The organism is Amycolatopsis jejuensis (assembly GCF_000717335.1).
In the GTDB taxonomy this organism is placed as follows: domain Bacteria; phylum Actinomycetota; class Actinomycetes; order Mycobacteriales; family Pseudonocardiaceae; genus Amycolatopsis; species Amycolatopsis jejuensis.
In genome coordinates, this window is sequence record NZ_JNYZ01000018.1 from 115344 (window position 1) to 159624 (window position 44281).

41 protein-coding genes and 1 pseudogene (1 of these 42 running past the window's edge) are annotated in these 44281 nt (G+C 69.6%); 19 read left to right on the forward strand and 23 right to left on the reverse strand.

Annotated elements, in window-relative coordinates:
- Both OO71_RS24740 and OO71_RS24745 read right to left on the reverse strand, forming a co-directional pair.
- Nucleotides 1-308, reverse strand: the 5' portion of a protein-coding gene (locus OO71_RS24740) for a hypothetical protein (RefSeq protein ID WP_033292264.1). Its footprint begins 91 nt before the window's first position; the window shows 308 of its 399 coding nt (coding positions 1-308); it begins with the start codon at nt 306-308; its stop codon lies off the left edge, out of view.
- A gap of 153 nt (nt 309-461) precedes the next feature.
- On the reverse strand, nt 462-2156 hold the full coding sequence (locus OO71_RS24745; protein ID WP_033292319.1) for a bifunctional 3'-5' exonuclease/DNA polymerase: 1695 nt from the start codon (nt 2154-2156) through the stop codon (nt 462-464).
- A gap of 151 nt (nt 2157-2307) precedes the next feature.
- Between OO71_RS24745 and OO71_RS24750 the strand changes: the two genes are divergently transcribed.
- On the forward strand, nt 2308-3930 hold the full coding sequence (locus tag OO71_RS24750; protein WP_033292265.1) for an acyl-CoA synthetase: 1623 nt from the start codon (nt 2308-2310) through the stop codon (nt 3928-3930).
- A gap of 1 nt (nt 3931) precedes the next feature.
- Here OO71_RS24750 and OO71_RS24755 read toward each other — a convergent pair whose 3' ends face one another.
- On the reverse strand, nt 3932-4873 hold the full coding sequence (locus tag OO71_RS24755) for a hypothetical protein (RefSeq protein WP_033292266.1): 942 nt from the start codon (nt 4871-4873) through the stop codon (nt 3932-3934).
- A gap of 404 nt (nt 4874-5277) precedes the next feature.
- Here OO71_RS24755 and OO71_RS24760 point away from each other — a divergent pair, with 404 nt between their 5' ends.
- From OO71_RS24760 to OO71_RS24785, 6 genes are read left to right on the forward strand one after another with little or no spacing between them, the layout of a single operon-like run.
- Nucleotides 5278-5574, forward strand: coding sequence for a YciI family protein (locus OO71_RS24760; protein ID WP_051792074.1), 297 nt, complete (start codon nt 5278-5280; stop codon nt 5572-5574).
- Between the two features lie 3 nt (nt 5575-5577).
- Entirely contained in the window at nt 5578-5778 is a 201-nt protein-coding gene (locus OO71_RS24765) for a hypothetical protein (protein ID WP_033292267.1), read from the forward strand.
- Between the two features lie 54 nt (nt 5779-5832).
- The gene (locus OO71_RS24770; RefSeq protein WP_033292268.1) at nt 5833-6588 is read left to right on the forward strand and encodes an SDR family oxidoreductase; all 756 of its coding nucleotides are present in this window, start codon (nt 5833-5835) and stop codon (nt 6586-6588) included.
- On the forward strand, nt 6589-7245 hold the full coding sequence (locus tag OO71_RS24775; RefSeq protein ID WP_033292269.1) for a histidine phosphatase family protein: 657 nt from the start codon (nt 6589-6591) through the stop codon (nt 7243-7245). It begins immediately after the preceding gene.
- 9 nt (nt 7246-7254) lie between these two features.
- The gene (locus tag OO71_RS24780; RefSeq protein WP_033292270.1) at nt 7255-8175 is read left to right on the forward strand and encodes an SMP-30/gluconolactonase/LRE family protein; all 921 of its coding nucleotides are present in this window, start codon (nt 7255-7257) and stop codon (nt 8173-8175) included.
- Entirely contained in the window at nt 8175-9197 is a 1023-nt protein-coding gene (locus OO71_RS24785) for a DUF2332 domain-containing protein (protein ID WP_033292271.1), read from the forward strand. The genes OO71_RS24780 and OO71_RS24785 overlap by 1 nt, the downstream gene beginning before the upstream one ends.
- Here the strand turns inward: OO71_RS24785 and OO71_RS24790 are convergent.
- Entirely contained in the window at nt 9162-9989 is an 828-nt protein-coding gene (locus OO71_RS24790; protein WP_033292272.1) for an enoyl-CoA hydratase family protein, read from the reverse strand. The genes OO71_RS24785 and OO71_RS24790 overlap by 36 nt on opposite strands.
- Nucleotides 9986-10699: an SDR family NAD(P)-dependent oxidoreductase gene (locus OO71_RS24795; RefSeq protein WP_051792077.1), complete on the reverse strand. Its 714-nt coding sequence runs from the start codon at nt 10697-10699 to the stop codon at nt 9986-9988. Before OO71_RS24795 ends, OO71_RS24790 begins: the two co-directional genes overlap by 4 nt.
- Nucleotides 10700-10790: 91 nt before the next feature.
- On the opposite strand from OO71_RS24795, the gene OO71_RS24800 reads away from it, so the two are divergent.
- From OO71_RS24800 to OO71_RS24815, 4 genes are all read left to right on the forward strand, one after another.
- Nucleotides 10791-11564: a PaaX family transcriptional regulator gene (locus tag OO71_RS24800; RefSeq protein ID WP_156096522.1), complete on the forward strand. Its 774-nt coding sequence runs from the start codon at nt 10791-10793 to the stop codon at nt 11562-11564.
- Nucleotides 11565-11571: 7 nt separating this feature from the next.
- Nucleotides 11572-12363 (forward strand): tryptophan 2,3-dioxygenase, encoded by a 792-nt coding sequence (locus OO71_RS24805; protein WP_033292275.1) that lies wholly within the window; start codon nt 11572-11574, stop codon nt 12361-12363.
- The gene (locus OO71_RS24810) at nt 12360-13559 is read left to right on the forward strand and encodes an aminotransferase class V-fold PLP-dependent enzyme (RefSeq protein ID WP_033292321.1); all 1200 of its coding nucleotides are present in this window, start codon (nt 12360-12362) and stop codon (nt 13557-13559) included. The genes OO71_RS24805 and OO71_RS24810 overlap by 4 nt, the downstream gene beginning before the upstream one ends.
- A 139-nt stretch (nt 13560-13698) precedes the next feature.
- Nucleotides 13699-14772, forward strand: coding sequence for a Glu/Leu/Phe/Val family dehydrogenase (locus tag OO71_RS24815; protein WP_033292276.1), 1074 nt, complete (start codon nt 13699-13701; stop codon nt 14770-14772).
- An 87-nt stretch (nt 14773-14859) separates the two neighbouring features.
- Here the strand turns inward: OO71_RS24815 and OO71_RS24820 are convergent, their stop codons facing one another.
- The 3 genes from OO71_RS24820 to OO71_RS24830 all read right to left on the reverse strand — a co-directional run bounded on the left by OO71_RS24820 (nt 14860) and on the right by OO71_RS24830 (nt 16638).
- Nucleotides 14860-15045 (reverse strand): DUF5302 domain-containing protein, encoded by a 186-nt coding sequence (locus OO71_RS24820; RefSeq protein WP_033292277.1) that lies wholly within the window; start codon nt 15043-15045, stop codon nt 14860-14862.
- Between the two features lie 72 nt (nt 15046-15117).
- Nucleotides 15118-15540 carry a hypothetical protein gene (locus OO71_RS24825; protein WP_033292278.1) on the reverse strand — a complete coding sequence of 141 codons (423 nt, stop codon included), beginning with the start codon at nt 15538-15540 and terminating at the stop codon, nt 15118-15120.
- Between the two features lie 228 nt (nt 15541-15768).
- A complete protein-coding gene (locus tag OO71_RS24830; RefSeq protein WP_033292322.1) occupies nt 15769-16638 on the reverse strand; it encodes an alpha/beta fold hydrolase in 870 nt (289 codons plus the stop codon).
- 52 nt (nt 16639-16690) lie between these two features.
- On the opposite strand from OO71_RS24830, the gene OO71_RS24835 reads away from it, so the two are divergent.
- Nucleotides 16691-17398 (forward strand): TetR/AcrR family transcriptional regulator, encoded by a 708-nt coding sequence (locus OO71_RS24835; protein WP_033292279.1) that lies wholly within the window; start codon nt 16691-16693, stop codon nt 17396-17398.
- Nucleotides 17399-17597: 199 nt separating this feature from the next.
- Here OO71_RS24835 and OO71_RS24840 read toward each other — a convergent pair whose 3' ends face one another.
- From OO71_RS24840 to OO71_RS24860, 5 genes are all read right to left on the reverse strand, one after another.
- On the reverse strand, nt 17598-18227 hold the full coding sequence (locus tag OO71_RS24840) for a TetR/AcrR family transcriptional regulator (RefSeq protein ID WP_033292280.1): 630 nt from the start codon (nt 18225-18227) through the stop codon (nt 17598-17600).
- Between the two features lie 109 nt (nt 18228-18336).
- Entirely contained in the window at nt 18337-20031 is a 1695-nt protein-coding gene (locus OO71_RS24845; protein ID WP_033292281.1) for a flavin monoamine oxidase family protein, read from the reverse strand.
- Entirely contained in the window at nt 20028-20804 is a 777-nt protein-coding gene (locus tag OO71_RS24850; RefSeq protein ID WP_033292282.1) for a carbon-nitrogen hydrolase family protein, read from the reverse strand. The genes OO71_RS24845 and OO71_RS24850 overlap by 4 nt, the downstream gene beginning before the upstream one ends.
- A gap of 91 nt (nt 20805-20895) precedes the next feature.
- Nucleotides 20896-22182: a sensor histidine kinase gene (locus OO71_RS24855; protein ID WP_033292283.1), complete on the reverse strand. Its 1287-nt coding sequence runs from the start codon at nt 22180-22182 to the stop codon at nt 20896-20898.
- A gap of 4 nt (nt 22183-22186) precedes the next feature.
- Complete coding sequence (locus OO71_RS24860) at nt 22187-22870, reverse strand: response regulator transcription factor (RefSeq protein WP_033292284.1); 684 nt, start codon at nt 22868-22870, stop codon at nt 22187-22189.
- Nucleotides 22871-22963: 93 nt separating this feature from the next.
- Between OO71_RS24860 and pip the strand changes: the two genes are divergently transcribed.
- The 4 genes from pip to lpdA are packed head-to-tail and all read left to right on the forward strand — an operon-like array spanning nt 22964 to nt 26602.
- Nucleotides 22964-23944, forward strand: coding sequence for a prolyl aminopeptidase (gene pip / locus OO71_RS24865; RefSeq protein WP_033292285.1), 981 nt, complete (start codon nt 22964-22966; stop codon nt 23942-23944).
- Nucleotides 23945-23962: 18 nt separating this feature from the next.
- Nucleotides 23963-24367, forward strand: coding sequence for a nitroreductase family deazaflavin-dependent oxidoreductase (locus tag OO71_RS24870; protein ID WP_033292286.1), 405 nt, complete (start codon nt 23963-23965; stop codon nt 24365-24367).
- Between the two features lie 44 nt (nt 24368-24411).
- The gene (locus OO71_RS24875; protein WP_033292287.1) at nt 24412-25167 is read left to right on the forward strand and encodes a lysophospholipid acyltransferase family protein; all 756 of its coding nucleotides are present in this window, start codon (nt 24412-24414) and stop codon (nt 25165-25167) included.
- A 49-nt stretch (nt 25168-25216) separates the two neighbouring features.
- Entirely contained in the window at nt 25217-26602 is a 1386-nt protein-coding gene (gene lpdA / locus OO71_RS24880; RefSeq protein WP_033292288.1) for a dihydrolipoyl dehydrogenase, read from the forward strand.
- A 175-nt stretch (nt 26603-26777) separates the two neighbouring features.
- Here lpdA and OO71_RS24885 read toward each other — a convergent pair whose 3' ends face one another.
- Genes OO71_RS24885 through OO71_RS24905 form a run of 5 tightly spaced genes read right to left on the reverse strand, consistent with a single transcriptional unit; the run spans nt 26778 to nt 33619 of the window.
- On the reverse strand, nt 26778-28217 hold the full coding sequence (locus tag OO71_RS24885; protein ID WP_051792078.1) for a KamA family radical SAM protein: 1440 nt from the start codon (nt 28215-28217) through the stop codon (nt 26778-26780).
- The gene (locus tag OO71_RS24890) at nt 28214-28480 is read right to left on the reverse strand and encodes an acyl carrier protein (RefSeq protein ID WP_033292289.1); all 267 of its coding nucleotides are present in this window, start codon (nt 28478-28480) and stop codon (nt 28214-28216) included. Before OO71_RS24890 ends, OO71_RS24885 begins: the two co-directional genes overlap by 4 nt.
- 38 nt (nt 28481-28518) lie before the next feature.
- On the reverse strand, nt 28519-30324 hold the full coding sequence (locus tag OO71_RS24895; protein ID WP_033292290.1) for an ABC transporter ATP-binding protein: 1806 nt from the start codon (nt 30322-30324) through the stop codon (nt 28519-28521).
- The gene (locus tag OO71_RS24900) at nt 30321-32003 is read right to left on the reverse strand and encodes an ABC transporter transmembrane domain-containing protein (RefSeq protein WP_051792083.1); all 1683 of its coding nucleotides are present in this window, start codon (nt 32001-32003) and stop codon (nt 30321-30323) included. The genes OO71_RS24895 and OO71_RS24900 overlap by 4 nt, the downstream gene beginning before the upstream one ends.
- A complete protein-coding gene (locus OO71_RS24905) occupies nt 32000-33619 on the reverse strand; it encodes an amino acid adenylation domain-containing protein (protein WP_211260598.1) in 1620 nt (539 codons plus the stop codon). The genes OO71_RS24900 and OO71_RS24905 overlap by 4 nt, the downstream gene beginning before the upstream one ends.
- A 542-nt stretch (nt 33620-34161) precedes the next feature.
- Here OO71_RS24905 and OO71_RS24910 point away from each other — a divergent pair.
- Complete coding sequence (locus OO71_RS24910) at nt 34162-36063, forward strand: S8 family peptidase (RefSeq protein ID WP_033292291.1); 1902 nt, start codon at nt 34162-34164, stop codon at nt 36061-36063.
- Nucleotides 36064-36103: 40 nt separating this feature from the next.
- Here OO71_RS24910 and OO71_RS24915 read toward each other — a convergent pair whose 3' ends face one another.
- Nucleotides 36104-36736, reverse strand: a complete 633-nt coding sequence (locus OO71_RS24915; protein ID WP_033292292.1) for a class I SAM-dependent methyltransferase — start codon at nt 36734-36736, stop codon at nt 36104-36106.
- A gap of 67 nt (nt 36737-36803) precedes the next feature.
- Between OO71_RS24915 and OO71_RS46595 the strand changes: the two are divergent.
- Nucleotides 36804-37541: pseudogene (locus OO71_RS46595) on the forward strand (SDR family oxidoreductase).
- Nucleotides 37542-37546: 5 nt separating this feature from the next.
- On the opposite strand, the gene OO71_RS24925 reads toward OO71_RS46595, so the two are convergent.
- Complete coding sequence (locus OO71_RS24925) at nt 37547-37801, reverse strand: hypothetical protein (protein WP_156096520.1); 255 nt, start codon at nt 37799-37801, stop codon at nt 37547-37549.
- A gap of 11 nt (nt 37802-37812) precedes the next feature.
- Nucleotides 37813-40368 (reverse strand): bifunctional FO biosynthesis protein CofGH, encoded by a 2556-nt coding sequence (locus tag OO71_RS24930; RefSeq protein WP_051792089.1) that lies wholly within the window; start codon nt 40366-40368, stop codon nt 37813-37815.
- Between the two features lie 166 nt (nt 40369-40534).
- Here OO71_RS24930 and OO71_RS24935 point away from each other — a divergent pair, with 166 nt between their 5' ends.
- Nucleotides 40535-42136 (forward strand): IS1634 family transposase, encoded by a 1602-nt coding sequence (locus OO71_RS24935; RefSeq protein WP_425388702.1) that lies wholly within the window; start codon nt 40535-40537, stop codon nt 42134-42136.
- 74 nt (nt 42137-42210) lie between these two features.
- Here the strand turns inward: OO71_RS24935 and OO71_RS24940 are convergent, their stop codons facing one another.
- Together OO71_RS24940 and OO71_RS24945 are read right to left on the reverse strand one after the other, a co-directional pair.
- The gene (locus OO71_RS24940) at nt 42211-42963 is read right to left on the reverse strand and encodes an SDR family NAD(P)-dependent oxidoreductase (protein WP_033292296.1); all 753 of its coding nucleotides are present in this window, start codon (nt 42961-42963) and stop codon (nt 42211-42213) included.
- A gap of 114 nt (nt 42964-43077) precedes the next feature.
- Nucleotides 43078-43881, reverse strand: coding sequence for an alpha/beta fold hydrolase (locus OO71_RS24945; protein ID WP_033292297.1), 804 nt, complete (start codon nt 43879-43881; stop codon nt 43078-43080).
- Between the last annotated feature and the right edge of the window lie 400 nt (nt 43882-44281).

Here is a 44281-nt window from a genome sequence, read left to right on the forward strand (position 1 = left end):
AGCATCCGGCGCAACGCCTCCACCGGGCGCTGTTGCAAGAACGCCATCTTGAGTTTCTGCCACTTGTGCTGCTGAAGGTGGCAGCCCAGAAGGATTCCGCTGGCATTGTTGCGGCAGAAATCGTTTTTCCGCGTGGTCGCACAACACCAGGTCGGAGCCAGGAAAAGGCAGTACAGCACCAGGAAAGCCGACACGATCGCGATCATGCCGGGCCCCACCGCGGGGGCGGTCCAGAGCAACACGACGGCGATCAGCGCAAGGCCGGTCCACAAATTGCCGAGGCGGCCTTTCTTCTTTCTCCCCACCATGGGTCACGAAGGTACTGATCTTGATCCGCCCGCCGATAGCGCCTTGCGGTGGAATCCGCCGCAGAGAATGCCACCGACGGCAACGGAATGCTCCGCCGAATGGATCTTCCCCATACCGCCATGTGGTGCGTGGGAATCTTGGGGGCAAGGGGATCACTTCGCCTCCGCGTACGTGTCCACCGGTTTCGCGTGCATCGGGAACCGGACCGGGCATGCCTCACCGAATACGAGCTTTGCCGATTCCAGCACGGCGTCCTCCACGATGTCCGCGACCTCTGCCGCCAGTTCGGCCGGGGTGTGCACGATCACCTCGTCGTGCAGGAAGAACACCAGGTGCGCGGGGGAGGGGAGGCGGCCGCGGAGGGTGGCCAGCAACACGGCGGTCAGGTCGGCTGCGCTCGCTTGCACCACGAAGTTCCGGGTGAACCGCCCCCAGTTGCGCGACGCTTGCCGTGCGCGGGATTCGGTGGCTGCGTCTTCGGCGAGTCCACCCGTGAGCGCTCGCCACGCGGCCGACGGGGCCGGGGACGTGCGGCCCAGCCGAGAACGTACCCGCTCGCCGCGTTCCCCCGCGGTGGCCGCTCGCTCCACATAGGACACTGCATCCGGGAAACGCTGGCGTAGCAAGGCAAGCAGCGGACCCGCTTCGCCGGACGTGCCGCCGTACATCGCCGACAGCATGGCGATCTTCGCGCGCGAACGGTCGTCTCGCGTGTCTCCCGGGCGGAGCGGGACGTACCGCGCGCCCGAGAACAGCGCTTCCGCCAGCCGTGCATACAGATCGCTGGCCGCCGCGACCTCGGCGAGACGGCGATCTCCCGACAACGCCGTGAGCACCCTCGGCTCCAGCTGCGCGCCGTCGGCCACCACCAGCTTCCAGCCGGGATCCGCGCGGACACATGTGCGCAGCACCTTCGGGATCTGCAGCGCACCCCCGCCGCGCGTGGCCCATCTGCCCGACACCACCCCGCCGACCACGTAGTGCGGCCGGAACCGCCCGCCGGCGACCCATTCGTCGAGCCACGCCCAGCCGTTGGCCGAATGCAGCCGTGACAGCTCCTTGTACTCCAGCAGCGGCGCGACCGCGGGATGATCGATGTCCTGCAACAGGTATTTCCGCGCCGACGGGACCTCGATACCCGCCCGGCCGAGCGCGCGCACGACACTGGGCGGCGAATCCGGGTTGACCGGCCGCCCGCCGAACGCGTCGGTGATCTTCTCCGCCAGCACCACGAGCGCCTTCGGCCGCTGCCCGGCAGGCGCCCGCGGCCCGAGCCGCTCCTCCAGCAGCTCCCGATGCAGGTCGGCCCGCCACGGCACCCCGGCCGCGGACATCTCGACCGCCGCCAGCGCACTCGCCGACTCCGCCGCGAGCAGCAACCGCATCCGCCCCGGCGCCTCGGTGGCGGCCACCCGTTTCTCTTGCGCAGCCAGGACCCGGCGGGCTGCCTCGGCCACGGTGACCCCCGGCGGCAGCCCCGGACCGGGCGGCGAGAACAACGTGGGCTGCCCGGCCTCCCCGAACGCAGGCCCGTCGTCGGGCGGTTCCTCCCCGTTCGCCCGCGCCCACGCCGCCCGCAGGCTCCGCGATTCCCCCTCCCGGCCCTCGTACGCGAGCAGCAGCCCCTCGGCCAGCGCCAGGTCGTGACACCGGCCCAGCCGCACCCCGGCCTCGGCCAGCGCCGGGTAGTCCGCCTCGACCGAGGGCAGCACCCAGCGCGGGCTCTCCGCCGCCTCGAGCCGCCGTACCTCCTGGGCCCATTCGGCGCGCGACAGCCCGCGGAGGGCACCCGCGGGGCCCTCGATCGTGTAGCCGGAATCCTCCTCCCGGCCGGTGATCACCTGCACCCCGACATTGTGCGGACCACCACCGACAATTTCCGTCGCGCCGGGCACTGGTGCGCGGCGCAGGTCCTTGCTTTACTGTCGAGTAACCCCCATACCGCCGGTACGCCCGGCCGGTGGCGGACGACCCGGAAGCAGCGACGGAGGTGCCCGGATGAGTGTGGCCGAGCTGGCCGGACAGGTGACCGGCAAGCTGACCGAGACCGTGCGCAGCATCGAGGTGATGCGCCGCGCCGGGCTGGTCCCGTTCCCGCGGCTCGACGAGGGGGTCCGGTCGCTGGTCGCGATCCACCGGTACGGCCCGTTCGCCGGCGCCAACCACATCGCGGCGCGGCGGGACCCGGCGGCGGTCGGCATCGTCGACGACCTCGGCCCGCTCACGTTCAAGCAGCTCGACGACCAGTCCAACGCGCTCGCCAGGGCCTGGGCGGAGCGCGGTCTCGGCCCGGATTCGGTGATCGCCGCGCTGTGCCGTGACCACCGCGGGCTCGTGCTCACGATGGCCGCTTCGGGCAAGCTCGGCGCGCGGCTGCTGCTGATGAACACCGGGTTCGCCAAACCGCAGCTCGCCGACGTCGCGAGCCGGGAGGGCGTCACCGCACTCGTGTACGACCAGGAGTTCACCGGCCTGCTCGACGCGGTGCCCGGTGTCGACCGTTACCTGGCCTGGGTGGACGAACCGGGCGAGCACGACATTCCGGTCCTCACCGAGATCATCGCCAGCACCGACGACCGTCCGCTGCACGCGCCGGCCAAACGCGGCGGGTTCGTGCTGCTGACCAGTGGCACCACCGGAACGCCGAAGGGCGCGCCGCGGCCGCACACATCCCCGCTGGCGTCAGCGCAGTTCCTGGACCGCATCCCGCTGCGCTCGGGCGAGGCGACCTTCATGGGCGCGCCGCTCTTCCACGGCACCGGCCTGTCCCAGTTCATCCTCAGCTTCGCGCTCGGCTGCACGGTGGTGATGCGCCGCAAGTTCGACCCGGAGCTCACCCTGAAAGGCGTCGCCGACCACCGCTGTACCGCGCTCGTCCTGGTACCGACGATGCTGCAGCGGATCGTCGACCTGCCGCCGGAAGTCCGCAACCGCTACGACACGTCCTGCTTGCGGATCATCTTCGTCGCCGGGTCCGCGCTGTCGCCCGACCTCGGCAACCGGGCGAACGCGGAGTTCGGCGACGTGGTGCACAACCTTTACGGCTCAACGGAAGTCGCGGTGGCGACGGTCGCGACCCCGGAGGACTGGAAGCGTGCGCCGGGCACCGTAGGCCGCGCGCCGGTGGGCTGCCGAGTGGCGCTGTACGACGAAAACGGCGGGAAGATCACCGCGCCGAACGTGCCCGGCCGCGTGTTCGTGGGCAGCGGCCTCAGCTTCGGCGGCTACACCGACGGCCGGAACAAGGAGATGATCGACGGCCTCCTGTCCAGCGGCGACGTCGGCCACTTCGACGAGGACGGACTCCTTTTCATCGACGGCCGCGACGACGAGATGATCGTGTCCGGCGGCGAGAACGTGTTCCCGATCGAGGTGGAGAACCTGCTGGTGGAACGCGAAGACGTCGTCGAGGCAGCGGTGATCGGCGTCGAAGACCCCGATTTCGGCGAGCGGCTCAAGGCGTTCGTGGTGCGCGCCGAAGGTGCAGACCTGGACGAGGACGGCGTACGCGAGTACGTGAAGGCGAATCTGGCGCGGTACAAGGTGCCGCGAGACGTGGAGTTCCTCGCCGAACTGCCGCGAAACGCGACCGGGAAAGTGTTGCGTACCAAGCTGTCCTAGCTCACGGACCCCAGCCGATGCCGAAGATGCCGGGCCCGAAGTCGAGTGCGATGGCGTGCACCCCGTTCCCGCTGTCGAGCCGCAGGCGACGGCGGGTGGGCGCTTCGTCGGTGGCGTGCGCGTACTGCCAGCAGCGTGCAGGCACCGCGGCCGGGTCGAAGCGGATCTCCAGCAGGTACTCGCGGACGGGGCGGCGGAATTCGCGGTAATGCGTTGCCCGGCACTGCGGGTACGGCGGGCCCGCGTTGAGCAGCGTGTACTCGATCAGATGCGTTTCGCCCCGGTCCACTTCGCGGTCGAAAAGCAGCTCGGCGACCAGGATTCCGTGCGCGTCGTCCACCTCCGCGCGGCCGACGCGGCAGTTGCGTACCGGCCGCAGCTCCGGTACCGCCGTGGCGTCGCCTTGGGCGTACACGAGCAGCCAGCGGTCCTGGCCGTCCGCGCCGGACTGGAACACCGCGCGGGACGTGACCGCCTGCTGTCCGCCGTCGGCGGCGATGTCGCAACGGTCGTGCAGGCCGACGAGCTTGAGCTGGTGCTGCTGGTCGAGCGCATCCGGCGCGCCGACCCGGTCCAGCAGCGGCTGCAGGATCTCCCGGGTGAACGTGACCGGTTCCTCGCCCGCCCGGTCGCGCCGGCTCGCCCCGCGGGGCCGCGGCGGTGGCAGCAGACCGAGCAGCGCGCCGTCGGGGACGTCGAGGATTTCCTCCAGCACCCGGACCGCCGAGAGCGATCCGGCCCGTTCCGGCTGGCGTTTGCCGGACTGCCAGTAGCTGAGCGCGGTGACGCTGACCGTGGTGCCGCGGGCCCGCAGCCGCGCCTGGATCCGGTCGAGCGACAGCCCGCTGGTGGCGATGGCGGCCCGCAGCGCGCTCGCGAAAGCAGTCCGGGCACCTTCGGGGGTGTCCGGACCGACCCGGTCGCCGCGCTGCCGCTGCGCCATGTCCCGCCGATCGCCCCCACTCGTAACCGACCGTGCCGAGCCCGCCACCGTGACGGTAGCAGCCGCCCGAACAGGCATTCCGTCCCGGCACTCGGGCGAACGGGCTAGTACTGGCAACTGTGAACCATTGCCGGGACCTGCGCGGGCACGCTTCCATGGCCTGGACGGACCGCGCCGCCCCCGGCGCGTCCGGACACTCCGGCACTTCGGCCCCCGCTGCGCGGTCCGCGCCCCGCGCGTCCGTCGGTGGCCCTGCCCGGAACCGGTGGCCCGGCCTGCCCCCAGACGCCGGGCCACCGGTCACCCCGCAGCCGATTCGTGACTTGCCCGGCGCCCGCAGCGGGCAGACGATGGGCGCGATCCCCGGTTCCGGGGCGGTTTCCCCTCGATCGCAGGTGGTCGAAATGGCGAAATTCCTTCTGCTTTACCGCGACGACCAGCCGGTCGAACAGCGCATGGCCCAGGCGACGCCGGAGCAGCAGGCGACCATGATGGAAGCCTGGGCGGCGTGGTTCGCCAAGGCGGGCGACGCCGTGGTGGACGCCGGTGCGCCCACCTCCGGCGGGGACGGCACCGTCGGCGGGTTCACGATCCTGGAGGCCGATTCGGCCGACGCCGCACAGGCCCTGCTGGCCGGTCATCCGCACACCGAGACGGGCACGATCGACGTACTGGAGATCCTTCCGCGTCCGGGGGCCTGAGCGATGCCCACGCCGGAGTTCGACGGCAAGTGCGCGTTCGCGCTGAGCCTGGGACCGCGGAACCGCGCGCCGGCCGGCAAGGCGAGGCTGGCGATGGACATCGACGGCAAGACGTACTACTTCTTCGGCGCCGTGCCGAGGTTCCTCTTCAACCTGATCCCCGGCAGCCTGCAGCGCGCGGAGCGGCACTGGGCGGCCGGCTGAGGGTGCGATCACAGTGCGGTCTACCGGGTGGTAACCACCCGGTAGGCTCCGCGGATGGTCCTGCGGCAGAACATTCTCATCAGCGGAGCCAGTTCGGGCCTCGGCGAAGGCATGGCACGCGAGTTCGCCGCGCGGGGGCGCAATCTCGCGCTGTGCGCCCGGCGGATCGAGCGGCTCGACGAGCTGGCGGCCGAACTGCGCAGCGCGTACCCGGGGATCACAGTGGCCACCCGCGCGCTCGACGTGACCGATCATGCACAGGTGTTCGCGGTTTTCGGCGAGTTCCGGACGGAACTCGGTAGCCTCGACCGCGTGGTCGTCAATGCCGGTCTCGGCAAGGGACAGCCGGTCGGCAGCGGCCGGTTCGACGCCAACCGGCAGACCCTCGAAACCAACCTCCTCGGCGCGGTCGCGCAGATCGAGGCCGCCGCGGGCATCTTCCGCGAGCAGCGGACCGGGCACCTCGCGGTGATCTCGTCGTTCATGGCCCTGCGCGGATTCCCGCGCAACCTCACCGCGTATTCCGCCTCGAAAGCCGGGATCTCCGCGTTCGCGGAGGATGCGCGGCTCGAGCTGAGCCGCCACGGAATCACCGTCACCGACGTGCGGCCCGGCTACATCCGCTCCGAGATGACCGACCGGTCCAGCGCGCGCAATCCGCTGATGGTGTCGGCCGAGACCGGCGTCCGCGCGCTCGTGAAGGCGATCGAAGCGGAGCCGAAACGCGCATACGTACCCGCGTGGCCGTGGGTACCCCTGAGTGTCGCGGTGCGTTTGGCGCCCGCCCGGCTGTTGCGGAGGTTCGCGTAAATGGGTGCGATCTACCTGATCCGGCACGGACAGGCGTCGTTCGGTGCGGCGGACTACGATGCGTTGTCGCCACTGGGTTTCGAACAGTCCACTTTGGCCGGTGCGGAGCTGCGGCGGCGCGGGGTGGAGTTCTCCCAGGTGCGCTCGGGCACGCTGGCGCGCCAGCGGGACACTGCCGCGACCGCCTTGAAGGCCTTGGGTTGCGACCTGCCGGTGGTCGAGGACGAACGCTGGAACGAGTACGACCACGTCGACATCTCCCGGCACCACGCAGGCGGTGCGCCGCAACAGGATTCGCGCGAGTACCAGCGGTTGCTCGATGCTGCGCTGACCGCGTGGACCACCGCGGGCGACGAAGGGCCGTGCGCGGAGAGCTGGCCTGTGTTCCTCGGCCGGTGCACGGCGGCGCTGGCAGACCTCGTCGCGTCGCTGGGCAAGGGCGAGCACGGGCTGGTGTTCACCTCCGGTGGCGTGCTCGGCGCGCTCGCGGGAGCATTGATGGGAGCACCCGAGGTCGGGCTGCTGAAGCTCAACCGCGTCACGGTGAACACCGGGATCACGAAGCTGACGTCCGGCCGGGGCGGGGTCACCTTGTTGTCCTTCAACGAGCATCCGCATCTGGAAGGCGAGACGGCGCGGCTGCTCAGCTACCGGTAGGAGGCCGGCGTGCAGTTCGGTGAGGTCACGATCGTCCCGGTGAACGGGTACGGTCCGGAAGACGTGGTGGTCGACGCGGAAGGGCGGGTGTACACCGGGGTCGCCGACGGCCGGATCCTGCGGGTGTCGCCGGACGGGCAGCGGATCGACGTGCTCGGCGAGACCGGCGGCCGTCCGCTCGGGCTGGAGCTGTACGGCGATGGCGAACTGCTGATCTGCGACGCCCGCGCCGGACTGCTCGCCATGCCGCTGGCCGGCGGTCCGGTCACCACGCTGGCGACGTCCGCGGCCGGGCTGGACCTGGTGTTCTGCAACAACGCCGCAGTCGCCGCCGACGGCACGATCTACTTCACCGACTCCTCGCGCCGCTTCGGGATCGACCGCTGGCGCGACGACCTGATCGAGCAGACCGCAGGCGGCCGCCTGCTGCGCCGTACCCCGGACGGCAAGATCGACCTCCTCGCCGACGGACTGCAGTTCGCGAACGGCGTGGCCCTGCCCCCGGACGAATCCTTCGTCGCGTTCGCCGAAACCGGAGAATTCCGCGTCAACCGGCTCTGGCTGACTGGCCCGCGCGCCGGGGAACGCGACCTGCTGGCCGGTAACCTGCCGGGCTTCCCGGACAACATCGCCACCGGCAGCGACGGCCTGATCTGGATCACCCAGGCCAGCCCGCGCGTCCCGGCGCTAGACCTGGCGCGCCGCCTGCCCGCGCCACTGCGCGCGGCAGTCCGATCTCTTCCGGATGCCTGGCAGCCCAGCCCGAAACGCCAGGTCGGCGTGCTGGCGGTGACGCCGGACGGCGCGATCGAACGGCAGCGGCGCGGCGAGATCCCGGGCTTCCACCTGCTCACCGGCCTGCGCGAATACCACGGCCGGCTGTGGTTCGGCAGCCTGGAGGAGAACGCGATCGGGTACACCGACCTCTGATGACCCGTACTCTCGCACAGACCTACCGCCGCTTCGGCGAGGACGCGACTTCGCCGTGGTACCAACGGGTTTCCCTCGCGTTGAGTGAATCGCCGGAGGCCCTGCGCGCCATCGAAACGGCGCCCGCGCGCAAGCGGCATCCGACGGTGATTCTCGCTGCGCTGCACGACCTTGCCCTCTCCGGCCGCGCCCCGGCGGACGACGCAGTCGACACTGTGCTCCAGCGGACCGACGAGGTCGTGGCGATTGCTGTGCGGCGACCCCTGCGGACCGGCGAAACCGGACGCGCCACTGTGCTGTATCCGCTCATCGCCGAGGTTGCACACCGGGCGGGTGCGGATGCGGTCGGGCTGCTCGATTTCGGGTGTTCGGCGGGGTTCAACCTCACCGTCGATCGCGTCGGAATCACCTACAGCAAAGGCGAACCGCTGGGTGACCCGGCGTCGCCCGTGCAGGTGTCGGCCTCGATCGTGGGAGACCGGCCGCTGCCGCCGCGGGCGATCCCGGAGGTCGTCGCACGCATCGGCCTCGACACCCAGCCGCTGGACATGACCGACGCCGCCGACGCTCGGTGGCTGCGCGCCTGCCTGCCCCCGGACCAACCGGAGCGCATTGCCCGGCTCGACGCAGAAATCGCTTTGACCGCAACGGTTTCCCCGACGCTGGAGCAAGGCGACCCGGTCGACCTGCTGCCCGACGCCCTCGCCCAGATTCCCGTGGACGCGTTGCCGGTGGTCACCACGACCTGGGCGTTGTCCCGGCTGTCGGTCGAGCGCCGTCGCCGTTTCGCGAGTCACCTCGCCGAGGCCGGCCGGACGGTCGCGTGGGTGTCCGCGGAAGGCGTCGGCGTGGCGCCGGAGGTCCCGACCTTCGGCGACCGACCGGCGTCCGGGCACAGCATTCTCGGCGTCGCGCTGGCCGACGGCTCCGGGTTGCGCACGGAAGCCGTCGGCCGGTGCTGGTCGCGTGGCCGGTTGCTGTCGTGGCTAGCGACCGGTCCACTGTGGACTGCGGCCGGCTGACCAGGCGGCGTAGAACTCCTTGTGGTCCTTGGCCGTCATCAGCAGAGCCTGCGTGATCGCCTCCAGCTCGATGGAGCTGCCGAGGTCGCTGTCGAGCTCGCGGGTGAGCAGGACCTTGGTGGTGGAGTACGCGAGCGCGGGACCGTCGGCGAGGCGGCGGGCGAGCGCGGTCGCCTCGGCGGCCAGCTCGTCGTCCGGGATCACCCGGTTCGCCAGCCCGATTGCCTCGGCGCGCGCGGCCGGCAGTTTGTCGCCCAGCATCAGCAGCTCCGTCGCGCGGCCGAGGCCGACCAGGCGCGGCAGCAGGTACGCCGAACCCATGTCCGCGCCCGCCAGGCCGACCTTCGTGAAGAGGAAGGCGAACTTCGCCGATTCGGCCAGCAGCCGGAAGTCGCTCGCCAGCGCGAGGACGGAACCCGCGCCTGCCGCGACGCCGTTGATCGCCGCGATGATCGGAATCGGCGTCTCGCGCATGGCTTTCACCACCGCGCCGGTCATCCGGGTGAACTCCAGCAGCTCGGCGGTGTCCATCTTCTGCAGCTCGCCGATGATCTCCTCGACGTCGCCGCCCGAGCAGAACCCGCGGCCCTTGCCGGTGAGCACCAGCACCCGCACGTCGCCGCGGTGCGGCAGCTCGGCGACGAGGTCGCGCAGGTCGGCGTAGATGTCGAAGGTGAGCGCGTTGAGCTTGTCCGGACGGTCGAAGGTCACCGTGGCGACCCCGTCGTCCACGGTGAACTCGAAGTGGTCCCACGTTTTCGTGAGCGGGACACTGGCGCGGAACGGGCTCATTTCTGGATTCCTCCACCGTCGAGAACGAGAGTCTGACCATTGATCGCGGCCGCCTCCGGGGCGGCGAAAAACGCCACGGCGAACGCGATTTCCGCGGGTTCGAGCAGCCGGCCGAGCGGGGAAGCGGCGGCCAGCGCGGCCTCGGCGTCGGCTTCGTCGCGGCCGGTGCGCTCCTGGATCCGGGCGACCGACGTCGCGGTCATGTCCGTGCGCACGAACGCCGGGCACACCGCGTTCACCGTGATACCGGTACCGGTCACCTCGGCGGCGACCGCGCGCATCAGGCCGACCGCAGCGTGCTTCGAGGCCGTGTACGCCGCGGTGTAGCGCGCGCCGACGTGGCCCACCGTCGAGGCGACCGTGACGATCCGCCCGCTGTTCCGCTCACGCATGCCCGGCAGCACCTCGCGGGTGCACAAAAAGGCACCGGTGGCGTTGACCTCGAACTGGCCGCGCCAATCGTCCACTGTGGTCTTCGCCAGCGGCGCACTCGACGACACCCCGGCGTTGTTCACCAGCACGTCGACCGGGCCGAGCTCGGCGAAGTACGCGCGTACGGCGGCCTCGTCGGTGACGTCGCAGTCGGCGCGGCCGGGGGAGTGCACCGTGTCGCCCGCCTGCCGGAACCGTTCGGCGACGGCGGCGCCGATGCCGCGGGTACCGCCGGTCACCACGACGACCCTTCCGGGCCGTTCCCCTGAATTGGTCACGCTCGAAAGCTACACCGCAGCGGGCTGTGGTGTATAGAGTTGTGGCGTGCCCGACGTTGCCGAACCCGCGCGGACCCCGCAGGAGCTCGTGATGACCCTGCTGGGCAGCTACGTGCGCCCGCGCGAGAGCCGGCGCGTGTGGTCCGGCGGGCTCGTCGCCCTGCTGCACGAGCTGGGGTTTTCCGACGGCGCGGCCCGGATCGCGCTCACCCGGCTCGTCCGCCGCGGCCTGCTGGCCCGGCACCGCGACGGCCGCCTGGTGCACTACTCGCTGACGCCGCGCACGGTCGCCCTGCTGGAGGCCGGTGACCGGCGGATCTTCGGCCTCGGCCGCCGCGCCGAACCGGCCGGGACCTGGACCGTGCTGTGGCAGAACATCCCGGAGACCCGCCGCCGGTCCCGCGAGCGGCTGGTGCGGCGGCTGCGGTTCCTCGGCTTCGGCCCGGTACAGGACGGCACCTGGCTCGCACCGCACGACCGGGAGGCCGAGGTTCTCGCCTTGCTGGCCGAGCTCGACGTCGCCGAGCACGCCGGGCTGATGCTCGGGACCCCGTCCGCCGCGCTCGACGTACGCCGGCTCGCCGGCCGGGCCTGGGACCTCGACGGCCTGTCCGCCCGGTACGCGGCGTTCGTCTCGGATTTCGGCGAGTACCCGCGCGATCTGCCGGACGGGCAAGCGTTCGCGGTACGCACCCGGCTCGTCCACACGTACCGCGAATTCCCTTCGCTCGACCCGGAACTGCCGTCCGAACTGATTCCCGCGCCGGGCACGCGGGCCGCCGCGGTCGAGCTGTTCCACGACCTCTATTCCGCGCTCGCCCCGCCGGCGCAGCGGCACTTCGACCGAACCCTGTCCACGAGATGAGGAACCCATGACCGGACCGAACGACCCCCAAGCCGCCCTCAGTTATACGTCGTACCTGGCTCTCGACGAGGTGCTCGGCGCGCAGCGCCCGCGTTCCGACGAGCACGACGAGCTGCTCTTCATCGTGATCCACCAGGTCTACGAGCTGTGGTTCAAGCAGATCCTGCACGAGGCCGCGTTCCTGCAGGAGAACCTCGAAGCGGGCAACACCGCCCACTCGATCCGCACGCTGCGCCGCATTCTCACCGTGCTCAAGGTGGTGGTGGCGCAGATCGACGTGCTGGAGACGATGACGCCGAGCCAGTTCACCAGCTTCCGGACCCGGCTCGACGCGTCCAGCGGCTTCCAGTCCGGCCAGTTCCGCGAGCTGGAGGCGGTGCTCGGCCGTCGCGACGAGCGGGTGTTCGCGCACTACCCCGAGGGCGGCGAGCAGCGCGCGCGGATCGCCTCGGCCATGCAGCGGCCGTCGGTGTTCGACTCGTTCCTGACGTACCTGTCCGGCAACGGCTACCCGGTGCCCACCGACCGCGACGTCACGCGCCCGCTCGAGCCCTCGCCGGAGCTGCAGGAAGTGCTGCTGAAGGTCTACCAGGACGACGGCGGCCCGTCGGTGGTCGCGGAATGCCTTGTCGACCTCGACGAGGGCCTGCAGGAATGGCGGTACCGGCACGTGAAGATGGTCGAGCGGACGATCGGCGACAAGACCGGTACCGGCGGCTCGTCCGGCGCGTTCTACCTCCGCAGCACGCTGTTCCAGCCGATGTTCCAGGACCTGTGGGCCGTGCGGAGCCGGCTGTGACCACGCTGGATTCCTTGCGCGCCAACGCAAACGCGCTCGCCCCGCACTACTCGCGGTTCGGCGTGGCCGACCGGCTGCTGCTGTCCGCGCATTCGCACCAGGCCTGGCCGGACGTCGCCGAGGAAGGCCTGCGGGAGGCGTTCGCCGACGCCGCACGGGACGTCGACGAGAAGTGGGGCCGCGCGTTCGCGAAGGCTGACGAACTCCGGGATGGCTTCCGGCAGTGGCTGTCCGATCCGCATGGCGACTACGCGCTCGGCCCGAACACGCACGAGCTCGTCCTCCGCTTCCTGTCGGCCCTGGACCTGCGGAAACGTCCGCGGTTGGTGACCACCGACGGCGAATTCCACACCCTGCGCCGCCAGCTCACTCGGCTGGCCGAGGAGGGGATCGAGGTCGTCCGGGTTCCGGCGGCTCCGGCGGCGACGCTGGCCGAGCGGCTGGCCGAGCAGGTCGACGACCGTACGGCCGCGGTGCTGGTGTCGGCGGTGCTGTTCGAGACGTCGTGGATCGTGCCCGGGCTGGCGTACCTGGCCGAAACGTGCCGCCGCCGGTCGGCCGAACTGGTCGTCGACGCGTACCACGCGGTCGGCGCAGTGCCGTTCCCGATGCACGACCTCGGGCTCACCGACGCGTGGGTGCTCGGCGGCGGGTACAAGTACCTCCAGCTCGGCGAGGGCAACTGCTTCCTGCGCCTGCCCGCGCACGCACAGGAACTGCGCCCGGTGATCACCGGCTGGTATGCGGAATTCGGCGCGCTGGCCAACGAACGACGGCCCGGCGAAGTCGCGTACGCCCCTGGTGGTGACCGATTCGCCGGAGCCACGTACGACCCGTCAAGCCATTACCGCGGGGTACGCGTGCAGAAGTTCTTCGCCGAACAAGGCCTGACCGCCGAGTTCCTGCGCGAGGTGTCGCAGCACCAGGTCGGGCTGCTGGCCCAGTGCTTCGACGACCTCGGCCTGCGGGAGGACGTCGTGACCCGCGATCGCGAGGCCCCGCTCGACGGCATCGCCGGCTTCCTCTCGCTGCGCAGCCCGGTGGCCGGGCGGCTGTGCGAAGGCCTGGCTGCCCGCGGGGTGCGCACCGACAGCCGGGGTCATTACCTTCGGTTCGGGCCCGCGCCGTACCTGTCCGACGCGCAGCTGACGGCCGCGATGTCCACCCTTCGGGAGGTTGTTGCGGAAGAGGGGTAATGCGGGTGGTGGCCCGGGATCGGGCGAAGTAGGTTGACGGTGTGCACTGCGGAGCGGGCAACCCCCGGCTCCCCGGTGTGCACCGTTTTCACTGCAACGCGCGGCCACGAACCGCGCGGGAGACAAAGGAGTCACCACCGTGACCGAAGGTGTGTTCGGCCGGCACAGCGGCCATGAACAGGTCGTGTTCTGCTACGACGAGGCCAGCGGCCTCAAGGCCATCATCGGGATCTACTCCACCGCGCTGGGACCGGCGCTGGGCGGCACCCGCTTTTACCCCTACGCCACCGAAGACGCCGCGATCGACGACGTTCTCGCGCTCTCCAAAGGAATGGCGTACAAGAACGCGCTCGCCGGGCTCGACCTCGGCGGCGGCAAGGCCGTGATCATCGGCGACCCGAACACGCTGAAGTCCGAAGCGCTCCTGCGCGCCTACGGCCGGTTCGTCGAATCCCTCGGCGGCCGCTACATCACCGCCTGCGACATGGGCACGTACGTCCACGACATGGACGTGGTCGCCCGCGAAACGCACTACGTCACCGGCCGCTCGCCCGAGGACGGCGGCGCCGGGGACTCGTCCGTGCTCACTGCTTTCGGCGTGTACCAGGGCATGCGCGCGTCCGCCGACCACGTGTGGGGCGGGCCCGAGCTGTCCGGCCGCCGGGTCGGCGTGGCCGGGGTCGGCAAGGTGGGGCACATCCTGGTGGGGCACCTCGTCGAAGCCGGGGCGCAGGTGGTGATCACCGACGTGTCCGCGCCTGCGGTGGAACGCACCCGGGCGGCGTACCCGGGTGTCGAGGTGGTGTCCGATGTGGACACCATGGTCGGCACCGAGCTGGACGTGTTCGCACCGTGCGCGATGGGCGGCGTGCTCACCGACGAGACCGTCGCGGCGCTGCGGGCACGGATCGTGTGCGGGGCGGCCAACAACCAGCTCGCGCATCCGGGTGTCGACAAGCTCCTCGACGACCGCGGCATCCTGTTCGCGCCGGACTACCTGGTGAACGCCGGTGGCGTGATCCAGGTCGACGACGAGCGGCACGGCTTCGACTTCGCCCGCGCGCAGCGTAAGACGGCGGCCATCTTCGACACGACGAAGGCGGTGTACGCGCTGGCCAAGGCCGACGGCGTACCCCCGGCCGCGGCTGCCGACCGGCTCGCCGAACGCCGGATGACCGACGTGGGCCGCCTGCGCTCGATCCTCACCGTGTAACTTCCCCCGAAAGCCGTGAAGGGAACCATCACGGAATCAGATTCCCTGATGGTTCCCTTCACGGACTTGAAGCCGGACCTGCCGGGGTCAGCCGCTCTTGCGGCGGAAAGTGCGTTTGTTCGCGGCCGGGCCGTGCGCGTGCTGGGAGTGCTGCCCGCCGTTCTCGTGGGACGCGCCTTCGCGGGCCTTCGCCTGCTTGCGCTCGAGCGCCTCGCGGAACTTGCGCTTGACGTCGCCCTCCTCGTCGCTGGATGCCGGTTGTGCTTCGCTCATGGCTGACCTCCGAAGGTGGCGACGTCGTACCCCGCCAGACTGGCACCATCCGGGCACCTTGGCGAGCCGATTTCACGGCGCGGCGACCCGGTGGTGGCTCGCCTCGGCAGGACGGCGCGGAGCAGGCACGGCCTCCGGAGGGGGCGGGGGAAGGACCCGGCGCCGGGCCCGCAGCACCGTCCCCGCGACCAGTCCCAGGACCAGCGCACCGGCCAGGACCAGCGCAACCCGGCCGGTGGCGGCGTCGAAGAGCAGGTCGCCCGCACGGCCGTACGCGAAGCCGGACAGCACAGCCCACGCGACGGCGGCAACCCCGGCCGCGGCGAGGGGAGTGGTGAGCATTGCCACTGCCGTGACCGCGAGCGCCACCGCGGCGACGGCGTAGCCCGGATGCGCGGTAGCCCCCGCGAGGTCCGCCGCGATCGCAGCCGCCACCACTGCCACACAGCCGAGCGGGAAGCCGAACCCGCCCGCAAGTCTCTCTTCGGTACGCATACCCCAGTGCACCCCGCGCGGGCGCGTGACCCAGGGTGCGCCGACGGCTTCCCTACGCTCCGGCCGGTGTTCTTGACGCCTTTTTGACCGGCCTCCGGCCCGAGCGGTGACTTTGCCGCCGCTGACGACGATCCTCATGTCCGAATCGCCATGCAACTGTGGGCACCTGGACGTCGCGCAGCCGTTCGGTGCGGGGCGGCGGTCCGGTGTTGCTCTTCTTGACCGGCCTCAGGCCGCGCGCGTGGTGGCGCGCTGGATGGCGTCCACGATGTCGGGCCACAGTGGTTCCGGGAGGTTGTGGCCCATTCCGGGCAGGATGACCAGTTCCGCGCCGGGGATTGCGGCCGCGGTCGCTTTCCCGCCGCTGACGTCGATCATCACGTCCGCGTCGCCGTGCAGCACCACCGTGGGCACCCGCACGTCGCGCAGTCGTTCGGTGCGGTCTCCCGATGCCACCACCGCCGCGGCCTGCCGCTGCATGCCGAACGGGTGCTGCGCGCGGTCGTAGGCGCGGGTTGCCTTGTGCCGCAGGTACTCCTCGGTCGCCGGATAGCCCGGCGAGCCGGTGACGCGATAGGCGGCGATGCTCTGCTCGATCGCCTCCTCGCGGGTGGCTGCGCGCTCGCGGGTGAGCGACGCGAGCGCGGCGGGTGAGGTCTGGCCGACCGCCGGGTCCCCGGTCGTCGACATGATCGACGTGAGGCTCAGCAGCCGGTCCGGATGGTCGATTGCCACCTGCTGCGCGACCATCCCGCCCATCGATGCGCCCACCAGGTGCGCCTTGGCGAATCCGAGCGCGTCGAACAGGCCGGTGACGTCGCCGGCGAGGTCCGGCAGCAGGTACGGTGCCTTGCTGGTCCCGGCCATGACGGCGGCGAGGTCGGGCACCCCGTGGTCGTCGAGTGACGTGGAGAGACCGGCGTCGCGGTTGTCGAACCGGACGACGTGGAAGCCGCGGCCGGCGAGCAGCTCGCAGAACCCCTCCTCCCACGTGATCATCTGGGCGCCGAGACCCATCACCAGCACGACCGGCGGCTGCGCCGGGTCGCCGAACGTGTCGTATTCGAGTTCGAGGCCGTTGGCCTGCGCGCGTGGCATACCCCAGATCATGCCCGAGCCCGCGGTGCCGGCGCCGGGTACGGTGAAATGCATGCCGACTTCGTCCTCGCGTACCGGGAGGAGCCCTCGTTCCCGCTCGGCCGCCGGACTGCCGGCGGTCACCGCCGGGAAGGTGATCGACGCCGCGGTGGCGCTCACCATCGAACGCGGCCTCGACAACTGGACGCTCCGGCAGCTGGCCGCAGCGATCGGCGCGTACCCGGCGGTGGTGTACCACCACGTCGGTGACCGGGACGCGGTCGCGTGCGCGGTGCTCGACCGCGTGGTCAGTCAGCTCCGGGTGCCGGACGAGACACTCCCGTGGCAGGAGTGGTTCGTCGAACTGCTCACCGACCTACGCGAGGTGCTGCGCCGGCACCCGGGCACGGCGCGGCGGATGGCGTCGTTCGGGCCTTCGCCGGAAGCCGCGGCGCCCACAGTGGACCTCGGCGTGCGGATCCTGACCGACGCGGGCTTCGGCGACGAGAGCCCGCTCGCCTACACTCTGCTCACCACCACCGCGTGCCAGTTCGTGGCGCTGGAGGACGACCGGGACGGCAGCCTCGCGCTGCGGCTCGGCAACACCGAGGCGTACGCGGCGTACCGCGACCGCGAGGACCTGCCGGGGATGGCCGCGCACGGCCGCGCGATGCACGAACTGCTCACCGACCCCGATCGTGCGGCCGGGTACCACACCCGCATGTTCGATTTCGCCATCCGCCGCTGCCTCGACGGGCTCACCCGTCATCTCGGCGCGTGATTGCTCCACCGGGAGGCTCCGCACTGGGCCGTCCGCGTGGTCGTGGTGAAAAGTCAGGTCGCGGCGGAGCGAACTGACACCGATTCGACGCCTGGCGGGCGTAGCGTGGAGAGGTACCGGGGGCATTGCCTCCGGAAGGGGCCCCCGGCACTTTCCTCCCCCCTCGTGGTGCCGGGGGTTCTCTTCCCTGCGGACGCGGTCAGGGCTCCGGCGGATGCTGGATGGCCGGGAACACCTGCGTCACCACGGTCACCAGCGACGCGCTCAGCAGCGTGTGCACCTGCTGGCGGTCGAGCGCGCCGTGCACCAGCCATTCGCGTCCGGCGGCCTTCACCATGCCCGCGAACGCCCGCACCGCCGCGTTCAGCTCCTCGCCGTGCTCGCTCTCGCGCGACAGTCCCATCGCTTCCAGCACCCGGTCGGCCGACGCGCGGTCGGCCTCGGCGACGATCCGGTCCACCTCCGGGTCCCGTCCGATGCCCTCCGGCGCGATCGCGGCGAGCCACATCTTCTCCTGGCCGCGCACCATTTCGAGCACCCAGTCGATGGCCACGCCCACCCGCAGCTCGAGCGGGCCGTCGGGCAGGATTTCCACGGCGAGCCGCGGCACGGTGAGCGCGCGCCGCACGATCTCCAGGTACAGCTCGCGTTTCGTGCCGAAGTAATGGTTGATGAGGCCGCGCGCGACCCCGGCCGCGGCCGCGATGTCCGAAGTGGACACTTCGGAGTACGGGCGCTCGCCGAACAGCCTTGCCGCACAGGCGTAGATCTGTTCCTTGCGCTCGTCCGGTTCGAGTCTCCGCCACTTCGGCGCCGGATCGGTGCTCATGCACCCCAGTTTCGCATGATCGGTTCAGTACGGCGGATTCATCCCGCCGGATGTCGCGAGGGCAGACACCATCGGCTGGCTACCCCCGGGTACGGGTTGACGGCGGAGGTCAGTCGGGGAGCGCGATCGGCGCGAGGTCGGCGAACCGGTCTCCCGGGCCGGGATTTGCCGGATCCGTTGCGCCGCCGAAGTGCCGCAGTACGCCCCACACCGCGTTGACCGCCGTCTGCACCGCGCCTTCGGCCCAGCCCGCGGTCCACGAAATGTCGTCACCGGCAAGGAAGAGACCACGCTGGGGTGCGGGCAACGTGTTCTGCATGAAATGGGTGAAAAGCCGGTGCTGGTACCGGTAATGCCCGGGCAGATTCGCCTTGAACGCACCCATGAAATGCGGTTCGGCCTCCCACGACACGGTCACCGGGTCGCCCACGAGATGCCGTCGCACGTCGACCCGCGGGTAGATCTCGCGCAGGGACTGGAGCATCACCTCGACCCGGTCGGACACGCCGAGCGGCAGCCACTTCAGCGAATCGTCGGCCCAGGTGTAGGAAAGGCAGATCACCGCGGGCCGGTCCGGATCGGTGCCGAGCAGGTAGGTGCCGCGCGGCATGCGGTCGGTGAGGGTCATGCTCATCGTGTCGCGGCCGGTGTCCGGGTCCGGATCGAGCCAGAACGGACGGTCGACGGGAACGAAAACCTTCGACGACGCCATGTAGTGCGTGCGCTCGATGGCGGTCCAGTGGTCGATCGGGAACAACGCCTCGTCGCACTCGATTTTCGACAGCAGCAGCCAGCTCTGCGCGGTGAACACGGCGGCGGGGAACGTGCGGATGTGGCCGGAGGTGTCGGTGACCGTGAGGTTGTCCGGCGCGGTGCGATGCAGCCGCGTGACACCGGGTCGCGGGGTTCCGTTTTCGTGCAGGGCAGCGAGATTCGTCCCGGACGGCCAATGCGCCAGCTGCTCCGGAACGTGTTCCCACAGCCGCTGCGGAAGCTGTCCGCTGCCGCCGACGATGGTGCGGTGCTCGTCGTCCGCGCCGGTGTAGACGACGCGGAGGATTTCGAGGATCGAGTTGGGGAAGTCGGTGTCCCAGCCACCGGTACCGAATCCGACCTGACCGAAGATCTCCCGGTGCCGAAAGGAGGCGAAAGCCGGGGAGTCACAGAGGAATCCGTAGAAAGTCTGGTTGTCGAGCCGGGGTACCAGCTCGTTCCAGATCTGCTTGATCGTGGCGGTATCGCGGTCGCGGATCGCCTTCTGCATCTCGGCGAACGACGCGTGCTCGTCGAGCGTGCGCTGCCATGCGCGGGCCACTTCGCCGTACACCGCGGGTAGGTCGTCCGGCGTGCGCGCGTAGTGACTGTGGCCCTTGAGATCGACGACCGTACTCGGCGTGGCGGACGACAACGGGTTCGGAAACGGCACCGTTTCCAGCCCGACTTTGCGGAGATAGTGGAACAACGCGGTCGACGACGGCGGAAAGCGCATCGCACCCATCTCGGCGACGACGTCGTCCGGCAGCCCGGGGAAGCGGTGCGTCCGCAGCCGCCCGCCGATTCCGGCGATCTCGTACACCACCGGCCGCAGCCCGAGTTTCATCAGCTCGTACGCGGTCACGATGCCGGACAGGCCGCCGCCGATCACCGCGACCTCGGTGCCGTGCACCTGCGCCGGAACCGTGCCGAGCCCGGCCGGATGCGCGAGGTGATCGTCGTAGGCGAACGGGAAATCGGGGCCGAACATCGTGATCGGCCGCCCGCCGGGCTCTTCGGCGTGGATCGCGGCGGGGACTGCGGAGGTCATGCGCCGGGTCCTTCGGTCAGGGAGCGGTAGAGCGACGGCCGCCGGTCGGCCAGGTAGGTTGTTTCGGCCCGGGCCCTGGCCAGCAATGCGGGGTCGATGTCGGCGAACACCAACTCCGAGCCGTCGCCCGCCTTCGCGACGACCTCGTCGGGAGAAGCGATGGTCGAGTGGCCGCAGTAGGTCAGCTCGCCTTCGGTGTCGCAGCGGTTCGCGTACACCACGTAAAGCTGGCTTTCGTGCGCGCGAACCGGAATGAGCAAGTCGGCGATGCGTTCATAGGGCCGCATCAACGCGGTGGGCACGAGGAGCACCTGCGTGCCCGCGAGTGCGTGCGCGCGGACCGTCTCGGGGAACTCGACGTCATAACAGATCAGCAGGCCGACCCGCACGCCGCCGAGTTCAGCCTGAACCACCGGATCGTCGCCGGGGGAGAACTGGCCGCGGTCGAGATCGCCGAAGAGGTGCGTCTTACGGTAGTTCGCGAGCCGTTCCCCTTGTGCGGACAGCAATTGCGCCGAGTTGTACACGGCCTCGCCATCGCGTTCGGGGTAGCCGTAGACCAGCGCGACGCCGTGCTTGGTGGTCAGCACACCCAGTTCGGCGGCGAGGGGTCCGTCGGCTGGTTGAGCTCGTTCGGCGACGGCGGCTGCGCCGATGTTGTAACCGGTCGTGCCCATCTCGGCGGTCACGACCAGGTCGGCGCCGTGTTCTGCCGCGGTGGCCATCGCGTCCGGCAGCCGGTCGTACGGTCCTTGGTGGACAGTGATGATCATTAAGCCTCCGAGGGTACTGAGCCACGGTATCGATCGGATTGCACCTCGGAAAACCAGAATTCATTGTGAATCGGCCGCGAATTGCAGTGATTCATTGTTCCGACGGGTCGGCCGCGTCTTCGGGTTCGTCGGGCAGCAGCAGGGTGAACGTCGGCGGGTGCGGATGCGACAGCCGCAGCCGTCCTCCTTCGGCCTCGGCCAGACTGCGGGCCAGCCGGAGCCCGATCCCGTGCCCACCGGCAGTGTGCTCGGTGAAGGGATCGCGTTCCCCCAGGTCAGGACCCTCGTCGAGGACGTCGACGGCGAGCGCGCCACCGGCGTCGCGGGCCCGCACGGTGATCGTGCCCCGGCCGTGCAGCACGGCGTTGTCCAGCAGGACCGCGAGTACCTGCCGGACCGCCGGGGCCGACGCCCGCACCAGCGGCGGATCGGTGACCTCCAGCCGCAGTCTCCGGCCGCCGGGCAACGGGATGTCAAGCAGCTCGGCGAGCAGCGCGTCGAGGTCGAGGACGTCGCGGGGCGCGCGGCGTTCCCGGGACAGCGCGAGCAAGTCCTCCACCGTGCGTTCCAGCCGGTCGGCCGCGGTGATCCCGGCGCGGACCGCGGTGTACGGATCCTGCCCCGGCGTTTCGAGCGCCGACTCCAGCTGCAACCGCAGCGCGGCCAGCGGTGTGCGCAGCTGGTGCGACGCCTCGGCGGAAAACGCCCGTTCCCGTTCGAGCGTCTCGCCGATCCGGGTGGCGGTGACGTCGAGCGCGGCGCCGACGCGGTCGATCTCCGCAACGTCCGAACGCGGGGCGCGGGCGGTGAAATCGCCCTCGCCGAGCCGGGCCGCGGCACCGGCGAGGTCCTCCAGCGGACGGGTCAGCCGCGCCGCGATCCGCCGCGCGACCAGCCAGCTCGCGAGCACCGCGGCGACCGCACATCCGGCCATCACCAGCCAGATGACCCCGACGTCCTGGATCAGCGCGGTCCGCGGCACGGCCGCGCGCACGATGCCGGTGAGCTCGGCACCGGTGAGCACCGGCACGGCGAGGACGTCGTCGTCACCGACCCGCTGGTTGAGCATGTCGGTGCGGGTCGCGGCGACCCCGCGCACGACGTTGTCCGCGCTCGCCGGGCCCTCCCCGGCCAGCAGCCGCCCGGCCGGATCGTAGACGCCGACCTTTGCGCCGTACTCGGTTTCGGGCAGCTGCAACGGTTTTCCCTCGGCGAGCGCGTGGGACACCGCAACCGCCGCGCCGTCCGCGGCCCGCTCCAGCTCGGACGTCGTATGCGTGCGGAAGTACCACAGCACCCCGATCGCGAGCGGCAGCCCGAAAAGACTCGTCGCCAGAACCGCGGCCAGCACAGTGAGCGTCACGATCCGGCGGCGCACGCGCTCAGCCTTCCTCGAGCCGGTACCCGTGCCCGCGCAGCGTGGCGATCTTCGGGATCTCGAACGGCGACTGCGCGGCCGCGGAGAGCTTGCGCCGCAATGCGGCAATGTGGACGTCGAGGGTCTTGGTGGACCCGTGCCAGTGCGAGTCCCAGACTTCGGCCATCAGCGTGTCCCGGCTCACCGCCTGCCCCGGCTGGGCGGCCAGCCGCGCGAGGAGGTCGAACTCCCGCGCGCGCAGCGCGACCTCGCGCCCGCTGAGGCTCACCCGCCTGCTCGCGGTGTCGACCTCCAGCGCACCGACCCGGACCACCGGCGTCGACGGCGCGGCCGGGGCGCCCCGGCGCAGGTGCGCGCGGACCCTGGCCAGCAGCTCGGCCAGCCGGATCGGCTTCGTGAGGTAGTCGTCGGCGCCCGCCTCGAGCCCGACCACCACGTCCATCTCGTCGGCCCGTGCGGTGAGGATCACCACCACCGCGCCGGGCATCGCGGCCCGCAGCCGACGGCACACCTCGACGCCGTCGACGTCGGGCAGGCCCAGGTCCAGCAGCACGAGGTCGGCCGCGGTCTCCCGCAGGGCGCTCCGCCCGTCCCGGCACCACTGCACGGTGTGGCCGTGCCCGCGCAGCGCGGCGTCGAGAACGCTGCCGATTGCCGCGTCGTCCTCGACCACCAGTACCTTCGCCACCTCCGCAGGGTAACCGGCGCGGTCCGGCCGTCGCCGCCCCGTCCACAGTGGACGCGCAGCGCGGTGACCCGCGCGTCGGGCATAGTGGCTGGCATGCTCGGCCTGTACCCGGAAATCGACCCGTACGACCACGGCCTGCTGCCGGTCGGCGACGGCAACTCGGTCTACTGGGAGGAATGCGGCAACCCCGAAGGCAAACCGGTCGTGTTCCTGCACGGCGGGCCAGGGGGCGGGGCATCCGCGCGGCACCGGCGGCTCTTCGACCCGAGCCGCTACCGGATCGTGCTCTTCGACCAGCGCGGCTGCGGTCGCAGCACCCCGCACTGCAGTACGTCCGACGCCGATCTGGCGGTGAACACGACCTGGCATCTGGTGTCCGACATGGAGCGGTTGCGGGAGGACCGGGGGATCGATCGCTGGCAGCTGTTCGGCGGTTCGTGGGGCAGCGTGCTCGCCCTCGCGTATGCCGAAACCTACCCCGCGCGGGTGACCGAGCTGGTGCTGCGCGGGGTCGCGACGCTGCGGGTCAAGGAGGTGCAGTGGCTGTTCGGCGGGGGAGCGGCCTGCCTGTTCCCGGAGGCGTGGTCGAAGTTTCTCGCGCCGGTGCCGTATCCACGCCGCAGCGGCAACCTGCTCGAGGTGTACCACGAACTGCTGAACCATCCGGATCCGGAGGTGCACGGGCCTGCCGCGCTCGCGTGGAGCCGGTGGGAGGGCGAGACGGTGAAATTCACCCCGCAGGAGGAGGTGGTGGCGGCGTTCAGCGAGCCGGAGTTCGCGCTCGCGATCGCGCGGATCGAGAACCACTACTTCCGGCACGGCGGCTGGCTCGCGCCCGACCAGCTGATCCGCGGCGCCGGGAAGCTCTCGGGCATCCCGTGCGTTCTCGTCCAAGGCAGGTACGACGTGGTCACCCCCGCCACCACGGCCTGGGAACTCGCGCAGGTGCTGCCGGGTGCGGAGTTGCGGATGATCGGCGATGCCGGACATGCCTTCGACGAGCCGGGCACGCTGCACGAGCTGATCAGCGCCACCGATCGGTTCGCCGCGGAGCAGGGGCCTGCGCCGGGATAGGACGACGAAGGGAAACCCATGCTGTTCGGTGACGAGCACGTCCGCCGCTACGAGGAGACCGACGGGGCGGTCGGCCACGACTGGGAGAAGGGCGCGCCGGTCCTCGTGCTCACCACGAAGGGCCGCAAGACCGGGCAGGACCGCAAGTTCGCCCTGATCTACCAGGAAGAGGACGGCAACCCGGTGATCGTCGCCTCCAAGGGCGGCGCGCCGAACCACCCCGGCTGGTACCTCAACCTGCTGGCGAACCCCGAGGTCGGCGTGCAGGTGAAGGCGGACAAGTTCACCGCGACTGCCCGCACGGCCACCGGCGAGGAGCGCGCGCGGCTGTGGGGGAAGCTCGCCGCGGTGTGGCCGGACTACGACAACTACCAGACGAGGACCGACCGCGAGATCCCCGTGGTGGTGCTCGAGCGGGTGTGATCCCGGTCCTGCGCGGCGCCGAACCGGGGTGAGTTCGGCTACGAATGACTCTCATGGCGCTGCGCACCCGCTGGACCCCGCTCGAGGGTGAGCTGCTCGGTTTTTTCGGGATGCAGGCGTACGGCAGGCGGTTCGCCCGTGCCGGTCGCGGAGCCTGGTACCACGTCGCGATCGAGGTGGTGTGGCAGCTGCTCGCCGCGCTGAGCCGGTTCCGCGTGCGCGGCGCGCGGCACCTTCCGTCCTCGGGCGGGGTCGTGGTGGCCTCCAACCACCTGTCGTTCGCCGATCCGGCCACGCTCACCGCGTTCTGCCTCGGGGCCGGCCGGGTGCCGCGTTACCTGGCGAAAGCGAGCCTGTGGCGGGCCCCGGTGATCGGGTCGGTGATGCGCTCGGGCAAGCACATCCCGGTGCACCGCGGCGCGCCGACCGCGTCCGGGGCGTACCGGGATGCCGTCGCGGCGGTCCGGGCAGGCGAGTGTGTGGCGATCTTCCCGGAGTCCACGTTCTCGACCGACCCGGACCGCTGGCCGATGAAGGGCAAGACCGGCGCGGCCCGGATCGCGCTGGAGACGGGCGTCCCGGTGATCCCGGTGGCGAACTGGGGTACGCACGAGCTGCTGCCCCGGGGCGCGTGGTTCCCGCGCGGTCTCCCGCGGCGCACCGTGGAGCTGGTCGCCGGTCCGCCGGTGGACCTCGCCGACCTGCACGGCCTCGCCCCGACCAGGGAAGTGCTGGAGGAGGCGACGGGCAGGATCATGGCCGCGGTGACCGAGCTGCTCGCCGGGATCCGGGCCGGGTGAGCTCGCGGTCACGCCGCTTTCCCGGCTTGTGGCGGGTAGTTTCGACGGTATGAGCGCACACTATGACGTTGCGGTCCTCGGGGCCGGAGTCGGTGGGTACGTCGCGGCGATCCGGGCTTCGCAGCTCGGCCTGAGCGTGGCGGTCGTGGAGGAGAAATACTGGGGAGGGGTGTGCCTCAACGTCGGCTGCATCCCGTCGAAGGCATTGCTGCGCAACGCCGAACTGGCGCACACCGTGAAGGACGAAGCTGCGACGTACGGTATTTCGTCCGACGGCGAGATCCGCTTCGACTACACCGCGGCGTACGAACGCAGCCGCAAGGTCGCCGACGGCCGCGTCAAGGGCGTGCACTTCCTGATGAAGAAGAACAAGATCACCGAATACGACGGGCACGCCACCTTCGTCGACGCCCACACCCTCGAGGTCAACGGCGAGCGGCTCACGTTCGACCACGGAATCATTGCCACCGGCGCAACCGCGCGGCTGCTGCCCGGGACGCAACGCAGCGAGCGGGTGGTCACTTATGAGCAGCAGATCCTCGAAAGCGAGCTCCCGGACAGCATCGTGATCGCCGGCGCGGGTGCGATCGGGGTGGAATTCGCCTACGTACTGCGCAATTACGGCGTGGACGTGACGATCGTCGAATTCCTCGACCGGATGGTCCCGCTCGAAGACGCCGAGGTGTCGGCTGAGCTCGCGAAGCGCTACCGCAAGCTGGGGATCAAGGTACTCACGGGCACGAAGGTCGAGGCAATCGACGATTCGGGCGCCAAGGTGCTGGTGACCGTGTCGAAGAACGGCGAGCAGCAGGTCATCGAGGCGGACAAGGTGTTGCAGGCCATCGGTTTCCGCCCGAACGTGGAAGGTTATGGTCTCGAAAACACCGGCGTCGCATTGACGGAACGCGGCGCCATCGCGGTGGACAGCCGAGGCCGCACGAACGTCCCGCACCTGTACGCCATCGGCGACGTGACCGCGAAGCTCATGCTGGCCCACGCCTCGGAATCGATGGGCATCGTAGCGGCCGAGACGATCGCCGGCGCGGAAACGATGGAACTGGACTTCGTGATGATCCCGCGGGCCACGTACTGCCAGCCCCAGATCGCCAGCTTCGGCTGGACCGAGGAACAGGCCCGGGACAAGGGCTTCGACGTGAAGGTGGCCAAGTTCCCCTTCACCGCCAACGGAAAAGCCCACGGCCTCGGCGACGCGGCCGGTTTCGTGAAAATCCTGAGCGACGCGAAGTACGGCGAACTGCTGGGTGCGCACCTGATCGGCCCGGACGTGACGGAGCTGCTGCCGGAACTGACACTGGCCCAGCAGTGGGATCTGACAGTGCACGAGATCTCCCGGAACGTCCACGCACACCCGACCCTGGGGGAGGCGGTGAAGGAAGCGGTGCACGGACTGGCCGGTCATATGATCAACTTCTGATCCTTTCGGTTGCCCGTGCGGGGGTTTGCGCCTGGTGGGTGGTGGTTCGCGGTTTGCAGCGCGGGTGGCAAACCATCGCGGGTGATGTCGGAGAACTGGTGAGGGCCCGCGCCCGGGTCGTGCGCACTGAGCGGGTCCCACGCCGGATTTCGTGCCCGGAACAGGCATTCTCCGGTCACGTGTCCAGGCTGCCGCCCGTCGAACCGGCGGCGAACTCTCCCGAATCCACCTGTTTTGCCCACCATTTTCGCCCGCTCTCGGAGAGAGAGTGCAGAGGATCGTAGTAGCAATACCGGCGGTCCAAAGCTTCCGGATCGCCTGCTTCGATGCTGGTGCGATAGTTTTTGGTCCAATAGGAGATGCCGAGTTCTCGATCGTATTCGGCAACTTGATGAACCCAGCGCTTGCCGACGTAGGGAACGTCGCAGATGATGCGCGGCGTGGCGTAACCGGGAAGGTACCCCATGATGGCGGTTTGCAGGTGCTGGGCTTCCCCCAGCGACAGCCGCCAGTGTTCGGCGTTGGGGATCATATCGCACAGGTAGAAGTAGTAAGGCAGAATGTTGGCTTCACCCTGCAGTGCGAAGCACAGGTCCAGCAATGCGCGGGGGGTGTCGTTGACCCCGCGCATCAGCACCCCTTGATTGCGAACGTCGCGGACCCCGGCGTCCAGCATGGCATGAGCAGCCTCGGCCACCAGCGGAGTCACCGATTGGACATGGTTGACGTGAGTGTGAATGGCCAGGTTGACTCCCCGGCGACGAGCCGCGCGAGCGACCCGCCCCATGCCTTCGACAACGGTCGGCTGAAGCCAGTGCTGTGGCAAACCCGCCAGTGCTTTCGTGGCCAGGCGGATGTCCCGCACGCTGTCGATCTCCAGCAGCCGGCTCAGGAAATTCTCGAGTTGCCGCCACGGCACGTTCGCCACGTCACCGCCGGACACCACGACATCCCGCACCGCCGGTGTGCGCCGGAGATAGCCGAGCATCCGATCCTGGCGATCGATCGGTTTCAAGACCAGCCGGTGCTTGTCCACCTGCGGGGTGGAATTCCCGACCAGGTCCATCCTCGTGCAGTGCCCGCAGTATTGCGGACAGGTCGACAGCAGCTCCGCCAGCACCTTGGTCGGATAGCGGTGGGTCAATCCCTCGACCACCCACATTTCTGCCTCGTGCAGGGAATCGCGGGACGAGTACGGGTGCGAGGGCCACTCCCGTTCCCGGTCCGATTCCAGCGGAAGCATGTACCGGCGAATCGGATCGGCATAGAACATCCCGGTGAAATCCGACGGCGATGCCGCGCCGGCCGGCGCCATGGTGTTGATCATCTGCGGCGGGATCAACATCGACATCGTGGCCCACCTGGCAGCGTCGGCGGCAAGGTCCTCGTAGGCGGCCTCGCTGAGCAGATCTCCCATGACCGCGCGCAACTGCCGGAGGTTCTTCACGCAGGAAACCCGTTGCCACTGGGGATCTCGCCACTGTTCGGCGGTGATGTGCCGCCAGCCCGGAAACCTCCGCCAGTCGGGTTCGTGCAGTTCGGGGCGAACGTACTCGTACGGCTGTTCATCAACGGACGGCGAAGAATCCGGCCTGGTCAACGGTGACAGATTCATCGGCCGCCTTCGGACGCTGCGGTCAGCCGCTCGGCCACCCGCTCGCTCAACTGACGGAGACCTCCGGCCGTGATCAATTCGGTCATGCTGAGCCGGACTCCGTAATGGTCGCTGATATTGCGCGCCAGATCGATGAGTTCCAGGGAGTCGATTCCGGTTTCGTGGTAGCAGACGTTCTTCGGCAGTGTCTCGGCCGACACCATTTTCATGTCCGCCACCATCGAGGTGAGATAGCCGAGCACTGTCTCTGCGCCGTATTCCACGGCACGATGAACCTTGTCCGGGCTTGGCAGGACAGGAATCACGATACGCTCCGTTCTACCGGTGATTCAGGTGATTCAGGTGATGATTCGTTTCTCCAGAGCTGCCACAAAGCGGCGTACTGCTCGTTGGCCGCCAGTAGCTGCTCGTGGCTGCCGTGAGCGGCGACCCGGCCCTGATCCATGAGCACCACCCGGTCGGCGTGCTGCACCGGGTCGAGCTGGTGGGCAATCGCGATCACGGTCCGGCCGGAGAACACCGCGGCAAGCGACCGTTCCACCTGCCGCGAGGTCCGCCGATCCAATGCCGCGGTGGCCTCGTCGAGGATGAGGACGCGGGGGTTCGCCAGCATCATCCGTGCCAGCGCCAGCTGCTGGGCCGCCGACGCGGGGACCGGCTGACCGCCGGATCCGATCTCCGTTTCCAGGCCGTCCTCCAGCGAGGAAACCCAGCCGTCCGCGCCGACGGTGCGGATCGCGTCCCACAGCTGGTCGTCGGTCCAGTCTCCGCTGCCTGCCGGTGGTTCCGCCAAAGTGAGGTTGTCTCGCACGCTTCCGGCGAAGACGTAATTCTCCTGGGTGATCAAGGCGACCGCACGGCGTAACCGGTCAGCCGGCAATGCGCCGATCCCGACCCCGCCGACGGTGATCGTTCCGGACGTCAGCGGATGCACTCCGGCGATCAGGCCGGCGAGAGTCGTCTTGCCCGCCCCGGACGGCCCGACCACCACGACGTGCTCGCCGGGACGGATGTCCAGGGTGACATCGTGCAGGACCTCCCGGTCCGGGGAGTACCCGAATCGGACGTTGCGCAAGTGCACGGACGCATCGGTGAGTTCGGCGGGTTCGGGAGCCTCCGGTGCCGAGTCGCGTTCGAGCCGGTCCACTCCGAGAATACGGCGCAGGGCGGCACGGGCCATCAAAAGCTCGTCCTGCCACACCATCAGCTCGCTCACCGGTTCGAGCAGCATGTCGGCGTAGACGATCATGGCGGAAAGCGCGGCGACCCCCACCAGGCCGTTGAAGTAACACCAGCCACCCACCAGCAGGATCAGCGCGGTGGGCAAGAATGCGCTCAGGTCCAGCACCGGGAAGAACACAGTGCGCAAGTTGATGGTTCGCCGTTGCGTTCGCGCTGCGCGGTCGAGCGCCAGGTCATTGTGTGCAATCCGTTGCTTCTCAAGCCGCAGTGCCTCAACGGTGGCGGCAGCTTCGACAGTGTCGAGGCTGCTTGTCTGCACCTCAGTCCACTGAGCGAGAAGGCGTTCGTAGGCAGGGACCGCACGCCGCCGGTACCACCGCTCGCTGACAATGATCACGGGAACGGTGACGAGGACGACCAGCGTCAGAATCGGCGAGGTCAGCGCCATCGCGGCGACAGTGAGCGCAATCGTGAGGACTGCGTGGAAGATCCTGGGCAGCGCATCCCGGACGCCGTCATTCAGCCGATCGACCTCCGTGGTGGCCCGCGCAACCAGCTCACCAGGGGCCACCGACTCCATGACGCGAAGCGGCAAGCGGGTCACCCGGCGAACGAAGTTTTCCCTCGTCGTGGCCAGCACCCGTTCGCCGACCTGCGCGGTCAGCGTGGCGGCAACCTTGCTCAGCAAAGCCTGTGCGACCAGCGCGGCCAAGAACGCCATGGCCAGGCCGTCGATGGTCGCCACCGCGGACTCACCGTTGACCGACTCGACCAGCTGTCCCAGCAACTTGGGTCCCGCCAGTTCGGCTGCCAGCGCCAGCACGGACAGCACCACCACCGACGTCGTCCGGAAACGATGGGTCCGCAGCTGGCAACGCAGCCAGTCCCGGAGGTCTCGCGACCCGGCCATCGGCAACTGGCTCATCCGGAACTCACCGGACCGACCAGGATCCCCTCGGCGACCGAGGTACCTTCCGCCGGAAGCTCGTAGCTGTGGTCCGCGACGTCCGACCAGAGCGAGCTCTGGCTCAGCACGATCGTGGTCCGGCCCCGCCTCAGGTTCGCGACCGCCGCGGCGATCCGCGCTTCGGTGTGTGCATCCACCGCGGACGTCGGATCTTCCAGGATCAGGACTCCAGGATCGGCGTACAGCGCCCGTGCCAGCACGAGCCGTTGCCGCTGACCGCCGGAGAACCTCCGGCCACCGATATCGATCTCCTCGTCGAGCCCGGCCGGCAACGCCTCGACGACGTCGGTGACGTCCGCGGCACGCAGCGCCTCGGACAGGCGTGGGCCTTCTCCGGCCGGCCGTCCGGCTCGCAGGACGGCGCCCAGCCGTCCGGCGAGCAGCACGTCGATGCTCCGGCACAGCAGAATCCGTTGCCGCACCTCAGGTACCGCTGCCTCGTGCAACGGCACCTCACCTGCCCGCACGGGCAGGGCGTGCGGAGTGTCGTGGTATCCGGCAAGGCGGGCACCGAGCGTTTGCGAGTCCTGGACTGCGACGGAGACGGTGGTCAGCTTTCCCGGCGCGAAGGTCATCCCGGTGGCAGAGTCATGCAGGGGAAACGGTCCGGAGGGCAAAGCGGTCGGCTCGCGCGGCGTGGTGACCACCGGAGTGAGCTGCCGGAACTGCGCGATCCGGTCCGCGGCGACTGCCGCGGCGCTGATCGTTCCGGTGGCATCGATCACGAGCCCGATGACGTGCCAGAGGAACATGGCGGCGCCGTACAGCGTGACAAGCCGGCCCGGGGCCAGATCACCGGAAAGGGACAACCGGGCACCGAGCCAGACGACGCCCACCGTGATCAAGCCAGGAAGCAAGGTGCCTGCTGCGGTCAGCCACGCCTCCGTGCGCCCGACCGCCTCGCCGGTACGCCGCACTCGCTGGCTGACCTCGACGAATCGTCCGGCGAACCGCCGCTCCCCGCCGATTCCCCGCAGCACCCGCAGACCGCCGATCGCATCGACCGAGCGCGCGGCAGCCTCGTCCAGTTCGTCGCGTCTTTCCTCGTTACGCCGGCGCAAGGGGGCGAGCAACGGGCGGATCCCCACGACGGCGATGGGTACCCCCAGCAAGACGACCCAGCCGAGTTCCGGTGCAGTCGACATCATCAAAACGGCCACGACACCGAAACCCAGTACGGCCCCGACGGTGCGCCCGACGATCTCGAAACCATCACTGATGCTGTCCACGTCGGCAGAAAACATCGCCACGACGTTCCCGGTACGAATTCGGCTCGGCAACCCGCTGCCCAGCCGGGTGACGTGCCGGAGCAGTTTTCGCTGGGTGCCCACCGCCGCGTGCAACGCGCTGAGATCGGCCGCCCGATCGAGCGCACCTCCCGTCAGTGCTTGCAGAAGCACCAGCGCAAGGGCCATCAGGAAGGAGCTGAAGAGCCGACCGCTGTCTCCGGACAGAATCCCTTCGTCGATGGCGTCGCCGGCCACAAAGGGAAACAGCGCTCCGGGCAGGATCCACAGCGCGCCCATGACAATGCTGACCAGGAACGGAACCGGGTGCGCACGGGCCAGGTCCAGCAGAAACCGCTTGCCCCCCTTCGCATTCCGGCCGGCGGCGCCGCGGCGGCCGGACGCACTCATCCGGCGGCACGCGAGTAGCGGTCGTGGGTCGCATTGCGGTCGACCTTGCGCGTTCTGGTGTAAATCAGCCTCGGCACCACCTCGAGGGTGTCCGGGACCAGATACGGCGGGACATGGGCCCACAGGTACTGGAGAACGTCTCCCGCCAGCTCGTCTTTGGCCGCCTTCCGGTGCGGTACCAGGTATGCCGCGAGGGCGTTGTGGTCACCTTTGGCGAACTCGGAGACCGAAACCGCGCGGACCCCGGGGTGACGGCCGATCCAGGTCTCCACCTCTCCGAGATCCACCCGGATGCCACGCACTTTCACGGTCTGGTCGGAACGCTCACGAAAAATCACCCTGCCGTGGGCATCCAGGGTCACCAGGTCCCTGGTCCGGAAGTAGCGCCGCGGCCCGTCGCCGTGGTCGAGAGTCGGGAACCGCTCGGCGGTGAGCTCGGGCCGGTTGTGGTAGCCCAACGCCAAATTCTCCCCGGCCAGCAGCAGCTCTCCTTCCGCTCCGGCGGCGGTGACGAGCCGGCCGGCGTGGTCGACGATCCGTTGCTCCACGTGCGGCAGGGGGGTGCCGATCGGCACCGGACCGCTCGTGTACGCCGCCGCGCCCGCCAGCGGACCGGCCAGCTCGCAGGAATGGGTCACCAGCGCAGTTTCGGTGGAACCATAAGTATTGAGCAGGCGGACGTGACCGGCGCCGAGCTGATTCCAGCGTTCGAGCATATCGGGCCGCGCCGCCTCACCACCGATAACCACCAAGCGCAGGGACTGCGGCAGCTTCCGGCCTTTCGTCAGCAGATAGCCGACGAATTCATGCCAGTACACCGTAGGCAGATTGAGCACGGAGACAGAGCCGTCGGCGAGCATTCCGTAGAGATCGATGTCGGCATGGTCGTCGATCACCAATGTCGCGCCGACACAGAGGGTCGGAAGGATTTCCTCCAGGCTGGTGTCCCAGAACAACGGCGTGAAATGCAGTACTCGATCGCCGGGGACGATGCCGTAAAGGTCGATCAGTCCGGGGATCACCGCATTCAGTGCCCGGCGTGGCACGGCGACGCCTTTCGGCTCTCCGGTGCTGCCGGAAGTGAAGAGCAGGTATGCCGGGTCATCGGGAGCAGCTTCCGGGTGAACCCCGGCGGCCGCGTCCGGCTCATTTCCGCTCCATGGGCGGACCAGGTGCACCGTCTGCGGCGCCGGATCATCCTCCTTGGTGACGATGACCTCCTCGCAGCCCACGTCGGCCAGCATCGCCTCGAGCCTGCTCACCGGCGATGCCGGATCGAGTGCGCAGTACGCTCGCCCGGCTGCCAAAATTCCGAGAGCCGATGCGACTGTGCGCCAGCTGAAGCTCTCGATCACCCCGACGGGAAACGTCGGATCTCCGGCTGCCGATACCGTTCCGGCGATCACGCGAACCCAATCGGCGAGCTCGCGATAGCTGACCGATCTCCCGTTATCGACAATTGCCACCCGATCCGGAACCCGATCGGCCACCTCAAAGAAGCCGACCATGAAATCGACTCCGACGTGCTTCGGACGGCCAGAATCCATGACGGAATTTTCTCCCATTTTCCCTGTGATTTCAGAGCGCTTTCCCCAAAGATAGCCACGGCCGGCCAAACCGTGGAGCGGCGCACCGCGAAACCTTCACGTTCGACCGTTCATCCCTGCACCAACAGGCAGTTGTGCGGATAAGAGACATACGACACGAAGTTTCGCACCGATACCGCGAGCCAAGGCGCTGGAAACGATCTGGACAAATCCGAAATGCGGCCGCTCGTGAGCCGCACCGGGGTTCGTGCAGCCACCCTTGTGACGTCGGCAACATGTGCATTCACCCCGAGAGCCATCCCGGCCACGCCGGATTCTCCAGGCCTCGGGTAGCGGTTTCCTCATCGAGAGCCCGCTGAATATCTTTCATTTTTTCTTCGGTTCAGACGCGAACGGCTGTCGGCCGCATCATTACGGCCGCGCGTAACCCGTTGGGTACTGGGCATGCCCGATGATCCCGCCCCCGATGCCCCCGTACACCCCACCCCGAACTGCTCCCACCATGTGAGCGATCCCGGCAGTTAACACTTTGGTCGGTGGTCTCCGTCGCGGTCGCTCTCTAGATTCACGTGACGACAGTCGGTGGCCGGGCGCCAGGACAGGAGTGATCGATGAACAGAATGAGCCGGGTCGTCGCGCGGTCGGCGCCGCTGGCGGTCGGGGTGGTGCTTGCCGGGAGCGGGGTGGCGGTGGCACAGCCGACCACCGCAAACACCGCCGACGCGCGCACCGGAGCCGGGATCAGCGCGCTCCAGGGCATCAAGAAATCCCTCACCCCTGCCGAGCGGAAGCAGTCCAGCCAGCTCGTCGTCGAGAAGCGCCTGCGAGCCGACAAGGGGCTCGCTGCTCAGCTGCCCGACTACCGCACCGGGCTGCCGGTCACCGACGCCGGCACGGTGTCCGTCGACATCGCCGGGTCCGCCGGGTCCGCCATCGCGAAGGCCGTGCGCGCGGCGGGAGGCACGGTCCAGGCGACGGCGTCCAACGGTGCCGTCCGTGCGCAGATGCCGCTTGCTGCGGTCGACCGGATTGCCGCGCGCAGCGACGTCCGGTCCGTCCAGCCCGCGACCCAGGCGATGACCTGGAACGAGCCGGACGCCCAGCGTCGTCAGCTGGCCAAGAAAGCCGTAGCCGCTACCCAGGTCTCCGAGGGCGACAAAGCCCACGGCGCCGACACCGCCCGCACGCAGTACGGCGTCAACGGCAGCGGCGTGAAGGTCTGCGTGCTCTCCGACGGCGTCAACTCGCTCAAGAAGTCGCAGACCGCCGGGGAGTTACCCGCCGTCGACGTGCTGCCCGGTCAGTCCGGCAGCGGCGACGAGGGCACCGCGATGCTCGAGATCATCCACGACCTCGCGCCGGGCGCCGCGCTCGGTTTCGCCACGGCGTTCACCAGCGAGGCGAGCTTCGCCGACAACATCCGCGCGCTGCGGAACACCGGCAAGTGCACGGTGATCGTCGACGACGTGGCGTACTTCGACGAGTCGCCGTTCCAGGACACGCAGGTCGCGCAGGCGGTCAACGACGTCACCGCGGCCGGCGCGCTCTACTTCTCCTCCGCGGGCAACTCCGGCAACCTCACCGACGGCACCAGCGGCTACTACGAGGGCGACTTCCGCTCGTCGGGCACCACCCTGCCGGGCATCACCGGCACGCCGCACGACTTCGACCCGGCCGCCGGCGTCCAGACCACCGACCCGCTGTCCGCGGGCTCGCTCGGCAGGCCGGTCACGCTCTTCTGGTCCGACCCGTGGGGGCACTCGGCCAACGACTACGACCTGTTCCTGCTCAACGCGTCCGGCAGCGTCGTCGCCTCCAGCGACAACCCGCAGAACGGCTCGCAGAACCCGTACGAAAATCTGACCGTGCCGAGCTCCGGTTCCGGCTACCGCGTCGCGGTGGTCAAGTACAGCGGCGCGGACCGGTTCATCGCGCTCAACGTGATCCGCGGCCGGTTCGTCGCGGCGGGCTCGCTCAAGGCGTTCAGCACCGCAGGCGTCACCTCGGGGCACTCCGCGGCGGCTGCGGCGTTCTCGGTGGCGGCGGCTCCGGCTGCGGCCGCGTTCGGGCGTCCGCTCGAAACCGGTGACCCGGCGAACCCGGCCGGTCCGTACCCCGGCCTGTTCACCTCGGCGAGCAAGTGGGAGCGCTTCACCTCGGACGGTCAGCGGCACCTCTTCTACAACGCCGACGGCTCCGCCATCACCCCGGGCAACGTGTCGTCCACCGGCGGCGCGACCCGCGCGAAGCCGGACGTCACCGCTGCGGACGGCGTCGCCACCTCGGTGACCGGCTTCCAGCCGTTCTTCGGCACGTCGGCGGCCGCTCCGCACGCGGCGGCGATTTCGGCGCTGCTGTTGTCCGGCAAGCCGTCGGCTACCTCGGCCGACATCCGCACGGCTCTCGTGTCGAGCGCCCTCGACCTGGGTGCCTCCGGGTACGACGCGGTGACCGGCAACGGCGTGATCATGGCCGGTCCGGCGCTGGCCGCGCTGGGCGTCCCGCAGAAGTAACCGAAGACGGGGGAGGGTTCCGGCGCGGGAACCCTCCCCCTCAACGGCCGGCGACCAGCAGGTGGAACGCCCGCGGCCCGTCACCGAGGCGGTCGTGCCGCCGGACCTCGAGCCCCGCGTCGGCGAGCGCCCTCTCGACCTCTTCCGGCGGGCGCAGCCGGAACCCGTGCGCGGTGAACGGCATGGCCTTCATCGCCTCCGGGTCCGCGATGCCGGCCACGAACCGGCCACCCGCCGCGAGCACCCGCCTGACCTCGGCAAACGCCGGTCCCAGGGCGGCGATGAAGTAGACCGTGCTGACCGTGATCGCCGCGTCGATCGCACCGTCTTCCAGCGGGAGCTCGGCCATTCCGGCCTGGTGCAGCACCAGCCTTCCGGCGTCGAGGTTCTTCGGGAACGAGCGCCGCGCCCTGGCGAGCGCCGTCTCGGAGATTTCCGCGCCGTGCACCGTGCCGCCCGCGCTCGCCCGCAGCAGCAGGTCCAGCCCCAGCCCGCCGCCGAAACCGATGTCGAGCGTCGTTTCCCCCGGCCGGACCGCCAGCGCGTCGACCGCCGCGGTGACCGGCCCGCGGTTCGCCCGGTTCAGCATCCGGGCGACGACGTGCCCGGCCGGTCCGTGGGGACGGCCGAGCTGCCGGGCCATCCCGGCGAGCAGTTTGTCACGTGGTCCCATCCGCCCAGTGTGCCGCGGGATCCGCGGATATGGCAGCGTTCGGGCAACGGATTTCGGAGGAGGGAACGTGCCCGAGAAGACCGCGGTGGTCACCGGCGCCGGTTCCGGGCTGGGCCGCCGGATCGCGCGGGCGCTGCTCGGCGCCGGGTATCGCGTCGCGCTCACCGGTCGGCGTGCGGAGGCATTGCGCGAGACCGCAGGCACCGAGCCGCACGCCCTCGTCGTACCCGCCGACGTAGCCGATCCCGTGTCGGTGGAAGGGCTTTTCGCCACGGTACGAGCCGAGTGGGGGCGGCTGGACCTGCTGTTGAACAACGCCGGATTGTCCCGCGGCGGTACGGTCGCGGACCTGCCCGTCGAGGACTGGCGACGCACCGTCGACACGAACCTCACCGGCATGTTCCTGTGCGCACAGCAAGCCGTGCGGCTCATGCGCGACCAGAATCCGCAGGGCGGGCGGATCATCAACAACGGCTCGATCTCCGCGCATGCACCGCGCCCGGCGAGCGTCGCCTAAACCGCCACCAAACACGCCGTCACCGGCCTCACCAGGTCGATCTCCCTCGATGGCCGCGCCTGGAACGTCGCATGTGGACAGATCGACATCGGCAACGCGGCCACCGAGATGACCGAGCGCATGGGATCCGGTATCCCACAGGCCGACGGACGGCTGATGCCCGAGCCGGCCTTCGACGCGCGCCACGTCGCCGACGCCGTGCTGTACATGGCGTCCCTGCCGCTGGACGCCAACGTCCAGTTCCTCACCATCACCGCGACCACGATGCCGTTCATCGGCCGGGGTTGAGCGGCTCAAGCGGGGTGCAACTCGCGGAGGAATTCGGCGGCGGAGAACGTGACGGTGCGGTCGGCGAGCTCGATTTCTGGCTCATAATCCGTCTGCCAGCCGAGGTCGTGCCAGGTGACGGTGTCGCCGTCGCGCGAAACCCTCGCGGTGATGGCACCGCAGCCGAGGTCTTCGCACTCCGGGCAGACGTACAGCGACACCCGCCCATCCGGCAGGTCACCCGGCGCCTGACCCAGCACCCGGGCCACGGATGGGCTCAAGCGAATCCGGTTCACGGAGTAAGCAACGGCAGCAACGGTTTCCGCACCGCGGTCGCCACCCCGTCCGACTCCTCGGCTGCCGCAATGCGCTCCGGCGACGGGATTCCGTACCCTGTCGTGCGTTGGCGCAGCGGGCGGCCCAGCGGCTCCACCATCGCGCGCATGTCGCTGATCGTCTTGTACGACCCGTTCGACGCGCCTGCCATCCGGCTGATCGTCTCCTCCATCAGCGTGCCGCCGATGTCGTTGACGCCGCCCTGCAGCACTGCCCGGCTGCCTTCCTCACCGAGTTTCACCCAGGAGCTCTGGATGTTGTCGAACGTGCCGTGCAGCAGGATCCGGGCGAGCGCGTGCACTGCCCGGTTCTCGCGCAGCGTCGTGCCTGCGCGGGCGAGACCGGCCAGGTAGATCGGCGCGCTCTGGTGGATGAACGGCAGCAGCACGAACTCGCTGAACCCGCGCCGCCCGTTGCGTTCCACGCCTTCGCGCTGCAGCCGGGCCAGCAGTTTCAGGTGGCCGACCCAGTGCGCCGGGTTGTCCACGTGGCCGTACATCATCGTGGCCGTGGTCGGCAGCCCGACGTCGTGCGCCGTGGTGACCACCTCGATCCACGCGGACGTCGGCAGCTTGCCCTTGGTGAGTACCCAGCGCACGTCGTCGTCGAGGATTTCCGCCGCGGTGCCCGGTAACGAGTCCACTCCGGACTCCTTCGCCCGCACCAGCCAGTCGCGAATGGACAGGTTCGTCCGCGACGCGCCGTTCACGACCTCCATCGGGCTGAACGAATGCAGATGGATGTCCGGCTGCCGCCGCTTGACCTCGGCCGCGAGGTCGAAGTACGCGGTACCCGGCAGATCCGGGTGGATCCCGCCCTGCATGCAGATTTCCGTCGCGCCCGCGGCCCACGCCTCGTCCACCCGATCGCCGACCTGCTCCAGCGACAGCGTGTACGCGTCGGCGTCCGTGCGCCGCTGTGCGAACGCGCAGAATCGGCAACCGGTGTAACAAACGTTGGTGAAGTTGATGTTCCGCGTGACGACAAAAGTGATGTCGTCGCCCACGACCTCACGGCGCAGGTCGTCGGCCAGTTTCGTGAGTGCGTCGAGCTCCGGGCCGTCGGCATGCAGCAACGCGAGCGCAGCGTCGTCGGACAGCCAGGCCGGGTCTTTTTCCGCCCTGCGCAAGGCTTCCAGGACATCGGTGTCGAACCGCTGCGGTCCGGTCTTGATCTTGCCCGCCAGCTCGTTCCAGTCGCCGTAGACGGAATCGAAGTCGCCACGGCGGTCGTCGGTGCGGCCGGTCGTGTCGATCTCGGTGTGCAGGTCGGTGCGGCCGGACTGGCCCCAGCCGCCATCCGGCTCCTGCCACGGAATCCCGACCGGCATCGCACCCTCGCGCGCCAGACCGGTCTTCGCGTCCACCAGCGCCGCGACATGCCGCGTGACCCGCGGGTCGAGCCACGGTTCGCCGCGCTGCACGTACTCCGGGTAGATCGTCAGCCGCTCGCGCAGCGTGTACCCGGCCTTCTCGGTTTGCCGCGCGAGCAGGTCGATCTGCGGCCAGGCGCGTTCCGGGTTCACGTGGTCCGGGGTGAGCGGCGAAACCCCGCCCCAGTCGTCGATTCCGGCGCGGATCATCAGGTCGTACTGGTCGCCGATGAGGTTCGGCGGGGCCTGGATACGCATCCGCGGACCCAGCACGAGCCGGGCCACGGCGATGTTCGCGGCCAGTTCCTCGAGGCCGGCATCGGGCGTCGCACGCATTTTCGTGTCCGGTTTGGCCCGGAAGTTCTGCACGATCACTTCCTGGATCCCGCCGTACTCACGCGCGGTCTGGCGGATCGCGAACAGCGCGTCGGCGCGTTCCTCGTGCGTCTCGCCGATCCCGATCAGCACGCCGGTGGTGAACGGCACCGAACTGCGCCCGGCGTCCTCCAGCACCCGCAGCCGGACCTCGGGATCCTTGTCCGGCGAACCGTAGTGCGGCCCGCCCTTCCCGCTCCACAACCGGCGCGCGGTGGTCTCCAGCATCATGCCCATCGACGGCGCGACCGGCTTGAGCCGCTGGAAATCCTGCCACGACAGGACTCCGGGGTTGAGGTGCGGCAGCAGCCCGGTTTCCTCCAGCACCCGGATCGCCATCGCGCGGACGTAGGACAGCGTGTCGTCGTAGCCGTGCGCATCGAGCCAGTCGCGCGCGGCTTTCCACCGGTCTTCCGGCCGGTCGCCGAGCGTGAAAAGCGCTTCCTTACAGCCCATTTCGGCACCCTTGCGGGCGATGTCGAGTACCTCGTCTGGCGACAGGAACGGCGATTCGAGGCGGCCCGGGACGGTCACGAAAGTGCAGTAGCCGCACCGGTCCCGGCACAACCGGGTCAGCGGGATGAACACCTTGCGGCTGTAGGTGATGATGCCCGCGCGACCGGCTTCTTCGAGACCGGCGTCGCGGATGCGGGAGGCGTGCTCGGACAGCGTCTTCAGGTCGTCGCCACGGGCGTGCAGCAGCACGGCGGCCTCGGCGACGTCGAGCGTCTTCCCGTCTCGCGCCCGGGCGAGCGCACGGCGCATGGCAGACGGGGTGGGCGTGGGCAGCTCCATTCCAGCCACGCTAGGACCCGGCCGCGCCGAGCAGCCAGGGTGCAGTCCGCCAGTGGTCCCCGGAGGGGTGCGGTGCTGATCGTCTGTGCAGGTTGCGGGCTTGTCGGCGGGCTTTCCAGCCGGTATTACCTAAAGGGTGGCGTCAGTGATCGGGAAACGCATCGGCAGCCGGACTTACTACTATCTCGCCGAGTCCGCGCGGGTCGACGGGAAGCCGCGCGTGGTCGGCCAGCGCTATTTGGGCACGGCCGAGGACATCGCCGCGGCGGTCGCGGGCGGGGCCACCGAGGCGGCCGGTGCGTGGCATCGGTCGTTCGGCGACGTGGCCGCCGTGTGGGGGACGCTTCAACGACTCGATCTCGTCCGCCGCGTCGATGCCGTCGCGGGTCCGCAGCGCGCCCGACCGACGCTCGGCCTGCACGTCGCGCTCGCTGTCCTGCATCGCGCGACGGCGCCGGAAACGGACTTCGAAGAGTGGTGGACCGGCTGTCTCGCCCAGGATCTCGTCCGCCCCCGTCCGCCGAAGGGGTCGATCACGACGGCCGGGCATTGGCGGGCCCTGCAGCGGCTCAGCGCGGAACGGATCGGCGGGGTCGAAACTGCCCTCGCCGAGGCCGTTCTGGACCTCCTGGGCGACGACGGCACCGAAGCGCTCGCCGTCGACGTCACGCAATTCGCCGCCTACTGCAGCCTGCCGTCCGCCTGCGAGGACGTGCTGGCCGGGCTCGGTCTCGTCGTCACGCGCGACGGGGCGATCCCGCTCGCTTCGCGCGTCTACCGGCGGGAAAACGCCCCGACCTTCGCCGCGCTCGCCGCGGAACTCGGCGAGCGCTACCCGGCCACCGACGTCACGCTCGTCTTCCACGCCGGTCAAGCCGCACAACTGGACCTGGGTGCACGCAGCGGGTTCGTCGGTTCGCTGCCGCTGGGCGACCACCCCGAACTGCTCGCGCGACCCGCGTCCGCGCGCCGCCGGGTCGACCCGGAACGCTTCGCCGGGCTGACCGCACTGGACACCCGGGCCACCGTGGACGGGGTCCGTCGTCGCGTACTGCTCACGCATTCCGAGACGCTGCACGCAGCGCAATATCGCGCGTTCACCAGCGACCTGAGCACCACGGTCCGCGAGCTCGACGCTCTCGCCGCGGCCCTTGCCGCCGGTACCCACCGCGGCGACCGAACCCAGGTACACGCCGAGATTTCCCGGATCATCCGCGGCCGTCGCGTGGAGCGCGTGCTGAGCACCACGCTCACCGGCACCCGCGCCGGTGAGCTCCGCCTCGAACGGCGCATCGACGACACCGCGGTCGCCCGGCTCGTCGACGAGTTCTTCGGCAAGCAGATCCTCGTGACCGACCGGGACTGGCCGGTCGCCGAGGTCGTCACGGCCTACCGCGCCCGCACGTACCTCGAATCGACGTTCCGCTCGCTCACCGGTCCCACGACCGCCGGTCCGACCCCGCGCTGGGACTGGACGTCGCACCGGATCGCGGTGCACACGCTGGTGTCCGTGCTGGCGGCGACGGTCACCCACCTCATGCGGCGCGAGGCCGACCGGGCCGGGATGAACCTATCGGTGGCCGAACTGCTCGACCAGCTGCGCGGCATCGGCGAGACCGTGCTGCGGCAGCGGCCCACCGGCGGCCGCCCGCGCACCCGCCGGATCCTGACCGACCGCACCCCGCAGCAGCAGGCGCTGTTCGAGCTGTTCGGCCTCGACCGGTTCAGCCCCGCCTAAACCCCTGTTGCAAGTCCGTGAAGGGAACCATGAGGGAATCTGCTTCCGTGAAGGTTCCCTTCACGGACTTGGGTTCAGCCCTCCCGATGGATCCGCAGCGCGGAAAACGCCTGGACGACCGGCATCAGCTCGATCACGTTGATGTTCACGTGCGGCGGCTGCGAAGCGGCCCAGTACACCGATTCCGCGACGTCGTCGGCGGTGAGCGGCGTGGTCCCGGCGTAGACGTTGTCGGCCTTGTCCTGGTCACCGTCGAAACGGACGGTGGAGAACTCGGTGCCGCCGACCATGCCCGGCTCGATATTGGTCACGCGTACGCCGGTGCCGTGCAGGTCGGCACGCAGGTTCAGGCTGAACTGGTGCACGAACGCCTTGGTCGCGCCGTAGACGTTGCCGCCGGGGTACGCGTAGCTGCCCGCGACGGAGCCGATGTTGATGACGTGCCCGGCGCCGCGCTCGACCATGCCGGGCAGCACCGCGCGGGTCAGGTGGACGAGACCGGTCACGTTGGTCTCGATCATCTGGTCCCAGTCGTCGAGCTTCGCCGCGTGCGCGGGTTCGAGGCCCTTGGCGAGGCCGGCGTTGTTGACCAGCACGTCGATCTGCGCCCATTCGGCAGGCAATTCTTTGCCGACCTCCGCGACTGCCGCGGCATCGCGCACGTCGAGTACCAGCGGGTACACGGCGTCGCCGAGTTCACTGGCCAGCGCCTTCAGCCGCTCGCCGCTGCGCGCCGCGGCAATGACCCGCGCGCCTTCCGCGACGAACCGGCGCGTGATCGCAGCACCGAACCCGGCGCTCGCGCCGGTCACGAATACGGTCTTCATGGAGGGGGCCACCGTTCTTCCGCTTCTTCATCCGAGTACTGCCAGGGGCGGACACGTCGCTGGCTCCACCCTAGAAGCCGCGGCCGTCCTAACCGGTCGCAGGTGGATTCGCGCTCACTTCGTGCGGTCGAGGAACCGGCCGAGCACGTTGTTGAACTCGGCCGCGCGCTCGAGATTCGGCAGGTGGCCCGCGTTGTCCAGTACCGCCAGTTCGGAACCGGGTACGAGCTGGTGGAGGAGTTGGGCGTCGGCGACCGGGGTGAACTCGTCCTCGCTGCCCACCACGACCAGCGTCGGGACGGTCACCTCCCGCAGCGTTTGCCGGTAGTCCGGCCGCTTCGCCCGGGCCCGCAGTGCTGCCGCCGCTCCGTTGGCCGGCGCGTTTTGCATCATGGTGAGTACGTGGTCGGCCACCTTGGGGTTCTCCCGGCGGGTGGTGGGGGAGACCATTTTCGGCAGTAGTTCTTCGGCGTAGGTCGCCATTCCTTCGGTGAGTACGCGGTTGGCTGCGGCCTCCCGGGCTTTGGCGCCGTCCGGGGTTTCGGCTTCGGCGAAGGTGTCGGCGAGGAGCAGTGCAGCCACGCGCCCGGGGTGGTCCCGCACGGTCTGCATCACGATCTGCCCGCCCATCGACAGCCCACCCAGCGCGAAGGTTTCCAGCGCGAGGTGGTCGGCGAGCCCGATGAGGTCGTCGGCGAAGGTGTCGAGCCCGGTGGCGTCCGGCCCGCTGCTGTGGCCGTATCCGCGCAGGTCGGGGACGACAACCCGGTGCCCGCGGGCGGCGAGGTATGCGGCCTGCGGGTCCCACATGGACCGGTCGAAGGGATGTCCGTGCACGAGGAGGACCGGGATGTCCGGTCCGGTCCGTGCGTGGTCGTCGTAGGCGAGCTGGGCGGCGGCGAGTTGGGCGGTCGGCATGTCCTGGACGCTATTCAGTGCGATTTGTCGGAGCAATAGGGCGCAATGTAGTCGGAGCAATGTTGTCTCGGGTCGGCGGTCGGCCGTGGTTGCCCGGAAAACCTCCGTTAGAGGGGTTGACCTGCGAAGATCGAGTTATCCGACCCCCCTGTTTCAGCCCGTTTCAGCCCGTGTAATGTTCTCCAGGTCGCCAGGGAGACCGGGTGGCCGCCGGGACACGAACCAAGCTCTTGCCCTGTGGGGTGATTGAGTGGGTGTCCCACCTAAAACTGCTTGAAACGACGCATCGGGCTTGGCCTGGTTTTCTGGGTTTGGTTCGGGGTGTGTTGCTTGAGAACTCAACAGTGTGCTAGTGAACTAAGCCAGTAGAGCTTATATGAAACCCCCTCGTCGGGGTTTC

Coding starts and splice junctions, on each gene's coding strand:
- OO71_RS24750 (WP_033292265.1), top strand. CDS start 2,308: ATGAGTGTGGCCGAGCTGGCCGGACAGGTGACCGGCAAGCTGACCGAG.
- OO71_RS24755 (WP_033292266.1), bottom strand. CDS start 4,873: ATGGCGCAGCGGCAGCGCGGCGACCGGGTCGGTCCGGACACCCCCGAA.
- OO71_RS24760 (WP_051792074.1), top strand. CDS start 5,278: ATGGCGAAATTCCTTCTGCTTTACCGCGACGACCAGCCGGTCGAACAG.
- OO71_RS24765 (WP_033292267.1), top strand. CDS start 5,578: ATGCCCACGCCGGAGTTCGACGGCAAGTGCGCGTTCGCGCTGAGCCTG.
- OO71_RS24770 (WP_033292268.1), top strand. CDS start 5,833: ATGGTCCTGCGGCAGAACATTCTCATCAGCGGAGCCAGTTCGGGCCTC.
- OO71_RS24775 (WP_033292269.1), top strand. CDS start 6,589: ATGGGTGCGATCTACCTGATCCGGCACGGACAGGCGTCGTTCGGTGCG.
- OO71_RS24785 (WP_033292271.1), top strand. CDS start 8,175: ATGACCCGTACTCTCGCACAGACCTACCGCCGCTTCGGCGAGGACGCG.
- OO71_RS24790 (WP_033292272.1), bottom strand. CDS start 9,989: ATGAGCCCGTTCCGCGCCAGTGTCCCGCTCACGAAAACGTGGGACCAC.
- OO71_RS24800 (WP_156096522.1), top strand. CDS start 10,791: ATGACCCTGCTGGGCAGCTACGTGCGCCCGCGCGAGAGCCGGCGCGTG.
- OO71_RS24805 (WP_033292275.1), top strand. CDS start 11,572: ATGACCGGACCGAACGACCCCCAAGCCGCCCTCAGTTATACGTCGTAC.
- OO71_RS24820 (WP_033292277.1), bottom strand. CDS start 15,045: ATGAGCGAAGCACAACCGGCATCCAGCGACGAGGAGGGCGACGTCAAG.
- OO71_RS24825 (WP_033292278.1), bottom strand. CDS start 15,540: ATGCGTACCGAAGAGAGACTTGCGGGCGGGTTCGGCTTCCCGCTCGGC.
- OO71_RS24830 (WP_033292322.1), bottom strand. CDS start 16,638: ATGCCACGCGCGCAGGCCAACGGCCTCGAACTCGAATACGACACGTTC.
- OO71_RS24835 (WP_033292279.1), top strand. CDS start 16,691: ATGCCGACTTCGTCCTCGCGTACCGGGAGGAGCCCTCGTTCCCGCTCG.
- OO71_RS24840 (WP_033292280.1), bottom strand. CDS start 18,227: ATGAGCACCGATCCGGCGCCGAAGTGGCGGAGACTCGAACCGGACGAG.
- OO71_RS24845 (WP_033292281.1), bottom strand. CDS start 20,031: ATGACCTCCGCAGTCCCCGCCGCGATCCACGCCGAAGAGCCCGGCGGG.
- OO71_RS24850 (WP_033292282.1), bottom strand. CDS start 20,804: ATGATCATCACTGTCCACCAAGGACCGTACGACCGGCTGCCGGACGCG.
- pip (WP_033292285.1), top strand. CDS start 22,964: ATGCTCGGCCTGTACCCGGAAATCGACCCGTACGACCACGGCCTGCTG.
- OO71_RS24870 (WP_033292286.1), top strand. CDS start 23,963: ATGCTGTTCGGTGACGAGCACGTCCGCCGCTACGAGGAGACCGACGGG.
- OO71_RS24875 (WP_033292287.1), top strand. CDS start 24,412: ATGACTCTCATGGCGCTGCGCACCCGCTGGACCCCGCTCGAGGGTGAG.
- lpdA (WP_033292288.1), top strand. CDS start 25,217: ATGAGCGCACACTATGACGTTGCGGTCCTCGGGGCCGGAGTCGGTGGG.
- OO71_RS24885 (WP_051792078.1), bottom strand. CDS start 28,217: ATGAATCTGTCACCGTTGACCAGGCCGGATTCTTCGCCGTCCGTTGAT.
- OO71_RS24895 (WP_033292290.1), bottom strand. CDS start 30,324: ATGAGCCAGTTGCCGATGGCCGGGTCGCGAGACCTCCGGGACTGGCTG.
- OO71_RS24900 (WP_051792083.1), bottom strand. CDS start 32,003: ATGAGTGCGTCCGGCCGCCGCGGCGCCGCCGGCCGGAATGCGAAGGGG.
- OO71_RS24910 (WP_033292291.1), top strand. CDS start 34,162: ATGAACAGAATGAGCCGGGTCGTCGCGCGGTCGGCGCCGCTGGCGGTC.
- OO71_RS24915 (WP_033292292.1), bottom strand. CDS start 36,736: ATGGGACCACGTGACAAACTGCTCGCCGGGATGGCCCGGCAGCTCGGC.
- OO71_RS24930 (WP_051792089.1), bottom strand. CDS start 40,368: ATGCGCCGTGCGCTCGCCCGGGCGCGAGACGGGAAGACGCTCGACGTC.
- OO71_RS24940 (WP_033292296.1), bottom strand. CDS start 42,963: ATGAAGACCGTATTCGTGACCGGCGCGAGCGCCGGGTTCGGTGCTGCG.
- OO71_RS24945 (WP_033292297.1), bottom strand. CDS start 43,881: ATGCCGACCGCCCAACTCGCCGCCGCCCAGCTCGCCTACGACGACCAC.